General features: G+C 64.8%; 54 protein-coding genes (1 of these 54 running past the window's edge). 31 read left to right on the top strand and 23 right to left on the bottom strand.

Annotation, left to right across the window (positions count from 1 at the left end; genetic code table 11):
• A protein-coding gene (locus tag GobsT_RS00270) for a TIGR03067 domain-containing protein (RefSeq protein ID WP_010051356.1) crosses the window boundary here: on the top strand, positions 1 to 32 show its 3' portion. 400 nt of this gene lie to the left of the window's left edge; the window shows 32 of its 432 coding nt (coding positions 401-432); its start codon lies off the left edge, out of view; it ends in the stop codon at positions 30 to 32.
• 244 nt (positions 33 to 276) lie between these two features.
• On the opposite strand, the gene GobsT_RS00265 is transcribed toward GobsT_RS00270, so the two are convergent.
• From GobsT_RS00265 to GobsT_RS00245, 5 genes are all read right to left on the bottom strand, one after another.
• The gene (locus GobsT_RS00265; RefSeq protein ID WP_010051359.1) at positions 277 to 891 is read right to left on the bottom strand and encodes a Uma2 family endonuclease; all 615 of its coding nucleotides are present in this window, start codon (positions 889 to 891) and stop codon (positions 277 to 279) included.
• A 59-nt stretch (positions 892 to 950) separates the two neighbouring features.
• Entirely contained in the window at positions 951 to 4,385 is a 3,435-nt protein-coding gene (locus GobsT_RS00260) for a PVC-type heme-binding CxxCH protein (RefSeq protein WP_010038441.1), read from the bottom strand.
• A 574-nt stretch (positions 4,386 to 4,959) separates the two neighbouring features.
• Positions 4,960 to 5,961: a DUF1559 domain-containing protein gene (locus tag GobsT_RS00255; RefSeq protein ID WP_010038443.1), complete on the bottom strand. Its 1,002-nt coding sequence runs from the start codon at positions 5,959 to 5,961 to the stop codon at positions 4,960 to 4,962.
• A 327-nt stretch (positions 5,962 to 6,288) separates the two neighbouring features.
• Positions 6,289 to 6,651 carry a hypothetical protein gene (locus GobsT_RS00250; protein ID WP_010038447.1) on the bottom strand — a complete coding sequence of 121 codons (363 nt, stop codon included), beginning with the start codon at positions 6,649 to 6,651 and terminating at the stop codon, positions 6,289 to 6,291.
• Positions 6,652 to 6,850: 199 nt separating this feature from the next.
• Positions 6,851 to 8,647 carry an acyl-CoA dehydrogenase family protein gene (locus tag GobsT_RS00245; protein ID WP_010038449.1) on the bottom strand — a complete coding sequence of 599 codons (1,797 nt, stop codon included), beginning with the start codon at positions 8,645 to 8,647 and terminating at the stop codon, positions 6,851 to 6,853.
• A gap of 313 nt (positions 8,648 to 8,960) precedes the next feature.
• Here GobsT_RS00245 and folE point away from each other — a divergent pair, with 313 nt between their 5' ends.
• The 8 genes from folE (at position 8,961) to GobsT_RS00205 (ending at position 15,798) form a co-directional block, all read left to right on the top strand.
• Positions 8,961 to 9,536 carry a GTP cyclohydrolase I FolE gene (gene folE / locus GobsT_RS00240; protein ID WP_417936402.1) on the top strand — a complete coding sequence of 192 codons (576 nt, stop codon included), beginning with the start codon at positions 8,961 to 8,963 and terminating at the stop codon, positions 9,534 to 9,536.
• Positions 9,537 to 9,620: 84 nt separating this feature from the next.
• Complete coding sequence (locus GobsT_RS00235) at positions 9,621 to 12,662, top strand: FAD-binding and (Fe-S)-binding domain-containing protein (protein WP_010038461.1); 3,042 nt, start codon at positions 9,621 to 9,623, stop codon at positions 12,660 to 12,662.
• Between the two features lie 24 nt (positions 12,663 to 12,686).
• Positions 12,687 to 12,932 carry a MoaD/ThiS family protein gene (locus GobsT_RS00230; RefSeq protein ID WP_010038463.1) on the top strand — a complete coding sequence of 82 codons (246 nt, stop codon included), beginning with the start codon at positions 12,687 to 12,689 and terminating at the stop codon, positions 12,930 to 12,932.
• Positions 12,933 to 13,089: 157 nt separating this feature from the next.
• Complete coding sequence (locus GobsT_RS00225) at positions 13,090 to 13,347, top strand: hypothetical protein (protein WP_148087552.1); 258 nt, start codon at positions 13,090 to 13,092, stop codon at positions 13,345 to 13,347.
• A 17-nt stretch (positions 13,348 to 13,364) separates the two neighbouring features.
• Positions 13,365 to 13,778 (top strand): molybdenum cofactor biosynthesis protein MoaE, encoded by a 414-nt coding sequence (locus GobsT_RS00220; protein ID WP_010038468.1) that lies wholly within the window; start codon positions 13,365 to 13,367, stop codon positions 13,776 to 13,778.
• Between the two features lie 14 nt (positions 13,779 to 13,792).
• A complete protein-coding gene (locus GobsT_RS00215) occupies positions 13,793 to 14,365 on the top strand; it encodes a histidine phosphatase family protein (RefSeq protein ID WP_029600826.1) in 573 nt (190 codons plus the stop codon).
• Between the two features lie 97 nt (positions 14,366 to 14,462).
• A complete protein-coding gene (moaA, locus tag GobsT_RS00210) occupies positions 14,463 to 15,476 on the top strand; it encodes a GTP 3',8-cyclase MoaA (RefSeq protein ID WP_010038472.1) in 1,014 nt (337 codons plus the stop codon).
• Positions 15,477 to 15,495: 19 nt separating this feature from the next.
• The gene (locus GobsT_RS00205; RefSeq protein ID WP_010038476.1) at positions 15,496 to 15,798 is read left to right on the top strand and encodes a hypothetical protein; all 303 of its coding nucleotides are present in this window, start codon (positions 15,496 to 15,498) and stop codon (positions 15,796 to 15,798) included.
• Between the two features lie 90 nt (positions 15,799 to 15,888).
• Here GobsT_RS00205 and GobsT_RS00200 read toward each other — a convergent pair whose 3' ends face one another.
• From GobsT_RS00200 to GobsT_RS40890, 4 genes are all read right to left on the bottom strand, one after another.
• A complete protein-coding gene (locus tag GobsT_RS00200; protein ID WP_010038477.1) occupies positions 15,889 to 16,356 on the bottom strand; it encodes a hypothetical protein in 468 nt (155 codons plus the stop codon).
• Between the two features lie 67 nt (positions 16,357 to 16,423).
• Positions 16,424 to 17,533 (bottom strand): DUF1559 family PulG-like putative transporter, encoded by a 1,110-nt coding sequence (locus tag GobsT_RS00195; RefSeq protein ID WP_010038478.1) that lies wholly within the window; start codon positions 17,531 to 17,533, stop codon positions 16,424 to 16,426.
• A 111-nt stretch (positions 17,534 to 17,644) separates the two neighbouring features.
• Entirely contained in the window at positions 17,645 to 18,916 is a 1,272-nt protein-coding gene (locus GobsT_RS00190) for a FecR domain-containing protein (protein ID WP_010038479.1), read from the bottom strand.
• Positions 18,913 to 19,440 (bottom strand): sigma-70 family RNA polymerase sigma factor, encoded by a 528-nt coding sequence (locus tag GobsT_RS40890; protein ID WP_010038480.1) that lies wholly within the window; start codon positions 19,438 to 19,440, stop codon positions 18,913 to 18,915. The genes GobsT_RS00190 and GobsT_RS40890 overlap by 4 nt, the downstream gene beginning before the upstream one ends.
• 169 nt (positions 19,441 to 19,609) lie before the next feature.
• Between GobsT_RS40890 and ispF the strand changes: the two genes are divergently transcribed.
• The 8 genes from ispF (at position 19,610) to ruvB (ending at position 25,827) form a co-directional block, all read left to right on the top strand.
• Positions 19,610 to 20,089 carry a 2-C-methyl-D-erythritol 2,4-cyclodiphosphate synthase gene (gene ispF, locus GobsT_RS00180; RefSeq protein ID WP_010038481.1) on the top strand — a complete coding sequence of 160 codons (480 nt, stop codon included), beginning with the start codon at positions 19,610 to 19,612 and terminating at the stop codon, positions 20,087 to 20,089.
• A 100-nt stretch (positions 20,090 to 20,189) separates the two neighbouring features.
• Positions 20,190 to 21,749, top strand: a complete 1,560-nt coding sequence (gene cysS, locus GobsT_RS00175; protein ID WP_010038483.1) for a cysteine--tRNA ligase — start codon at positions 20,190 to 20,192, stop codon at positions 21,747 to 21,749.
• A gap of 330 nt (positions 21,750 to 22,079) precedes the next feature.
• Entirely contained in the window at positions 22,080 to 22,715 is a 636-nt protein-coding gene (gene ruvC, locus GobsT_RS00170; RefSeq protein WP_010038484.1) for a crossover junction endodeoxyribonuclease RuvC, read from the top strand.
• Complete coding sequence (gene ruvA / locus GobsT_RS00165) at positions 22,712 to 23,455, top strand: Holliday junction branch migration protein RuvA (protein WP_010038485.1); 744 nt, start codon at positions 22,712 to 22,714, stop codon at positions 23,453 to 23,455. Before ruvC ends, ruvA begins: the two co-directional genes overlap by 4 nt.
• A gap of 3 nt (positions 23,456 to 23,458) precedes the next feature.
• Complete coding sequence (locus tag GobsT_RS00160) at positions 23,459 to 23,668, top strand: hypothetical protein (protein ID WP_010038486.1); 210 nt, start codon at positions 23,459 to 23,461, stop codon at positions 23,666 to 23,668.
• 183 nt (positions 23,669 to 23,851) lie between these two features.
• Positions 23,852 to 24,166, top strand: a complete 315-nt coding sequence (locus tag GobsT_RS00155; protein ID WP_010038488.1) for a hypothetical protein — start codon at positions 23,852 to 23,854, stop codon at positions 24,164 to 24,166.
• 135 nt (positions 24,167 to 24,301) lie between these two features.
• On the top strand, positions 24,302 to 24,754 hold the full coding sequence (locus GobsT_RS00150; protein WP_010038492.1) for a TIGR03067 domain-containing protein: 453 nt from the start codon (positions 24,302 to 24,304) through the stop codon (positions 24,752 to 24,754).
• Positions 24,755 to 24,783: 29 nt separating this feature from the next.
• Positions 24,784 to 25,827, top strand: a complete 1,044-nt coding sequence (gene ruvB, locus GobsT_RS00145; RefSeq protein ID WP_010038494.1) for a Holliday junction branch migration DNA helicase RuvB — start codon at positions 24,784 to 24,786, stop codon at positions 25,825 to 25,827.
• A 121-nt stretch (positions 25,828 to 25,948) separates the two neighbouring features.
• Here ruvB and GobsT_RS00140 read toward each other — a convergent pair whose 3' ends face one another.
• Positions 25,949 to 26,401 carry a low affinity iron permease family protein gene (locus GobsT_RS00140; RefSeq protein WP_010038495.1) on the bottom strand — a complete coding sequence of 151 codons (453 nt, stop codon included), beginning with the start codon at positions 26,399 to 26,401 and terminating at the stop codon, positions 25,949 to 25,951.
• Between the two features lie 247 nt (positions 26,402 to 26,648).
• Complete coding sequence (locus GobsT_RS00135) at positions 26,649 to 27,245, bottom strand: chalcone isomerase family protein (protein ID WP_010038496.1); 597 nt, start codon at positions 27,243 to 27,245, stop codon at positions 26,649 to 26,651.
• 192 nt (positions 27,246 to 27,437) lie between these two features.
• Here GobsT_RS00135 and GobsT_RS00130 point away from each other — a divergent pair, with 192 nt between their 5' ends.
• Positions 27,438 to 29,312, top strand: a complete 1,875-nt coding sequence (locus GobsT_RS00130; RefSeq protein ID WP_010038498.1) for a sigma-70 family RNA polymerase sigma factor — start codon at positions 27,438 to 27,440, stop codon at positions 29,310 to 29,312.
• A gap of 45 nt (positions 29,313 to 29,357) precedes the next feature.
• Here the strand turns inward: GobsT_RS00130 and GobsT_RS00125 are convergent, their stop codons facing one another.
• Positions 29,358 to 29,843, bottom strand: coding sequence for a YbaN family protein (locus GobsT_RS00125; protein ID WP_010038501.1), 486 nt, complete (start codon positions 29,841 to 29,843; stop codon positions 29,358 to 29,360).
• Positions 29,844 to 29,996: 153 nt separating this feature from the next.
• On the opposite strand from GobsT_RS00125, the gene GobsT_RS00120 reads away from it, so the two are divergent.
• A complete protein-coding gene (locus GobsT_RS00120; RefSeq protein WP_010038507.1) occupies positions 29,997 to 32,282 on the top strand; it encodes a HEAT repeat domain-containing protein in 2,286 nt (761 codons plus the stop codon).
• Positions 32,283 to 32,326: 44 nt separating this feature from the next.
• On the opposite strand, the gene GobsT_RS00115 is transcribed toward GobsT_RS00120, so the two are convergent.
• Positions 32,327 to 32,962 (bottom strand): hypothetical protein, encoded by a 636-nt coding sequence (locus tag GobsT_RS00115; RefSeq protein ID WP_148087551.1) that lies wholly within the window; start codon positions 32,960 to 32,962, stop codon positions 32,327 to 32,329.
• Between the two features lie 192 nt (positions 32,963 to 33,154).
• Between GobsT_RS00115 and GobsT_RS00110 the strand changes: the two genes are divergently transcribed.
• The 5 genes from GobsT_RS00110 (at position 33,155) to GobsT_RS00090 (ending at position 37,026) form a co-directional block, all read left to right on the top strand.
• Complete coding sequence (locus GobsT_RS00110; RefSeq protein ID WP_010038512.1) at positions 33,155 to 34,222, top strand: 3-isopropylmalate dehydrogenase; 1,068 nt, start codon at positions 33,155 to 33,157, stop codon at positions 34,220 to 34,222.
• Positions 34,223 to 34,273: 51 nt separating this feature from the next.
• Positions 34,274 to 34,822 carry a hypothetical protein gene (locus tag GobsT_RS00105; protein ID WP_010038515.1) on the top strand — a complete coding sequence of 183 codons (549 nt, stop codon included), beginning with the start codon at positions 34,274 to 34,276 and terminating at the stop codon, positions 34,820 to 34,822.
• Between the two features lie 142 nt (positions 34,823 to 34,964).
• Entirely contained in the window at positions 34,965 to 35,351 is a 387-nt protein-coding gene (locus tag GobsT_RS00100) for a hypothetical protein (protein ID WP_010038517.1), read from the top strand.
• Between the two features lie 7 nt (positions 35,352 to 35,358).
• Positions 35,359 to 36,165 (top strand): SMC-Scp complex subunit ScpB, encoded by an 807-nt coding sequence (gene scpB, locus GobsT_RS00095; RefSeq protein WP_010038519.1) that lies wholly within the window; start codon positions 35,359 to 35,361, stop codon positions 36,163 to 36,165.
• A gap of 15 nt (positions 36,166 to 36,180) precedes the next feature.
• A complete protein-coding gene (locus GobsT_RS00090) occupies positions 36,181 to 37,026 on the top strand; it encodes a bestrophin family protein (RefSeq protein WP_010038522.1) in 846 nt (281 codons plus the stop codon).
• Between the two features lie 19 nt (positions 37,027 to 37,045).
• Here GobsT_RS00090 and GobsT_RS00085 read toward each other — a convergent pair whose 3' ends face one another.
• The 5 genes from GobsT_RS00085 to nadA all read right to left on the bottom strand — a co-directional run bounded on the left by GobsT_RS00085 (position 37,046) and on the right by nadA (position 41,033).
• Entirely contained in the window at positions 37,046 to 37,798 is a 753-nt protein-coding gene (locus tag GobsT_RS00085; RefSeq protein ID WP_010038524.1) for a hypothetical protein, read from the bottom strand.
• Positions 37,799 to 38,407: 609 nt separating this feature from the next.
• Positions 38,408 to 39,073 (bottom strand): DOMON domain-containing protein, encoded by a 666-nt coding sequence (locus GobsT_RS00080; protein WP_109571369.1) that lies wholly within the window; start codon positions 39,071 to 39,073, stop codon positions 38,408 to 38,410.
• A gap of 91 nt (positions 39,074 to 39,164) precedes the next feature.
• The gene (locus GobsT_RS00075; protein WP_010044263.1) at positions 39,165 to 39,587 is read right to left on the bottom strand and encodes a type II toxin-antitoxin system VapC family toxin; all 423 of its coding nucleotides are present in this window, start codon (positions 39,585 to 39,587) and stop codon (positions 39,165 to 39,167) included.
• 3 nt (positions 39,588 to 39,590) lie between these two features.
• Positions 39,591 to 39,893 (bottom strand): helix-turn-helix domain-containing protein, encoded by a 303-nt coding sequence (locus tag GobsT_RS00070; protein ID WP_197905089.1) that lies wholly within the window; start codon positions 39,891 to 39,893, stop codon positions 39,591 to 39,593.
• 102 nt (positions 39,894 to 39,995) lie between these two features.
• Positions 39,996 to 41,033: a quinolinate synthase NadA gene (nadA, locus tag GobsT_RS00065; protein ID WP_010044270.1), complete on the bottom strand. Its 1,038-nt coding sequence runs from the start codon at positions 41,031 to 41,033 to the stop codon at positions 39,996 to 39,998.
• 229 nt (positions 41,034 to 41,262) lie between these two features.
• On the opposite strand from nadA, the gene GobsT_RS00060 reads away from it, so the two are divergent.
• The 6 genes from GobsT_RS00060 to GobsT_RS00035 all read left to right on the top strand — a co-directional run bounded on the left by GobsT_RS00060 (position 41,263) and on the right by GobsT_RS00035 (position 48,378).
• The gene (locus GobsT_RS00060; protein WP_010044272.1) at positions 41,263 to 42,204 is read left to right on the top strand and encodes a thioredoxin family protein; all 942 of its coding nucleotides are present in this window, start codon (positions 41,263 to 41,265) and stop codon (positions 42,202 to 42,204) included.
• A 146-nt stretch (positions 42,205 to 42,350) separates the two neighbouring features.
• Positions 42,351 to 43,793 (top strand): Si-specific NAD(P)(+) transhydrogenase, encoded by a 1,443-nt coding sequence (gene sthA / locus GobsT_RS00055; protein ID WP_010044273.1) that lies wholly within the window; start codon positions 42,351 to 42,353, stop codon positions 43,791 to 43,793.
• A 107-nt stretch (positions 43,794 to 43,900) separates the two neighbouring features.
• A complete protein-coding gene (locus tag GobsT_RS00050; RefSeq protein WP_010044275.1) occupies positions 43,901 to 44,314 on the top strand; it encodes a hypothetical protein in 414 nt (137 codons plus the stop codon).
• Positions 44,315 to 44,377: 63 nt separating this feature from the next.
• Positions 44,378 to 45,259 carry a 16S rRNA (cytosine(1402)-N(4))-methyltransferase RsmH gene (rsmH, locus tag GobsT_RS00045; protein ID WP_010044276.1) on the top strand — a complete coding sequence of 294 codons (882 nt, stop codon included), beginning with the start codon at positions 44,378 to 44,380 and terminating at the stop codon, positions 45,257 to 45,259.
• 2,048 nt (positions 45,260 to 47,307) lie between these two features.
• A complete protein-coding gene (locus tag GobsT_RS00040) occupies positions 47,308 to 47,892 on the top strand; it encodes a hypothetical protein (RefSeq protein ID WP_148087550.1) in 585 nt (194 codons plus the stop codon).
• Between the two features lie 129 nt (positions 47,893 to 48,021).
• Entirely contained in the window at positions 48,022 to 48,378 is a 357-nt protein-coding gene (locus GobsT_RS00035) for a hypothetical protein (RefSeq protein WP_010044291.1), read from the top strand.
• Between the two features lie 193 nt (positions 48,379 to 48,571).
• Here the strand turns inward: GobsT_RS00035 and GobsT_RS00030 are convergent.
• Positions 48,572 to 49,700, bottom strand: a protein-coding gene (locus GobsT_RS00030; protein WP_417936319.1) for an IS3 family transposase whose coding sequence is annotated in 2 segments (ribosomal slippage) — positions 48,572 to 49,420 and positions 49,422 to 49,700 — 1,128 coding nt in all. Because the reading frame shifts where the segments join, the coding sequence is not laid out codon by codon here.
• Between the two features lie 117 nt (positions 49,701 to 49,817).
• Here GobsT_RS00030 and GobsT_RS00025 point away from each other — a divergent pair.
• Positions 49,818 to 51,530 carry a hypothetical protein gene (locus GobsT_RS00025; RefSeq protein WP_148087549.1) on the top strand — a complete coding sequence of 571 codons (1,713 nt, stop codon included), beginning with the start codon at positions 49,818 to 49,820 and terminating at the stop codon, positions 51,528 to 51,530.
• 66 nt (positions 51,531 to 51,596) lie between these two features.
• Here GobsT_RS00025 and GobsT_RS00020 read toward each other — a convergent pair whose 3' ends face one another.
• The 4 genes from GobsT_RS00020 to GobsT_RS37375 form a co-directional block, all read right to left on the bottom strand.
• Entirely contained in the window at positions 51,597 to 54,029 is a 2,433-nt protein-coding gene (locus tag GobsT_RS00020; RefSeq protein WP_010044295.1) for a DNA gyrase subunit B, read from the bottom strand.
• Between the two features lie 88 nt (positions 54,030 to 54,117).
• The gene (locus tag GobsT_RS00015; protein WP_010044297.1) at positions 54,118 to 54,435 is read right to left on the bottom strand and encodes a DciA family protein; all 318 of its coding nucleotides are present in this window, start codon (positions 54,433 to 54,435) and stop codon (positions 54,118 to 54,120) included.
• 133 nt (positions 54,436 to 54,568) lie between these two features.
• The gene (gene dnaN, locus GobsT_RS00010; RefSeq protein WP_010044299.1) at positions 54,569 to 55,696 is read right to left on the bottom strand and encodes a DNA polymerase III subunit beta; all 1,128 of its coding nucleotides are present in this window, start codon (positions 55,694 to 55,696) and stop codon (positions 54,569 to 54,571) included.
• Between the two features lie 361 nt (positions 55,697 to 56,057).
• Positions 56,058 to 57,053, bottom strand: coding sequence for a DnaA/Hda family protein (locus GobsT_RS37375; RefSeq protein WP_162097382.1), 996 nt, complete (start codon positions 57,051 to 57,053; stop codon positions 56,058 to 56,060).
• Between the last annotated feature and the right edge of the window lie 48 nt (positions 57,054 to 57,101).

Genomic DNA, 57,101 nt, shown 5'->3' with positions numbered 1-57,101 from the left:
TCGTGGTCGCGGTCCACAAGAAGGTGAAGTGACTGTTACACGAAGGCACGTCCGAGCATATCGAGTCCCTGCGGTTGCGCTGAAGAGCGGTTCCGTGGGGACGTTTCATGTTCAGGCTCTCCGCCACCTACCACGTAGTCGCCGTCGCCGTTGTCGCGCAAGAAGTTACGAGCGCCGGTCGCGATCACCGGAAACGTCTAGGCTGGTTACAGCAACCATCGGGATGTGCCATCACCGTCAAGCTAAAGAACAGGCGGTGCGGCGTAGAAGCTTCGATCACGCGGTCCAGATCTGCCCGGTCTGAGTGTGCACAATGCGGATCACCGGGCGCGTCGCGCCGGCACGCAATTCGAACGTCAGCGGAAGTACCGAACTGGTCAACACGGTGCCGTTCGCGGCATCGGCGGTTTCTACCAGCACCAGTTTACCGCCCCGCAACTGGTAACGCTCAACGGCCCACGGATCGCGTTCGACGATGAGCAGCTCGCGCGTACTGACCTGCGCGTAGAAATCGAGTTTGAGCCGTGGGTTCTCCCCCGGGCTAACAACCTCGACCGCCACATCCGGCCCACCAACCCAGTGCGTATCGCTATTCTTTGCTGAATTCGACGCGAGATAGACTGCCACATCCGGTTCGCGATAGTTCTCGGTCCAGCCGCGATCTCGATCACTCACGTTGCAGCCGGGAAGAACGGCATCGCCACCGTCACGATCAACGACCGAAGCGAACGCATAACACAAGCCCATCACCAGTAGCTGATGCTCATTATTTGCAAGCGGGGCCATGACCAGCACTCCGTCCCAGACTTCGTCTCGGGGGTTGGGAAACAGGCGCTCGCGCTCGGCCCGAACGTGCTTCTCGTACACCGGATCGTAAATCACGACTGGCATATCTCGCCTCCGGAAATGGAGCGGGGAGGCTGATGCCTCCCCGCTCGCTGACACCATTATTACTTCTTCAACGGGTCCTTCAAGCTCGTCAGGAACTCGACCAGATCCCGCAGCTCGCGCCGGCTCAGCTTCTTGTGTAAATCGTCCGGCATCGCGCTCGGGCCAGTGCGCCGGCGCTGGATGTCCTCCACCGCGATCGTGCGCTCCTTGTTCTCCGCGGTGACGAGCTTCATCTCCTTTTTGTCCTCGCTCTTCACCACACCCGAGACGGTGGTGTCGTCGGCGAGCAACAAGATCACGGTGTCGTAGCCCTTTGCGATCTTCGCATTGGGAGCCACGACCGCTTCGAGCAAGTAGCGCCGGGTCTTCTCGGGGTCCGCCGCAAGTCCGTTCAGTGCGGGGCCGACGTCGCCGCCCTGCCCGTCGAGCCGGTGGCACCGCTGGCAGTACACCGCGGAGTTGTTTAGGAACAGGCTCCGCCCCTTATCCGCATCCCCACCCTCGAGCGCATCGGCGTAAGCCGCGAGCTTATCGCCCTTCGGATCATTCGCGAGCCGATTCTGGACGCGGCGGTAAGCTTCCACCTTTTCTTTCAACGGGACCGACAGCTTCAGCTTCGGTGCATTCGCGCGAGTCTCGGCGGCTTCGACTACGTCCAGCGCGAGCGCCCCGGGAACCTTGGCGTCATTCAGGCGATCGAGCCACAACCCGAGCAACTGGTCCGCGGCGTCGGACGTTTTCTGCGCGGCCAGAATTGCGAACGCCCCTTGCTTCTCGGCGACCGAGACGTTCGGGTTCTCAAGCAGCGCGGGTAGTTCCTTCAGTACCTCGGCGGGAGCGAGGCGCGCCTTCACGCTGCGCCCGGCGGCGCGGAGTCGCGGTTCGTCACTCGCAAGGGCGAACGCTGCCAGGTCGCGGGCCTCGGTCGCCTTCAGCGCATCGACTGCGTAGAGCGCCTCCACCCGGGTTGCGATCGGGCTCTTGGTGTCCTTCACGATCGCGGCCATCGCCGGGCCGAACTCCTTCAGGTTCAGCTTCGCAGCCACCTGCGCCGCTTCGGACCGTACAACCGTACTCCCCGCGAACACCGCGACGCCCGCCTTGAGCAGCGCGCCGGCCGCGATTTTGGTGTCACGCGGCGCGAGGTCGAGCGTCAGCCCGGTGATCGGATCGCGGCGCGGCGGCTTCGACCAGTCGCCGAGCAGCTTCAGTGCGAATGCGCGAACGTAGTCCGGCTCACTCTGGCGCGCGGCGAAGTTCGCGACGCGGGCGGCGCACTCGGGCGTCCCGAGGAAGTAGTTCGCAGCGAGGGCACGGAAGGCGACCGCGTCCGGTTCGCTCTTCTCCGCGAGCTTTGCCAGCACCGGAATAGCGCCCTCAATGCGTTCGTCGTAGGCCGCGCGGGCCACCTCCGCGACAATCTTCGCGTCCGCGTCCGCCACGAACTCGGCAACCTTCTCGCTCTTGAGTTTGCGCAGGGCAAGGACCAAACCCATGCGCACGGCGGGCACATCGTACTTCGCTTGATCCGCCTGCTTCGCCTGCTTCCACACGTTGACCAGATCAACCGGATTTGCGGTGAGCTTCACCAAGCCGATCACCGCGGCGTTGCGAAGGTACGGGTCTTTGTCGTTGTTCGCGCGAAGCAGGTCGAACAGCGGTGTGAACGCGCTCAGTTCACCGGTCGGACGCACACTCTCCCGCGGCCGGCCGGCCTTCCCGAACGCGACCGCGGCAGCCGCTTTCACGCGGTCATCAGGGTCCGTCAACAGGGCCTGCACCTTCGCGACGGGAGGACTCGATACCTTCCCGATCTGCTCAACCGAGGCCCGGCGTACCTCGCCGTCCGAGTCGCCCAGCGCCTCGACCAGTGACCGGACGGCCTCGCTGCTCTTGTGGGAAATCTGCCCGAGCCCCCACACGGCGTGCAGCCGTGCGAGTCGATTCTTTCCGTCCTTGAGAACACCCTCGAACGCCTTCAGCGCCTCTTCTGGTTTCCGCCCCGCCAACTCGAACTGAGCCTCCTGCCGGACTTGCTGGTGCGGGAACTCCAGCAGCTTCGCGAGTTCCGCAACGCTCGCCTTCTCGAACCCTGCCGCAAGGAGTTTCTGCGCCTCAGCCACCTTGGGGTTCTTCATCGCCTCGGCGTCCGTCACACGGAAGATGCGCCCGCGGTTCTGTGGCGCCCACCCGCCGACCCAGTCCGACCAGTAGAACGCACCGTCCGGGCCGAACTCGCAGTCGGTCGGCACCATCCCGCGCAAGAACGGTTCCGGCTTTTGTACCTCGAAGCTCGCGCCCTTCGGCTTCACGGACACCGCCCAGATCACACTGCTGCCCGCGCTGGACGTGAAGTCGCAGGCGAAGAAGTGGTCCTTGTACTTGTCGTTCAGCCCGATGCCCGGATAGTGCGTGATCCCGGCCGGACCGTTACCAAGGTGCAACAGCGGCGGCACGATCCAGGCGGGTTGCCCCTCGTGCTGCGTGTGCCAGAGCTTCTCGGTGTTCCACGCGCCGCGGTTGCCCTGCGGCACTTCCGGAGTGTGGTATCCGGTGCTGTACTGGAACCCACCGCGCCAGCCGCTGTCGCCGCCCTCAACAATGTGAACCCACCGCGCGCGGTCGCCGCTGTCGCAGTTGTTGTCGTAAGTGAACAGGTTACCGAAGTCGTCGAAGGCGATCTCCTGCGGGTTGCGCAGTCCGCTGTGAACCACTTCGAGGTTCGCCCCGTCCGGATCGCACCGCAGAACAGCGCCTGTATTCGGGTACTCGAGCTTCTTTCCTTCCTTGGTGGTAACCATGAACCCGCGGTCGCCCACACTGAAGTACAGTTTGCCGTCCGGCCCCATGCGAAGGCCGTGGAGGTCGTGACCGAGGAACTGCACCGTCGGACCGAAGCCGGTGAACAGCGACTTCTTCTCGTCCGCCTTCCCGTCCCCGTTAGTGTCCTTCAACTGGTAGAGGTCCGGGATGCAGGTGAAGTACACGCTCCCTTTTCGGGCGAGTACGCCGGCGGCGAGCCCGTCCTGCGGCCGGTTGTAGCCGCCGGAAAACACCTCGCTCTTATCCGCCGGACCGCGACCGTTGCTGGACCACACAACGCGCACTTGGTCGCTGTACTTCTCGTAACCTTTGTAGTTGTGCTTGTTGTACATCTTCAGCAGGTCGTCGATGCTGCGGTTCGCGAGGTCCTCGTCGAGCCACTTCATGTGGCCGCGAGTGTCCGGCACCCCGTTCTCGAACCGTGTGGTCTCCGCGACGTAACACTTGCCCTTCTCGTCGAAGCAGAACGATACCGGGTTCGCCATCGTCGGCGCGGACGCCCACACCTCGACCTTCAGCCCCTTGTCGGCGGCTTTAACCTGCGCAACCGCGGCGTCATCATCGCCGGACGGCCCCTTCTTGTTGGGTTGAGTGCCGGCCCCCTCCGGCGGCACGGCGAGCGCGAACGCAGTCGCCGCAAACAACGGCAATGCGAGAAGGTAGCGAGGCATTAGGAGATGCTCCGTTGGCGGGAACCTGGCGATATGTTGAGGCTACCGCAGACGGGGAGAGGCGGCAACCGCACGGCGCGAGCGACCTGAGCGCCGCAGGGAGCGAGCAGCGTAAAGTGAAATGGTGTGGAAAACAAAGTAGGGGCGGAAACGCGGCTATCAGTGCGCCGCGCTTCCGCCCCCGTTGACTCACACGTTCAATCAGATCAAAGCAAGAGCAAAATGGAAGGGTAGAAGCCCCTCATTCGCCTCAAGGAGCTTTCGGCATCCCACCCGGCTTGACGGGATCTTTTCCACCCTTCGGCAAGGGAGCCATCCCCCCGTAAGTCTTGTTGGGATCGGACGTATCAACGGGACCACTCGGAAGAGTCTTCCCCTCGCATCCGACAGCCGCCAACATCACACTAAAAACAAGGAGAGCAAAGGATTTCTTCATCGGACACCGGCCTCTGTTCAATTCAACTGGGAAAGGAGCGGGTCCGTTCCGGCGAACGGCAACGAACCCGAGCGAACTCAACACACACTCAACAGACCGGTCCTTTCGCCTTCTCGGACGAGGAGGCAAACACAGGCATTACTCCGTAACGACGGCACCGTCACCGACACCGTTGACCGCCACCCAAATCGGCCAAGACATGCTGGTCGTGTAGGTACCAACCGAACCGTCCGCACGGGCCGCTTGAACCGAACTCCCGTGCATCGAATGAGCACCCGGCCAGTCGCAGTTGATGCCCCACGCGGTCAAGTACGTCGGCGGGAAGCTGTACGGTGCGGTTAATCCGCTGACCCATTGCCCATCCACGCTCGGGGTGGCGGACCCGTCCGGCCCCATGAACGGGGGGAATTTGGAGGTTCCGGCGTACCCCGTGAAGACGAACGCAGCTCGGTGTACCGCTTCGCTCCCGCGGGCACGGAGAATGCCACCGCCCTGCTTGTTGAACGGCCCGTTCTTGAAGCCGTAGCTCGTCACTTCCGCAATAGCCACAACGTTCGACGTGCCGTCGGTAACGTCAGCAAACTTAAAGGTCCGGTTGACCGTGAACAGCCCGGAGTAATCCCCCGTTTTACCGGTACCTGGGTCGAAAACCGCGGTCGACCACCAGTGATAGCCCTCACTCCCGGCGTAGTTCGTGACGGCGATATTGTGCGTCTCGTCGGATTTGCCGTAGCCGGAATCCGACGGGCAGCGCAACAACGACACGTCGGTCGAGACGATGGTCTGCCCCCAGGCCGGGGCGTTAATGTTCGTCTGTTTGAACAAGTTGTCTTGCTCCACATACGGGAGCAAGTAGGTCAGCCAGGTGTGGTGGTTGGGCGGCGCGTTCGACGCGGGCACCGGCTTGGCCATCGTAAGGACGCCGGCCGCCGGGAACCGCCCGTTGGCATCGTGGAAGCTGTGCAGCGCCAGACCGAGCTGCTTGAGGTTGTTGGAGCACTTCATGCGCGCGGCGGCCTCGCGCACCTTCTGAACGGCGGGCAGGAGAAGCCCGATCAGGATCGCGATGATCGCGATCACCACCAGCAGCTCGATCAGCGTGAACCCACGCTTCGGTCTGGCGAGAGAGAAAGCGGACATAAGCGCCTCGGGAGAAGGTGCCGCTCGGGAGTGACTGGAGTAATGAGCGGCAAGAACAATTGAAATGGACCCGTGCAATCAATTTCTAAACTCCGCTGACGAGCCGGTCAAGCGAAATCAAATGTTCTGCGCAGGGCAACCCAAATGCCGCTCAAATTGAACGGACCATCGGCGAACCTGAAGCCCGACGACAACCGGCTGTTCGTCAGCAAGACGTGACAAAACTCCGACAGCAAATTGTCTTTAAAATCGACAAACGCGCCGACAATCCGGCGCGTCATGCAAAAGAAGTGAAACGAATCGGGTACCGGGTGCGGAGAAGGCCTGTCACGATACCGCAATGCCGCGCAGCACGTCCAACATTTCGTTGAGCACACTCTCCGTCTTCAACGCAGACTTCCGGGCAACCTCAAACAATTCCGCGAGCAACGCAGCATCACCCTCCTGACCGGTTATGGCCTGCGTCTCGGTTACAACTCGCCGCTGCGCATCGGTGATTTGAGCCACGTACGTCCGCGCGGCCGACGCGTCGCCCTCACCCTCAACCCGCCCCGGGCTGCGACTGATGTGAACATATCCCGAACCGACTGCCAGCCGAAACGACTCGTCCGAATGCGAGCGCCACTTCAGCTCACCCTTGGGCGTCTTGGCAATGACCGCTTGCAGCAACTCTTGAAGCTTCGGTTCCATCGGCATCCCAGTCGTATAACCGACGACGCGCCCCGCCGGCGTTCAAACCGAGAAGGCGTACCACAACCTGTGCAAAAGCGTTCTCGCAAGCACTTCGGCAGCAACCGCGCTAAGGGCCTTAGCGCGTTCATCCGCACAGCTCAGCGTGCCCTCACCAGCGCAACCCTAGTTCACGAAATGCCACACCCGGGAGCACCCCTCAGAACTTCATAATCGTCGCCCGGGCGCTCTCCAAAAGCGAAGCATCGTCGTTATCGTCGAGCGCGGCGAACCGCTCGCGGATGCGGCGGAACGCCAGCTTCAGGAAGTACTTTCCGGCGACCGGGTCCGCATGGTGATCGGTCACCGCCTTAGCGTTTTCGCCCGCTTGTCCGAGTAGGGAATCGAGCCGGGCCAGTACGCACGCGCTCACGTAAAGGTCAATGGCAATGTCTGCGATGCGCTCGTGGACCAGCTCCGACACCGCAAAGTTCTCTTCCGTCTTCGCGGCCATGAACACGTGCGGGAGCTTCAACCCGAACTCACGCACGAGCCGGGCCAGCGTGTACGCGTCGTCCTTCAGTTCTGGCGCTGTCACCGGGACTTCCGGAGTGCCGGTCGTGAGCCACGGCGCCGCGAGTTGCCCGACCACCCCGAGTGACTGTCCCAACTTACGCAAGCTCCACCGACCGCCGAGCATGTCGTCTTGGAGCCCCTTCAGGTACACCCCCGGGCCACGGCACCCCACCACCGCAATGAACGCTTTCAGCACATCGTTCGCGCCTTCGCCGATGGTGTTGATGCGAGCGTCACGCATCCACCGCTCGATCGGCTGGTCGCAGAAATACCCCTTCCCGCCGTACACCTGGAGCGTGTCGTTCACGATCGTCCACAGGTGCTCCGTCGCGAACACCTTCAGAATAGCCGTCTCCAGCATGTAGTCCGGCGCACCGCGGTCGATGAACGCCGCACACTCGGCGGTCGCAGCCTCCATCGCGAAACAGTGCGCCGCCGCGAACGCGACCTTTTTCTGCACGAGCTGAAATTCTGCCAGCGATTGCTGGAACTGCACCCGCTTTTTGGCGTGCGTCGTCATCGCCTGAATGCAGGCTTTCGCGTGGCCGGTACACGTCGCACCGAAGGTCACGCGGCCGTAATTCAGCACCGTCAAGGCCGCTTGGAGCCCGCGGCCGAGTTGGCCGAGTACGTTCTCCTTTGGCACGCGCATGTTCGTGAACCGGATCTTTCCGGTCGCGGTGCCACGGATGCCACACTTCTCGGCTCGCGCCTCGACGACCTCAAAGCCGGGCATGTCGGGCGTCACCAGAAAGGCGCTGACCTTGCCTTTCGGGCTCGACGGGTCCGGGGTCCGGGCCATGACGGTGAGAACGTGGGCGATCCCGCCGTTGGTGATGTAGTGCTTGGTCCCGTTCAGGACGTACGCCGAACCGTCCTCGGTCGGTGTCGCGGTGGTCTGAACGTTTCCGGCGTCCGATCCCGCTTCCGGTTCCGTCAGCGCGAAGGCACACAGTTTCGAGCCGTCGTACAGACCCGGGAGCCAGCGCGCCTGCTGCTCCTTCGACCCGAACAGGCACAGCGCGCGCACACCGATCGAGTGGTGCGCGTTGACGAACACCGCGACGCTCGCGTCGTGCCCGCCCAGCACCTCCATCGTCTTCAAATATTGCTGCTGACCGAACCCGAGCCCGCCGTACTCGGCCGGGATGGTGAGCTTGTACAGGCCGAGATCGGCCAGCCCCCGCACAACGGCATCCGGGATGCGCGCCTCGCGGTCGATGCGCATGTGATCGATGTGCGATTCGGCGTAGGCGCGCACCTTCGCGGCCATCTCGTCCGCCGCCGCCCGTTGGTCGGGTGGGAGAACGGGGTACGGGTAAAGCAAACCCGCCTTGAACTTGCCGAAGAAGAGGGCCTTCGCAAACCCGACGTCCGGACCGGCAATGAGTTCTTCAACGTCCTTGCGTTGCTCAGCGATCTGCTGTGCGGTTAGGGCCATGTTTGAAACCCTCGTTCCGAAGGGCCTGGAGAGGTGGACCGTGCGATACGGTATTATACCGTCCACCGTGTCAAGAAGTCGTTACCGGGGCGCAACCGGAAGTGCCGGCCGATTCCGTCCAAACGAAAACGACACGCTCGGCCAGCCGTGAAGCCCCTGTACACCTTCCGACACCTCGCCGCCCACCAAAACCATCTACAATACTCCCGCGAATCGGTACGGTTCGCCCTACCCGGAGCGCCGCTTGAGCAAGATCAGCCGACACACGCCCTCGCCCGACGACGCCGACGAGGCGCCGCGCACCTCCAACGCCATCACCCCGCTAAAAATCGATCACGCCCGGCTCCGCAGCGCGGTGCGCGAGATCCTTCTCGCCGTCGGCGAGGACCCGGACCGTGAGGGGCTGCTCGAAACCCCGGACCGCGTGGCCCGGATGTACGCCGAGGTGTTCGCCGGGCTGCAAACCGACCCCGCGGTCTACCTCCAGAAAACGTTCACGCAGAAGCACGATGAGATGGTGCTGGTCAAAGACATCGAATTCGCGTCGTGCTGCGAACACCACCTGCTCCCGTTCTTCGGGAAGGCCCACATCGCCTACCTTCCTAACGGCCAGATCGTCGGCCTCTCGAAACTCGCCCGAGTGGTGGACGCCGTCGCGCGGCGCCCACAGGTTCAGGAGCGCATGACCGAGAACATTGCCGACCTGGTCATGACGCACCTGAAGGCCCGGGGCGTGGGCGTGGTGATCGAGGCGAGCCACTCGTGCATGACCATTCGCGGGGTGCGGAAGCCCGGCGCGATGACCATCACCAGTTCGATGCGCGGCGGGTTCCTCGACAGCCCCGCCACCCGCGCGGAAATGATGTCACTAGTGTTCGGCGGGAAATAGCGAGCCGGCCCCCAGCAGTGGGCAGCCCTTCGTCGGAAATTCTGCTACCCTGTGTCTGCCCACTCTCACGGTCCACCGCACGCCGTGTTCGACGAAACCCAGATCATCGACGACCTCCGCGGCTCGTTCCGCGGACGGCTCCACTTCGACCGGCTCACGCGCGGCCTTTACGCCACCGACGCCAGCCCGTTCCACACAGAACCGGCCCTCGTCGCGGTCCCGGAAGACGTGGAAAGCGTCGCAAACCTCGTGCGGTACTGCCACGAGCACGCGATCCCACTCGCCCCACGCGGCGCCGGAACCGGGTTGAGCGGCGAATCCCTGACGTGGGGAGTGGTGCTGGACCTGAGCCGCCACTTCCGCCAAGTGCTCGCAATCGGCCCCGACACCGTAACCGTTCAGGCCGGTGCCGTTCTCGCAGATCTGAACGCCGAACTGGCACGGGTCGGCCGCCGGTTCGCGCCCAACCCCGCCAGTGCAGCGACCTGCACCATCGGGGGTATGATCGCAACGAACGCGAGCGGCGCGAACGCGTTCCTTCACGGATACACACGAGACCACGTTGCGGGTCTGGGTGTGGTGTGGAACAACGGCGAACGGGACCGAATCGGAAGTTCGCTCGTCAGCGAAAGTACAACGGCAGCGCAACACGAACCCGGACCGCAAGGTCCTTCAGAACCACCGGCCGAAAGTCACCCAGAAGAAATTCACCACCCGCGCCAACGTGCGATTACCCGCGCCGTAACCGAACTTCTCACCCTGCACGCCGAGCGCATTGCGACGGCCCGGGTGCGAACAGCGTTCGATCGGTGCGCGTACCAGCTTCACGGGGTGCTCGGCGGGGCCGATCCAGACCTCACAAAGTTGCTTGTGGGATCGGAAGGTACACTTGCGATCGTTACTGAAGCGACCCTCCGCACGGTCCCGGTCGCGGGCGGCACGTGCCTCAGCCTCATCGGGTTTCCGACCCTCGACGCCGCTGTTCGCGCCGGCCTCGCCCTGCGCCAATACAGCCCGGTGCTGTGCGACCTACTCGAACGGCGACTCCTCGCTCTGACGCGCGGGTACGGCATTCCGACCGTCGGAGCGGCGCTACTGGTCGGGTTCGAAGCCGACAGCGAGCGCCGCGCCACGGAGCGCGCGTGGGGTGCGGTCGAATCCCTTCAACGCGAGCACATCCTCCGCGTGCTCGCGGAACCAACCTGCACCCCCGAAGGGGTCGCTCACATCCGAAACATCCGCGACGCGGCCGTCTCGGGCCTGCACTCCCAAAATGGCCCGCGCCCGGTCGCGTGCATTGAGGACGTCGGAGTACCAGCCGAGGCGTTGCCCGAATTCCTGACCCGCGTCCAGGACATTCTGAAGCGCTTCGAGCTGAGCGGCACGTTCCTGGTCCACGCACTGACCGGCCAAGTTCACACGCGCCCGCTGCTCGACCTCGGCGAACCGACCGACCGGGCAAAGCTCTGGCCGCTCGCGGAATCGGTTCACGCGCTCGCGCTCGCGCTCGGCGGCACCGTCAGCTCGCAGCACGGCACCGGCATCGCCCGCACCCCCTGGGTAGAGCGGCAGTTCGGCACACTGATGCCGGTGTTCCGTGAACTCAAGCGGATCTTCGACCCCAAAGGCATCCTCAACCCGGGGAAGATCGTCGGGCCGGACCCGAGCCGCGAGGCCTGGCCCCTGCGAAAGCCGCACCGGCACGAACAGCAAGAAGAAGAGGCGTCGCAAGACGGACGAGCCGAGTCGGAAGCCGAGACCGGTTCCGTGCCTCTCGCCCCCGAGCCCCCGCCCCGCACCCCGCTGCTCCTCTGGACGGGCGCGCCAGAAGCCGAGGCGGCCCGGTGCAACGGGTGCGGCGATTGTCGCACCCGCACGCCCCCGGAACGCATGTGCCCCGCGTTCCGCTCCCGCGGCGACGAGCACGCGACCCCGCGAGGCATGGCAAATATGCTCCGCGTGCTGCGAGACCCGACCGCCGCCACCCCCGACGAGGTGCGGACCGTCGCGGAGCTGTGCGTCAATTGCAAGATGTGCCGCGACGAGTGCCCGGCCAAAGTCAACGTTCCGAAACTCATGCTCGAAACCAAGGCCCAGCGCCACGCGGAACACGGACTGGAGCGCGGGGACTGGGTGCTCGCCCGCACCGAAGGGCTCGCGGCCCTCGGCAGCAACTTCGCCCCGCTCGTCAACGCGCTCCTCGGTCGCCGCTCCGCCCGGTGGCTGCTGGAGAAGTTTCTCGGTGTCTCGCGCCGGCGCCGGCTGCCGGCGTTCCACCTGAGAACGTTCTTCCGTCGTGCCCGCGGGCTCGGGCTCATGCGCCGCCCGAGCGTCGCTCCCGCGCTGCCCGGAACGCCCCGCGTGGCGCTCTTCGCGGACGTCTTCGCGTCGTACAACGACCCCCTCATCGGCGTGGCCGCCGTCCGGGTGCTACAGCACCACGGGATCGAGGTTCACGTGCCGTCGCGCCAGGTGGGGAGCGGGGTCGCTCCGCTCGCAAAGGGGGATCTCGACACCGCCCGCGAGCGCGCGCTGCGCAACATCCGGGTGTTCGCGGACCTCACCCGACACGGGTTCCGCATCGTGTGCCTGGAGCCGACCTCGGCGCTCATGCTGACCCAGGACTACCAGGACATCCTCGACGATCCCGATGCGATTGCTGTGGCCGCACACACGGTCGAACTCACGACCTATCTCGGTGAGTTACACGCCGCGAAGAAACTCCGCACCGACTTCCAACCGCTCGACGTTACACTGGGACACCACATCCCGTGCCACATGAAAGCGCTGCGCGGAGCGGTCCGCGGTCCGGGGCTGCTGGAACTCATTCCCGGAGTGAAAGTCCACACGATCGACGCGGGCTGCTCCGGAATGGCCGGCACCTGGGGGCTGAAGGCCGAGAACTTCGACACCTCACTCGTGGCCGGAGCCGGCATGCTGACCGAGTTGAACCGCCCGCGCGTCCTGTTCGGCTCGACCGAATGCAGCGCCTGCCGGATGCAGATGGAACAGGGCAGCGGTAAGCGCACCCTGCATCCGATCCAGTACCTCGCCTACGCCTACGGCCTGCTTCCCGAGTTGGAAGAGCGGTTCCGCAAGCCACTCGGCGGGCTGGTAAGCGACTAGCCGCGGTGCGCACGGACCGTCACCATGACACTTACGGTAAAGCTGTTTGCCGCCCTCCGCGACCTTGCCGGCTCGGACACCGTGACGGTCGTGCTGCCGGACGGCACAACCGTTGGCGCCCTCCGGCTCGAATTGGGGAACCGGCTGCCGCTCGCGCGAAGCCTGCTCGCGCGCTCAGCCGTCGCTGTGAACCACGACACCACGGACGATGAACATGTCCTCGCCCCAGCCGACGAATGCGCCGTCATCCCCCCCGTCAGCGGCGGATGAGAGCCGTACATGCCGCTCGTGTTGGCGCTGCTGCCTCGTTCCGCTGTTCGGGGCGGCATGTCTCTTATCCGTGGCGCTACTCCAGATCCCGATCGGTCACGTCCGTGCCCGCTGGGAACAGCCGAGCCACCTGAATTTCGGAAGCAACGACCCATACGTGGTGTTCGTCGTTGACCGCTCGTCGTGGTGGAATGAGCCGAACCGGTTCCGGCACTGCGGCATCGGCGTTGTATCCCACGTTCACGGTGACCTGCTGTACGGGCACTGGACCGAGTACGAGTTCCACAACCCTTCCAGTGACCCGAATTACTTCACCAATTGCACGACCGTTTGGGACCCAGAAGGAGTCACGATCATCGAGCCGAGCGGTCACAAGCTGTTCGTCCCGAAGAATGCATTCATCGGGGGCCGGTAAGACGCTACACTTCCAATATGTTCCGGCTCACGCACGACCCGATCGACTACCACGCACTGACCGAAAGCGTCCGCAACCCGCACTGCGGGGCGGTCGTGCTGTTTCTCGGAACCGTGCGCGACCTCACCGGTTCGCGGGTCACGGTGTTTCTGGAGTACGAAGCCTACGCGCCAATGGCGGAAAAGAAACTGGCCGAGATCGAAGCGGCGGCCCGAGAGCGGTGGCCGATCGGCGAACTCGCAATCACCCACCGGCTCGGCCGGCTCGAAGTGGGAGAGGTGAGCGTGGCGGTCGCGGCGAGTTGCCCGCACCGCGGGGACGCGTTCGACGCCTGCCGCTACGTAATCGATACGCTGAAAGAACTGGTACCGATCTGGAAGAAAGAGAACGCGCCGGACGGAACCGGGGAATGGGTCCACCAATCAAAATGACGGACGGCCACCCCATGAACGACCTGCCTACGATCTACCTCGCGCGTCACGGCGAAACCGAGTGGTCGAAGTCCGGACAGCACACCGGGCGCACCGACCTGCCGCTCACCGGTCCGGGCGAAGAATCGGCACGAAAGCTCGGCGAACGGCTCAGAGGTATCACATTCGATCACCAGTTCACAAGCCCTCTGTCACGCGCCCGCCGAACCGCGGAACTCGCGGGATTTTCGCCCAGCACGGACCCGGATTTGCTGGAATGGCATTACGGAGAATTTGAAGGGCTGAAGAGCAAGGAAATTGCCGCGCGCCGGCCCGGGTGGAACCTGTTCCGCGACGGCGCACCCGGCGGTGAAAGCCCCGATGAGGTTAAAGCCCGCGTCGATCGCCTCGTGACCAAGTTGAAGGGCCTCCACGGCAACGTCATCTGCTTCGCACACGGGCACATCCTGCGCGTGATCGCGGCGCGGTGGATCGAACACCCGGTGACGCTCGCGACCTCAATATTGTTGGGCACGGCCACACTGAGCATCCTGGGCTTTAACCACCACAACCTCGCCGAGCCCGCAATCCAGGTTTGGAACAGCTAGGCTTCGGCACGAAGCCCGGGACCGAGAACGAGAGCAAGAACGGAACGAAGACGTGAGCGCGCGACACCCGTTACGACTCGCTTCCGATCCGGGGCCGGTGTCCCGCCCCACACCGCCCGCACCGGGCTCCGCGCTTCGAGACTCGTTCGGCCGCATCCATAACAACCTGCGCATTTCCGTCACGGACCGGTGCAACCTGCGCTGCACCTACTGCATGCCCGAGAACGTAACGTTCCAAGATCGCTCGGAGCTACTCACGTTCGAAGAGATCGTGGCGTTCGTTCGCGTGGCCGTCCCGCTGGGGGTGAACAAGGTTCGGCTCACCGGCGGCGAACCACTGATGCGGAAAGAACTGCACAAACTCGTGCGGCTGCTGACAGCCGTTCCCGGGCTCACCGACATTGGCCTCACAACCAACGGCATTTTGCTCGCTGAGCACGCCCAAGAGCTGTTCAATGCGGGTCTCCGGCGGCTTAACGTCTCGCTCGACACCCTCGATCCGGCGCGGTTCCGCTCGCTGACCCGGCGTGACGGGCTCGAACGGGTACTCGCGGGTCTCGAAGGGGCCAAACGGGCGGGGTTCTCTCCCATCAAGGTGAACACGGTGGCCGTCCGCGGGTTCGCGGAACACGATGTCGTCCCGCTCGCCCGTTACTGCCGCGCCAACGGGTTCGAGTTGCGGTTCATCGAGTACATGCCCATCGGGGCCGAGGCGTGGGAGCGCGAGAAGGTGCTCTTCGCGTCCGAAATCCTCGATCGGGTTCAGCGCGGGGTGGGCGAGTTAGTACCGACGAATCACGACCCGTCTTCCCCGTCACTGGACTACGCCTACAGCGATGGCGGTGGAACGGTAGGGATAATCGCGTCGGTGTCGCGACCGTTCTGCGCGTCGTGCAACCGCCTCCGCCTCACGGCCGACGGCAAGCTACGCAACTGTCTGTTCGCGCTCGATGAAACTGACGTGAAAGTATTTTTACGGCAGGCTACAATAGATGAGTTGGGAATTGCGAACGCCCTGCGCACGAGCGTATGGACCAAGTGGCGGGGCCACGAAATCAACACCGCGACCTTCGTGAAGCCCGACCGCACCATGCACGCCATCGGCGGCTGAACGCCCAAAGGGTCGAGCCATGAGCCGTTTCGACGACGAAAACGATGGCGACGACTTCGACAGCCCGGAGGAGACCGACGCGGTCATTCGCGAGCTCCGAGCAAAGATCGTTCGCTTAGAAGCCCGGCTGGATCAACTCTCGGCAAGCGTCCGTGAACAAACGGCCGAGTACGTCACAATTTCGGCCCGGCTCGCGGAGATGGAAGCGGTGTTGAAACGGCTCCGCATCCGGCAGCGCCGCGACACGAAGTTACTCCTTCTCGCGTGGCTGATGGTTGTCGTCTCCCTAAGCCTGTCGCTGTACACCTACTTCGTTCGGTAAGGGTTGCCGAGAGTACGGCGAATGAACGATCCGCTTCGCCGCATCTGAGGCGAAGCGGGTGACCGTGACTGCACGGACCAATCCGTTGGCTCAACGGGGAAGCTTAATCTCGTAAGTGTTCGCTCCAGCGTTGATGGTGGTCGAGAGCCCGGATGTCGCCGGGTTCGCGAACTTCGCCGGCACGTCAACGATCTTGGGCGGGGCCGTGACACCCTTGCCTTTAGCCTCCGGCCCCTTGTAGTAGCCGGACATCAGCTTGCCCTGCATCTCGCCCCGAACCGGTGCCGTGTTAACCGCCACTTTCACCTCCCCGAGGGGAGCGTTTTCGACCTTGTACCGCCCGGTCGCTTCGTCCACATGGCCGGTGGCCGACCCACCGGCCCCCGCGACGATGACGAGAGCGGCCGGAACCTTTTCGGTCCCATAAGTCACCGTCCCTTCGAGAGTCGCCCCGGTTTCCGGGAGCCGCTCCTCGCGCACGTACCCGCCGCACGAGGTCATCAGCACCCCGCACGCGGCCAACAGCACTCCCGCCCCAAGCCGCACGATCCGCCGCATGGTAACCTCCGTATGTTGGGACCCGCGATGCGAACGGCCCCGACCGGTGGGCCGGGGCCGGCGTGCATCAGGGCAGGCTGACGGCCTCACCGCCCGCCGGGGTGACCGCGGCGCTCCAAGACTGCACCGAGACGGAAGTGTTAATGGTGCGGACGCTGCCGTCGCACATCACGGCCTGGAGCCCGCCCGCGTAGAACGGGTACAGGTTGTACGCCTGCTGCTGGTCCGGAACCAACCGGTTCCGCGGCGTCTGGAAGTACTCGTTCGAATCCCCGCTCACCATGCGGCAGTTGCCGAGCCACCACTGTCCGAAGTTGTCGTCCCAGCTCTGGGTCGGGTCGTTGCAGTTGCACCCGAAGAAGGGCAGCCCCTCGGGCGGGCAGTCGGTGGTGGCCCACATCTGAACCCCGAACGGCCCGTTGCCGGTCCCGCCGCTGTTATTGACAGCCCAGTCCTTGTAGGACATTTGGGTGTTGCCGGAGACCATCTGCTTCTCGACGACGGCGATGGTGTTGGAGGTGCCGTCGGTGATGCCGCCCACGCGCCGGGCGCCGCCCCCCGCGTTGTTCCAGGCCACGTCCCACACGCTGAACCCGCCGTTCCCGGTAGCCTGACCGAACGCGCGGACGTTCGGCGCGTAACTCACCAAGCCCATCTGGTACGTCGTACCGTTGCCGGTGTACGGCCAAGCCCAGTTCACGTACTGGTAGGCGCTAACGTCAGCCGGCGCGATATAGGTCTTCGGGGTCGATGACCCGACCAGCTTGCTCGCGTCGTCCTTGCGAGTCCCCATCAGAAACCACTGGTAGCCGTTGATCGAGCTGTGCAGCGCGGCCTGCTCGATGTACGGCAGCAGCGCGTAAAAGAAGGTGGTCTTGTCGCTGCCCGCGGTGCTCGCACTGTCGGGCAGATACGGCCCGCTGTAGTGGACCTGGCCCGGGGGGCCGCTGTTGAACGACGCCCACTGGTTCACCAGCACCGGGGGATAGGCCCCGAAGGTGTCGTGAGCGGAGTGGAGGGCCAACCCGATCTGTTTGAGGTTGTTCGCGGACTGAGTGCGGGCGGCGGCCTCGCGCACCTTTTGCACCGCGGGCAGCAGCAACCCGATCAGGATGGCGATGATCGCGATTACGACCAGCAACTCAATGAGCGTAAAACCGGGACGAACGCGCCGCATGGGAGAGACCTCCGGCGAGTGGAGAGAAAATGAGCCGACGAGCAAAACAACGGACGCGGGCGAGCGAGCCGCGGCCCGGGGCGAGTCACCCGGGCCGCGGGAGCCGGCCGATCAGCGGCGACCGGGGCGAGTCACCCGGAGTTCCGCGATCTCGAGGCCGACGTCAGTATCAAACGTGTTCACGATCAGCAGGAACCCGATCCACGGGGCGGCGAACTGGGGCGCATGCCGGTTGTCCAACATGTCGCCGGCGCGGACCCGGAGCCAGCGCCACCGCCCGTCGGTCGCCTCGAAGCCGCCGTTGTACTCGAGCACGCCCGTATCGGACGCGTGCGAATGCTCGGTCCGGACGCACACGCACACCTGCCCCCGCGGGGCGGCCCCGCGGGTCCGGTACCGCACCTCGAACACCGACCCGCCGGTCACAGCAAAGAGCCCGCGGGCCCACTGGTGATCCGAGCGGATCTGGAACAGAACCGCGTTTCCATGGTACGGGTCGGGCCATGCGTCCGGGCGCAGCACCGGGCCGTCCGAGCCGACCTCGCGATGCCCGACATGCCAGCCGAGCGGGAGCGGCTCCGCGAGATTTAAGGCGAACTCCTCAGGGGGCCGGCGGATCGGCTCCTGACGCGTGGACCCGTTGGCGTCGACGGTGAGCATCTCGCCGCCGCCGACCACCGCGAGCGGTTCACCGCTCGGGGCGGCCACGCTCGCCCGGCCTTTGTGTACTTCAACCTCAGCGGCCCGCTCACCTTGTCCGAGCGTGACGACAGTCCCGCCCACCGCCACCAGAGACACCAAAGTGGTAACAAGCCGCAGGCCGTCCCCTGGGTACTGGGGGCGCAGATCCGCACTCGCAGTGCCCTGATGAAGCCGCAGTTCGCCGTCACCCACGGTTAGCGCCGAGTCGCCCAACAGAGCGACGGTGGTCCCGTTGGAGAACGAGAGCACAGCAAGCGAGCCGGGTCCCTGGGTCGAAACAGTCGCCCCGGCCGGCACGCGGCCACGCGCCGGCACACGGGACCCGTCCGCCGTCAGGACGGTAACGCGACCTTGAACCGCCGTGAGTCGAGCCCCGGACCCGGTGTAGCCCCATGCCCAAGTGACCAGAGCCGCACCGCCGACGCTGGCGGCCAGACCTGCGGCCAGTAACCCGCGCCGCGACAGCCGGCGCCGGGCCGGCTGCGGTTCCTGTCCGGCACGGCTAACAGCCGGCAGTTCTGCAACGGCCACCGCTTGCACGCACAGGAACTGGAACCCGTCTCGCGCACCGGCGTCGGTCGCCAGCAGGCGCTCCAGTTCGTCGGCCTCGGCGGGGGTCAGCGTGTCGTCCCAATAGCGAACGAACAACTCCGTCAGGCGCGGTTCTGGTGACGAACTCATTGCGTCCCCCGGACAGCCCCTCCTACCAGCCGCTTCTCAACACACTCTCGCAACCCGCGATGCAGCCGCGACAGCGACTGATACACCGCGTCCGCGGTGCGACTCAGCCGGCGCGCGACATCGACGGCCGACAGCCCCTCACCGTAGCGCAACTGCAACAACCCTCGGGCGGACGGCGTCAGCTCAGCGAGGCACCGGTGCAAAGCTTCGACCCGATCCGACCAAGACCCGTCCGCCACGTCCGTATCCGGGGACTCGAGCAGATCGAGCACCTCATCGGGCAACACGCGGGTCTGCCGAAGACGGCAGGCATCCACGGCCCGGTGGCGGGCGGCGCGCAAGGACCAAGCGAGCAGGTGCCCGGAGTCACGGAAATCAGAACGATGTTCGAGGGCCGCCAGGACCACTTGCTGAAAAATGTCGTCAGCGCCGTGAGTGTCGCGCAGCACACCCGCTGCGAGTGCGGTTATGCGCAACCGCTCACGCAGGAGCACCTGAACCACAACGTCTGATTCGAGCACCATACCGCGAGCCTCACTAACACCCACACGAACGGGGTCGCACGATCCTGACACCTCTTGCTCATTTTTTCTTCACCCCAAGTCCGAACCCCGCCCGGCAGTCAAGGTTGTGCGAAAAACGGCCCCGGCGGTACAATTCCCCGGAACGGACCCGGGTTGGTGAGGCGGACAGGTGAACATTCGCGTCGGCAGCGGTCACGACACACACCGGCTCGCGGAAAACCGCCCGCTGATCCTCGGCGGCGTCGTCATTCCGCACACCAAAGGTCTTGTCGGGCACTCCGACGCGGACGCGGTTCTACACGCCGTCACCGACGCACTTCTGGGTGCAGCCGGTCTGGGCGATATTGGCGACGCCTACCCCGACACCGACGCCCAGTGGAAGAACGCGGACTCGAAGTTCTTCCTCACCGAAACGCTCAAGCGCCTGAACCAGTTGGGTTGGAAACCCGTCAACCTGGACGTAACGGTCTTCGCGCAGGAGCCGAAGCTCGGACCCGTGAAAGCGGCGATCAAAGACAGCCTCGCGCACCTGCTCAGCTTGTCCGCCGACCGCATCAACGTCAAAGCGAAAACGGGCGAGAAGGTAGGGCACATCGGCCGCGGCGAGGCCATCGGGTGCCACGCGGTCGTTCTCATCGAACAGGCATGATTCGCCGCAGCGGGCGCGAAAAAGATCGAGAAGCGTGAAGCGCTCACCTTCTGTCTTCACCTGCGCCCTCTGCGTTCTTTGCGGTGAAAGGATTTCTGGAATGGCTCTGCAAGTGTACAGCACGCTGACCCGTAAAAAGGAGCCGTTCCACAAGCAGCCCGGCGACACGGTCACGATGTACGTCTGCGGCCCGACGGTCTACAAGCCGTCGCACATCGGCCACATGGTCGGCCCGGTCATCTTCGACACCGTGAAACGCTACCTCACCTACCTCGGGTACAAGGTGAAGTGGGTCGTCAACATCACAGACGTGGACGACAAGCTGATCGGCCGCGCGCAGGAGCAGAAGACCACGGTCCCCGAACTCGCCGCGAAGATGACCGAGGACTACTTCGCGTGCTTGAAGGCGCTGAACATCGCCGTCAGCTCGCCAGACGGCATCGACGTGTTCCCCCGCGCCACGCAGCACATCGGCGGGATGATCCAGGTCATTCAAGACCTCATCAAGAAGGACCACGCCTACGAGGTCGACGACGGCGTGTACTTCGACGTGTCGAAGGACGCGGACTACGGCAAGCTGACGAACCGCGACCCCGAGCAGATGGAAGCCGGCGCGCGGCTGGAGCCGAACCCCAAGAAGCGCAACCCCGGCGACTTCGCGCTGTGGAAGTCCAAGCCGGGCGAGCCCGCGGAAGTGCAGTTCGACAGCCCCTTCAAATGCGGCCGGGGCCGCCCGGGGTGGCACATCGAATGCACCTGCATGGCGATCAAGGAACTCGGCGAGACGCTCGACATCCACGGCGGCGGGCTGGATTTGCAGTTCCCGCACCACGAGAACGAACTGGCCCAGAGCGAGAGCTGGACCGGCAAGCCGTTCGCGCGCGTCTGGATGCACAACGGACTACTGAAGCTCAAAAGCGGCAAGATGGCCGGCTCGCTCGGCAACGTACTGAACGTTGCCGACGCTCTGAAGGCGGTGGGCGGCGGGGCGCTACGGTTCTTCGTGCTGAACACGCATTACCGGTCGCCGATTGATCTTGGCGATTGGGAGCCGAAGCCGGGTTCCATCCCGAGCAACCTCGAATCGGCGAAGGTCGCATTCGAAACTTTTGTTCGATTCGCCGAGCGTGTCCAGCGCGTCACCGGGCAACCGTTCGCCAGTCTCCCGGCGCCAGTTCTGTTCGATCCCAACCGAAAGTTCGTACAGCCGGCACTCGCAGAGTTCGCCCAACGCTTCCACGATTTCATGGACGACGACCTCAATACGGGTGGCGTTACCGGGGTGCTGTTCGAGTTGGTCACGTCTTTGAACCGGCTCGCCGACACAACCAAACTCGAAGACCCCGCCACCAGCAACCCACAAGCGAAAGCCGAGTTCACAGAGGGGGCGAGCCTCGTTAAGGAAATCGCTCAGGTCCTCGGACTCACCTTCACCGCGGAAACCAAAACCCTCGACGGCGGGAACGAACTCGTCGGCGGGCTGATGCAACTGCTCCTCGACCTGCGCGCGAACCTCCGCGCGAGCGCCAAGGAGGCCGCGAAGGACAACCCGCTCAGGAAGGCGCTGTTCGACCAGACGGACCTGATCCGCAAGCGCCTCGGCGAGTTGGGGGTAACGCTCGAAGACCGCCCCGGCGGAACCACTTGGCGCGTCGGGTAGACAAATCAACCCACCCCCGGCCCCTCCCTGAAGGGAGGGGTGGCGCCGAGAACGTTGGTCCCGGTGCGAAACGAGCACGCTGCGTTTCGCGTTCGCCTGTGCTTTCCTCCCCTCCCTTCAGGGAGGGGCCGGGGGTGGGTCTTCGCTTCGCGTGTTCTTTTCGCTGTGGAACCGGCGTTCCAGATGCCCCTACTTCCCTTCAGGAGGAGCCGGGGCGGTTCCGCCGGCGAACTCGCGACACCCGCCACCGGAATGCGGTACTCTGACATTTCCGGGATTCGCTCTCTCGGCTATTTGCGGGAATAGCTCACCCGCACCGGAAGCGTTCCAATGCTCACGCCCCCTCCCGACGTACCCGCACCGCGCCGCATCCTGGGGATCGACCCCGGGTTGCAAACGACCGGCTACGGCGTCCTTGAGGTCTCCGACAAGGGGCCGCGCGTCGTCGATGCCGGTGTTATCCGTTCTGCCGACGGGCGCGATTCTTCCGACATGGCACGCCGCGTAAAGGCCCTTTACGATGGCCTGAGTGAGGTGCTCGGTGAGTGGAAGCCGGCCGCGCTCGCCATCGAGCAACTCTACGCCCACTACGACCACCCGCGAACCGCGATCCTGATGGCCCATGCTCGCGGCGTGTACCTGCTGGCTGCGGCGCAGCATAGTATACCGGTGACCAGTTACGCCCCAACGAAGGTGAAAAAACTGGTAACGGGGCACGGGCACGCGGTGAAGGAGCAGATGCAGTACGCAGTGATGCGCGAACTGAACCTCGCGAAGCTGCCGGAGCCGCACGACGTGGCCGACGCCCTCGGGATCGCACTGTGCCATTACTTCGCAACCGGGAGCGGCGTCATGGGCGGCGCCCGCGGTGCGACCTTCACCGGCGTGAACATGAAAGCGTTACTCGGCGCCGAACCCGATCCCGACGAGTTGACGGAAGAAGACACCCGGAGCGAATCCGCATGATCACCAAGATGACGGGCGTCCTCACCCGCTGCCGGCACGACGAGGACGATGTGCGGCTCCAGATCGGGCCGTTCGAGTACCAGATCATGGTGCCCGAAGCCGTGCGGCGACAGATCCAAATGCGCACCGGGCACGAACTCACCTTTCACATCACCGAGTACCTCGAAGGCAACTCGTCGGGCAACCGCTTCGTCCCGCGCCGCGTCGGGTTCCTGCATGAACACGAGCTGGAGTTCTTCGAACTGTTCTGCACGGTCGAAAAGATCGGCGTGAAAAAGGCGCTGAAGGCGATGGCGTTCTCGGTGAAAACCATCGCCGACGCGATCTCGCGCCAGGACGCGAAGTGGCTGTCGGCGCTGCCCGGGATCGGCCCCACGACCGCCGAACAGATCGTCACCACGCTGAAGCGAAAAGTGACGAAGTTCACGGTGCTGAACACGCCGGCGCCGGTCGCCGCTCCCGGCGCCGAGCCGGCGCCAGACGCAGTGGTCGAAGAGAAGCCCAGCGGCAAGAAAGCGAAGTCCGCGAAGAAGACTGCTGCCGAGGAGCCGGCGCTCGCGACGGAGCCGCTCGTCACCGCCGCCGACGGGCAACTGATCGAGGACGTGTATCAGGCGCTAATGGGTCTCGGCCTGAACCCACTGGAAGCGCGTGCCAAACTCGACGCGCTCCTGACGTGCGGCCAACCGTTCCGCTCGCTGCAAGAGGCCATCACGCTCCTCTACGCACAGAAAGGGTGAGACATGAGCACCGTGACGCTCCAACTCGATGATCACAAGGTCGAAAAGCTCGCCGCGGCAGCACGCGAGCAAGGAATCGAGATCGCAGTGCTGCTGGAAAAGCTTGCCGACGACTTTATCGCCCGGCTCAAGCCCGCCGGTACGGACTTCAACAAAGCTCTCGCTGCCAGTGTCAAAGAAAACGAAGAACTGCTCCGCCGGCTGGCGAAGTGATGACGTTCCTTACTGTCGAACAAATACTCGAAATTCACGCCGAAGTGATCCGGTTGCACGGCGATGACCCCGCTGTTCATGATCACGGCCTGATCGAGTCGGCCGCGTATCAGCCGCAAGCCACGTTCGATGGTCGGTATGGGTCCGAGCCCACATCGTCCCGCTCACGACCGAGTAACCGCCATGCACCGGACCGTCGCACCTTTACTGCTCCTCCTCGCTACCGGCGCCCTCGCCGCGGAGCCCGAAGGTGATTTGAAGGCGCTCCAGGGTGTGTGGGTCATTGAGAACGCGAAACTCGGCGGGCGCGACCACAAGGACGATCTCGCGGGCATGAAGCTCACCGTCACTAGTGAGAAGTACGTCATCGACTTCGCTGAGAACTCGGACAAAGGTGCCGTCACCCTCGGCGAAGCTCAGAAACCGAAGCAAATCGACCTCACGACGCGAAGGACGAGCTGTTCAAAGGGCGCACGCTGCCGGGAGTGTACGAGCTAAAAGGCGACACCGTCGTGCTGTGTCTCAACTCCGAAAAACCCGACCGCCCAACGAAGTTCGAGGCCCCGGCCAAAACACCACTGATGCTACTCACGTTGAAGCGCGAGAAGAAGTAACCCGACCCAGAGTGATCCCATGACCGTTCGTGTTCCGTTCGCAGCGCTCACCCTCGCCCTGTGCCTCGCGACTCACGTCGCGGCCGACGACAAGAAAAACGAAACCGACCTGAAGTCAATGGTCGGCAACTGGACCGTTGAGAAGGCCGAGCTCGGCGGCAAAGACTCGACCGTCGTGTTCAAAACGCTGAAGTTCGAGATCCGCGAGGGCGGGAAGTACACCGTCGAACTTGGCGAGAAGGACGAGGGGGCGTTCACGGTGAACGCGAGTAAGAGCCCGAAGGAAATGGACATCATGTCCGACCAGGGACCGAACAAAGGCAAAACCATCAAGGCCATCTACAAACTGGACGGGGACGCACTCACCGTCTGCTACAACCTCGACCCGAACAAGCCCGCACGCCCGGAGAAGTTCGAGAGTCCGGCGAGCAGCAAAACGTTTCTCGTCACCTACAAGCGCGCGAAGAAGTAACCGCCACACATTGAACAGGGAACCGAGACATGGCGCGCGAGAAAGTGATCACCAGCGGACCGGGCGACGAACAAAAGAAGCACGACGCGGCGCTGCGCCCGAAACTCCTCAAGGAAGTGATCGGGCAGCGTAAGGTCGCAGAGCGGCTGGAGATCGCCGTGCGCGCCTCGAAGAAGCTCAACGAGCCGCTCGGGCACATCCTGTTCGACGGCCCGCCCGGGCTCGGGAAAACCACGTTCGCGACCGTTCTGCCGAACGAACTCGGCACCTCGCTGCAAATGACCAGCGGCCCGGCGCTCGCGAAGCCGGCCGACCTGCTCCCCTTCCTCACAAACCTTGAGGAAGGGTCGGTGCTCTTCATCGACGAGATCCACCGGATGCCGCGGGTGGTGGAAGAGTTCATTTACCCGGCGATGGAAGACTTCCGCATCGACATTGTGCTCGGCGAGGGTATGAGCGCGCGGACCATTTCCATGACCCTCAAACGGTTCACGCTCATCGGGGCCACCACGCGGAGCGGGATGCTGTCCGGCCCGATGCGTGACCGGTTCAAAATGCATGAACACCTGGAGTTCTACTCGGTCGATGAACTGGCTACGATCGCCACCGTGAACGCGGCAAAACTGAACACCCCGATCACCTCGCAGGCGTCGCTAGAGCTGGCCCGGCGCAGCCGCGGAACCCCGCGGGTGGCCAATTCGCGCCTCCACTGGACCCGCAGTTTCGCCGCAGCGCAGCACGACGGCACCATTACCGAAGAGGTCGCCCGGGCCGCGCTCGACATGGCCGAGGTGGACCGCGACGGGCTCGACAAGAACGACCGCAAGTACCTCGAAACGCTGATCGACCTTTACGGCGGCGGACCGACCGGGGTGGAGGCGCTCGCGGCGACGATCAACCTGGCGTCGGACACGCTCTCGGACGAGATCGAGCCTTACCTGCTGCGCGAGCAGTACATCACCCGTTCGCCGCGCGGCCGGGTGGCGATGCCCCGCGCTTACTCAGCTCTCGGGAAACTTCCACCAGTACCCAAGCCGAAGCCCGACGATAAGCAAGGATCGTTATTCGAATAAGGAAAATCCAGACGGCGCACCCGTTCGGCGCAGTCGCATAACGGGTGACCCCACGTCCCACCGCTCACCCACCAACGCCGTCAGCAGCGCACTATCGCCAAACGGCCCCATCTCGAACCCGTCACGCGCGAGCCGCCGTTTGCTGCTTCCGCACGTGATCCGCTTCCGCGTCTTCGATCGAGTGCGAACACTTCAGGTCTTCGTCCCTCCGGGCCAGTTCCACCAACTTGCGGAAGTGGTCGCGCAAGATCCTCACTTCAGTCTCGGTCAGATCCTCGGCACTGATAAGCCGGTTGCTCGTCCACGGCAACGCGGCAACAATCTCGTTGAGTTTCAAGTGAATCGCCAGCGAGTCCTTGTTCTGGGCACGCTGAATCAGGAACACCATCAAGAACGTAACGATCGTGGTGCCGGTGTTGATCACCAGTTGCCACGTGTCCGAAAACCGGAACAGAGGGCCGGTCACCGCCCACACAAGAATGGTTCCGAGGGCGAGCGCAAACGCCTGGGAAGATCCGGTCCACGCGGTCGCGAGCCCCGACATGCGTTCCAGCCAGCTACCTTTTTCGGTCATAGGTTCCTCTGCGCTGCGCGCGCCGCACCCCCCGCTCTCGCACTTGCAATCCGGGTGCCGGAAGGTCGATGCGTCACCGACTGATGACCGGGGAGAAGGGATTCAAGGTCGAGAAGATGATCGTCTACGACTGACCCTGAGACCTAGTTGGCCGAAAGGTGCGAAAGCGGGCCGAGGTGCCGTCACTGATAAGAGTCGCCGGCGGTCGCCCCACCGGCGAGATAGGATCATCCCGATCGTGTCCCGGTTACGGCTTCATCGAGCCGACCAGTCCCTTCTTGAGCCCTTCGTCGAGCGGCTTCGAACCGAAGTACACCTCCCACAGGGCTTGAGAGAAGGCCGGGCTCTTGATCGTCACGTCCACCTTCTGACCCACCTGAACACGCACACCCTCGCCGGGCACGTGAAGCAGAATCACGTGATCGCCCTTGGTCGCTGCGTTCTTCCCGATCGCGTTGACCAGTTGGGCGAACTCCGTCGCGAACTTGCCCTCGGGGTACGACTTACCGACCGCCGACCGGAAGGCCCCAATGAAGTCGTCCGGCTGCACCGTCCGCTGCATGACCAAATGGAGCAAGCGGACGGAGTCGGTCTTGGCCACATCCTCGGCCTTCTGAACGCGGGTCCCGTCCTGCACGTAGCTGGCGACCGTGTACACATCGAACCCGACCTTGGTGCGCAGTCCGACCCCGGTCAGGCTGAGCGGAACGGCCTTATCTTTGACGGTAGCTGAAATGGTTGGGGCGTAGGCAACCGAGGTCCCTTTGACCGGAACCGGCTCAGCGGCCGTTCCGGGTCCAGCAACGGCCGCCACGACGAGTGCGAAAATAGCGGAACGAAACATGGATCTCCTCGCTTGGGGGAGGGCGAGACACGAGGGCCGCATACCGCGTCTCGTTCGCTCAGGCAACTCCGGCTTCTCACCAAAGCCCGCGCCCACTCATTTTTGGGCGCAACTCTGATTTTTCGCGACGCGCGAGACCGGTTCGACCCAAGATGAGTGGCGAACCACGGTGGTTCGCTCGCGGAGTCCACAATGTCCCATGCCCTGTCCGCACTGATGGCCCACACCGCCCAGGCCGTCGCTCCCGACACCGACGGCCAACTCCTCAGACGGTTCGTGCGTACCGGCGACGAGGCAGCGTTCGCCGAACTGGTCCGGCGCCTCGGGCCGTTGGTCCTCGGAGTGTGCCGACGAATCGCCCCCGACGCACACACGGCCGAAGACGCGTTCCAGGCCGCGTTCCTCGTACTCGCGCGCCGCGCCGCAGTCGTCCGCCCGGCCGAGGCGGTGCGCGGGTGGCTGTACGGGGTCGCCGTCCGGTGTGCGCAGGAGGCCCGCACCGTGAGTGCCCGCCGACGCGCCCGCGAGGTGCCGGTCCCGAACGTTCCCGAACAACCAGCGGAACCAAACGAACGAGCGGACGCAGATGTGCTGCACGCGCTCGACGAGGAAATGACCCTGCTCCCCGAGCACCTGCGCGCAGCGGTCGTGTTGTGCGAGATCGAAGGACTGAGTCGCAAGGAGGCGGCCGGGCGACTGAGAACTTCGGAGGGAACGCTGTCGAGCCGGCTCGCAAAGGCGCGCAAGCTCCTCGCTCACCGGTTACGACAGCGCGGAATCACACTGAGCTCCGCGGGACTGTCGGCAGCGCTCGGCGCAACCGCACAAGCGAGAGTCCCGACAGACCTCACCGCCCGAGCGCTGACAGCGGCACTCTTCCCGGCCCTCAGACCAGCGGGCGCAATAACCCTTTCGACCCGAGTACTCAAAACCATGCTCGTACAAAAGCTGAAAACCGTTGTTCCGCTCGTGGCGCTCGCACTCGGCGCGTTCGCGTGCGCCGCCCTCGCCGCGACCCAAGAGCCGCCCGGTTCCCAACCGAGAATCGTACCCGCGACGCGCCCTGATTCTCCCGCGGTGAAAGTGGCTCCGAAACCACTTCTGAAGGGACCGAACAAGCTGCTCTACTGGACCGACGGAAAACTCGTACTGTCCAACCCCGATGGTAAGAACACAAAGGAGTTCGCCCTCAAGGAGCGGTTCCTCCCGAGCGTGCAACTTTCTCCAGACGGAAAGACGATCGCGTACCGGCACCCGCCGCAGCGGACTGCCAAGCTCAGTGACCTTCTGACGAAAAGCGAGCCCCTAAAACTGCACCTACACGTCCGCGCGCTCAACGACACCGGTAGCGGCACCGACCTCGGTGTCGAGTGCGACTCGTTCGTGTGGTCGCCGGACGGGACTGAAATCGCGTGCTCCAGTGTCGATGACGAACCCGGCCGGCAGCCCCAAGCGACTTCCCTGGTGGTCCGCGTGGAGTCGAAGGAGAAGACGGAGCTAAAGCTCCCGCCGGGTCACGTCATTACGAGCTGGGCTCCCGACGGGCGGTTCGTCACCATGCGACTAACCAGGACCGACCCGTCCGACGCCAAAGCCCGCCTATATCTGGTGAACCGCGACGGCAGCAAGCACAAAGCGCTGGCCCCGGACACGAACGCGACGATGGGCCGCATGTCCCCGGACGGCACCCGCGTGTTGTGTGTTCTGCTAAAGAGCGCAAAAGAAACGACGGCCGAGAAAAAGAAGCGCCAGGAAGCCGGCGCCGAGCTTCCGCCGCCGGAGCGCGCGCTGGCCATTCTCGATATCGCAAGCGGGAAGGTTACCAAAGTGGCAAACGTGCCGCCGAACGGAGAGGTCCAAGAGCACGGGTTAGTCTGGTCCCCTGACGGCAAGAGGATCGCGTACACTTGGCGCCAGAAGCACGAGGGCGGGCGGCAGGAAGCAACCAACAAGGAAACGGAGTGGCGCCTGATCGTGTGCGACGCCGACGGAACGAACGTAACGACTGTGGCCTCCCAAAAAACGCAAGGGGAGCTCCTTACACTCTTCAGCCTCGACTGGCGGTAACACGCCTCTTGCTAGCCGGTTTGTTGCGAAGACACGCGCCGCCCCTTACGGGCGGCGGTTGGCTTTCACGGTCGGCACGATGAACAGAATGGTGCAAATCCCGATCAGCGCCAGCCCCGCAATGACGCACTTCACCGCTACGGGCAAATCGCGGAACGCAAGGCTCAGGCTCACCACCGTGACCACAAGGCACACCGCAAACACTTTCACGGGGCGCCGGATGCCGCCGTGCTCGTGCCAGTCGCGGAGCAACCGCCCGAACAACGGTGACCGCTTCAGCCACCGCTCTAAACGGGGCGACGAGCGCGAAAAGAAGTAACTCGCCAGCAGCACCCACGGAGTCGTTGGGAGCCCGGGAAGGACCGCACCGAGATACGCCAACCCAACACACACCAATCCCGCGCACACGTACACAACCCGTCGCACCCCGGTGACCGGGCGCGGTGGGGCACTCGCGCGGGGCGCGTTGGCGTCGGGCCGCTCCTGGTTCGAGGTGCCGATGTTCAGTTCCAGTGGGAGCTGCGCGTTCACGGTCGGGTTCCCAGGCGGGCAGAAATCGAGCGCTTTCGCCGACACCGCAAACCTAGAACCGGAACGCCGGGGCCGCGCGAGCGACTCGCACGGCGAAAAAGTACGAAGTAGGATGATACGCGACGCGCCCATCACCCAACACCCGGTCCGGTCATGTACCGCCGTTCGTTACTCCTCGCGTTGGCACTGTGTGTGGCCTGCGGTTGTGGAAAAAAGCCCGCCGCGCCAACAGCCGAACCCAAGACGGACGAAAACACGACCACTGCGAAACCGCATGAGGACGGCGCCGCGGAGCGGCGGAACAAGCAGCTCGCCGCGCTCAAGAACCGCCAGGACGCCCCCCGCCGAGCCGCGATCGACGAACTATCGTTTCTCGTACTCGAAGACCCCGGGACCGGGCCGGCACTCGTCGAACTGCTGAAGGACAAAACCACCAACGGACCCGGGAACACGCGCGCGAACCAGATCAATAGCACCCGTGAAGCCGCGGCCCTCGCGCTGCTGAAATCCGGCCCGAAAGGCGAAGCGCTGCTGCGAGATAAGGGACTATCGGCACTACGCGAAGGGCTAACAGACCCGACGCCCGCGGTGCGCGAACACACGGCGTACACGATCGGGCAACTGGGGCCGGTGTCGAAAGCCCTGGCCGCCGACGTGCAGAAGCTCTGCACCGATCCGGACGTGCGGGTCCGTGGCGCAGCGTTCGACGCGCTGCACACGACCGGAGTTGCGAACCCCGTCGCACTGTCCAAACTCCTTACACACGAAAGCGACGAAACCGCCCGACTCGCCGGCGAACTGGTCAGCGCGCTGACGACCCTCCCCGCGGACGCCGTCGAACCGCTCGCCGCGGCACTCAAGAGCGACAACCCGAACGTGCGTCGCGCCGCCGCCAACGCACTCGGAGCAATCGGACCGAACGCCGCACCGGCCGTTCCCGCCCTGATCGCGCTCCTGAAAAAGGCCTACAAGGATCGCGACCCACAACAGCGCCCGGACGAAGGCGGTCCCGAAATCGCGTCATGGAACGCACTGGGGCGCATCGGGGCCGTAGCGGTCGCTCCGACCGCAAAGCTGCTCGACGATTCGAACGCACTGCTTCGTTACGACGCTCTTCGCGCGCTGGGCGACATGGGGCCGATCGCGAAGCCAGCCGCTGGTGCGATCAAAAAGGTGCTCCAGGACCTGTCAGCCGACAACGCGCTCGAGGCCGCCTGCGCGCTGCTCCGCATCGGCGACTCGCAAAACGAGGCGCTCGCGCTGCTGAAACGCGGACTCGATTCGGACTCGCGCGGGGTCGCGGCGCTGGCGGTCCAGGTGATCGGTCGCGTCGGCCCCGCTGCGGAAACGCTCGTCCCGGCGGCACTGACAAAGCTGACCAGCCCGGACCCGTTTGCACGAAGCGCCGCTCTGGAGTTGGTCGCGTTACGCCCCGCAACCGAGCAAACGAAGCTGGCGGCAGAGATCGGTAAGCTCGCGAGCGACGATGAGCGTGTCATCCGGATCCAGGTTGCCCGTACATTGGTGCGTCTCGGTCCCGCCGGGGCACCCGCGGCCGACTCGCTGGGCCGAGCAATCTCTGAGGAGAAAGACGGCGGCGTGCGGGAGTTGTTACTCACGGCGCTGCTCGCGATGGGAGCCAATACAAAACCGGCCCTACCAGCACTGCTCCCTCTCACCACCGACCGGGATTTGTCGCCTCCGGTGCGACTCAGCGTCCTGTCTGCCCTCGTCACAATCGACGCGGCATCAGCCGAGGTCAGCACGGCGCTTTTGAAAGCCACACAAGACAATGAGGCAGCCGTTCGCGCGGCCGCGGCGACCGCACTCGGCAGGCTCGACCCGCTTCCGCCCAACGCTCTTGACGCGCTACTCAAGCTCGTGAAAAGCGACAGTCGCACCGGACCGCGCGTCGCCGCTCTACTGGCCCTTGCCGCAGCAGGTACTCGCGCGCAGCCGGCGCGAGCCGAAGTCGAAGCGCTAACAAATAGCCCGCAGGCAAACCTAGCGCTGTTGGCGAAGGTTGCACAGGCGGCCATCGACGGCGACACCAGCAAAGTCGCACCGGCAGTGCGGACCGGACTGCGCGACCGCAACCCGGCGGTTCGTGCGGCCGCAGTCGAAGCGGTTCTGGTGATCGGTCCCATCAAAGACGATCTGCCCGCGCTTCTGACCCTGTTAAAAGAACTCGGTTCGACGACGCGAGGCACGGCCGCCGCCGCGATCGGACGGCTCGGACCAACTGCGCAAGACGCGGTGCCACAACTGACCCGCCTGCTCGACGATCACGATTCTGAGGTTCGCATTACGGCGGTCGAGGCACTTGGGCGTATCGGACCGGCGGCACAACCGGCCGTGCGCAAGCTGAAAGAACTGCTGCGCGACCCACTCGTCTGGCCGGTCGCGCAAAAAGCGTTGGAGAAAATCGAAGCGAAGTGACGGGTCACCGAAGCACAGGACTCGCACGTGACTGACGACAAGCGCTACTTGCGTTCCACGAGCTGGTCCACAACCTGCTTGACCGCCTCGTAGGGCGTCTTGCCTTGCCCGGTGTACTGCCGCCGCCTGCCTTCCGCGGTGTTCAAAAGCACGGCGGCCCGGAACACGTACAACCCGTCTTCGAGTTCAATGGAGCGGTCCTGGCGCTTCACGCCCATCCGCTCGAGTCGCTCGTACAGTCCGGAAACGCTTTCGCCAGCGTCACTGGGCACAGCACCCGCAATCGGGCGCAGTTCCACCCCGGGCGACTCGATCTTCAGTTCCTCACCGTCGCGAGTACGACCGGCCAGAGAGGCCGGTGTCGTGAGTTCCCCGGGCATCACTATGCCTTTGAACCGCTCCTGGTCGTCGTTGTAGCTCGACCGCTCGCCGCGCCCGCCGGTCGGCGCAGTAAGCGGGTCCTTGCCCTTCGAGCCGATCCCGCGCTCGGGAACCGGGAGGTTCTGCGGCGGGAGCAGCTTGCCTTCGCGCGCCATCAGCGGGTCGTTCCGGCGCCCGACGCCCACCGCAGGCGCTTCTTTGTCCGACTTGCAGCCCGCGAGCGCGAGCAACCCTGCGGCGCCGAGGGCTAGCGCCCCGCGCCGTACCGTCCGACCAATAAGAAGCGTGCGACCCCTCATCTTGACCCGCCTCCAGGGGCGGCTACATCACCTGTGAAGTTCCGGCACCCGCCACTTTTACTCTCCCCCGCCGTCTGTCCACCGTCTACCGCGGTCGAACGGAAACCGGTCGTGCGAGCGTGCCCGCGGGTGGACCGGTGACCCGTGGGGCGGTTTTGCGGGCTGGAATATCTTTTCCGCGGAAAGGGTGCAATGGCGGTTCACAAGATTGCAGTGATCGGCGGGGACGGAATCGGGCCAGAAGTCATCGAGCACGCCATCCGGGCGGCCGAAGCTGCGGCCCGCAAGTACGACGGGGCCGAACTCCAGTGGACCCGGCTCCCGTGGAGCACGGCCTACTACAAGCAGCACGGCCGGATGCTGCCCGCCGACGGCTGGGAACAGCTCACCGCCTACGAGGCGATCCTGTTCGGCGCGGTGGGCGACCCGTCGGTGCCGGACAAGGTCACGGTTCACGAACTCTTGCTCCCGATGCGGCGCAAGTACGATCAGTATGTGAACTTGCGGCCGGCGTACCTGTTTGCGGGGGTCGACTGCCCGCTCAAGAACAAGAAGCCGGGCGACATCGACATGCTGGTGTACCGGGAGAACACCGAGGGCGAGTACGCGCCGGTCGGCGGGAACCTGTACCCGGGCACCGAGAACCAGATCGCCGTGCAAACCGGCGTGTTCACCTGGAAGGGATGCGAGCGCATCCTCCGGGCGGCGTTCGAGGCGGCCCAAAAGCGGCCCCGCAAGAAGCTCACCAGCATCACCAAGTCGAACGCGCAGGTGTACGGCCTGGGACTGTGGGACGACGTGTACAACGCCGTCCGCAAGGACTACCCGGACGTGACCAGCAACTCGCTGCTGGTGGACGCCGCCGCAATGGACTTCGTCCGCCAGCCGGAAGTGTTCGACGTGGTGGTGGCGAGCAACCTGTTCGGTGACATCCTCACCGACCTGAGCGCCGCGGTGGCCGGCAGCATCGGGCTGGCGTCGAGCGCCAACATCAACCCCACGAAGAAGTTCCCGAGCATGTTCGAGCCGGTCCACGGGAGCGCGCCGGACATCGCCGGGAAGGGCATCGCCAACCCGCTCGCGGCGGTCCTTTCCGCCGCCCTGATGCTCGACCACCTCGGACTCGCCAAGAGCGCTCAAGGGGTCCGCGACGCGGTGGCGAAGGTGCTCGCCGAGGGCAAGGTTCGCACCCGCGACCTCGACAAGACCAGCACCCACACCACCACCGACATGGGCGACGCGGTGGTTGCGGCCGTCTGATGCGTGTATATTCGGACCCGCGCCCGGGTCCGAGCGCGCAGGAGTTTCGTCATGCCGATCTGGGGTTGGGTGTGCGTCGCGCTGACCGTTGCGGCCGTCGCCTTCGTGGTTTACGCCAACGTGGTCGACCGCAAGCGCCGCGCGCGCACCCTCGAGCAGGGTGACAAAACGCACGGGTGGCTCGTCCAGGCGAACAGCGCCCTGTTCGAGGACGGCCACATGGACCTGCCGGCGCTCGTTGTGATCTCCCCGGACCCGGACACCAACGACGACGAAGAGTTCATGACCGACCTGGCCGCGCGGATCATGGACCTCAAAAGCGAAGCCGGCCGCGTGATCGGGCGAACCAAAGCCGAGCGCGCGGTTTCGAAACTGATGTCGGATGAAACCTACATTGAGGGGCGAAGAGACCGGCTCCCGGACGAGTTCACTGACGGTCGTGAGGTGTACCTCGCCCACATCTTCATCTACCGCGACCACTTGCCCCTGAAGCGTCTGGAAGACCGGCAGGTACTCTGTGCCGTTGTGTGGGACGACGACGCCGCGATGATTTGTACCCGCCCTGTGCCGCGCAAGCGGCGCCGCCGCGACGACGATTAACGACGCGGTTCGCGCTGAAGCCCAATCTTGAACACTCGCGCGGAAGCGAACCCGCGAAACCGTTAACTTTTGTGTACACGACGCGGGTTAACGTGCCACATTAACCCAGAGGTTCGCTCTCGCCCGAGTCGCAGGTGCTGTCATGCCAACCGGCCCCCAAATCGTCATCACCTTGAAGGTTCTCGTAGTCACGGTGACGGTGCTACTCACGCTGTCGATGGTCGCGCTCGCGATGGGGCGCCCGAAACTGCACGGGCAGATTAACCTCGCGTTCTTCGTACTCACGATGATTACCGTACTGTGCTTTGAAGGACTGCTGCAAGTCGTCCCGGTGTCCGAACTGTTCACCCCGGAGGCCCGCGCGGACCTGCGTGTCCACCTCTGCTTCTCCGTCCCGTCCACACTGATATTGCCCCTGATGCTCGCGACGGGGAAGATGCACCGTCGGAAGATGCACATTGTGTTTGGGATCGCGTTCCTAGTGCTCTGGACCGGAACCGTTATCACCGGCTTGGGGCTACCTCACTAAACCGCGCATGGCGACCGCAGACGAACCGACCGAACCGAGCGAACAGACCGATCCGCTCGCGCTGGGTCAGGCCGCAGCGGCGCACCTCGGCGGCGAGTGGCAACTCGATATCGTTGAAGAGTTTGCCGAAGGGCTCGAAGCGGACGCTCCAGACGAGACACCCGCCCCGCCGGTACACGAAGCGCCCCCGACCGCGCCGGCAGCGGAAGCCCCCCCTCACGTCACCCGAAGCACTGCAACCTCAAAAGGCTTACGCCCGCCATCGCTCGCTGAAGGCGCCGCGAGCGAAGTCCCGCCGTCCCCAGAGCAACTGGTTGAAGCGATGCTGTTCGTGGGCGGGCACCCGCTCGCGGCGGAGGTCGCATGCGCCGCGGTTCGCGGGCTGACCCCCGAACGGTTCCAGGAAGCCGTGGCGGTACTCAACAAACGGTACCGCGACCAGCACCGGCCCTACCTCATCGAATCGCGCGACAACGGGTTCGTCCTTTCCGTTCGGCCGGCGCACAGGGGCCTCCGCGAGAAGTTGTTCGGCGGACCGCGGGAGGCGCGTCTGAGCCAACCGGCACTCGATGTGCTCTCGGTTGTGGCGTACCGACAGCCGCTCAGTAAAGCAGAAGTGGATGTGGTTCGCGGGACGGATTCCGGCCCGGCATTACGCCAGCTCGTGCGGTTGGGTCTGATTGCGGTCCGGCACCGCGCCGACGCGGCCGAGCGCGAAGTGCGGTACGGAACCACGCCGCGGTTCTTACAGGTGTTCGGCCTCCAGGCGCTCGACGAACTGCCGCGCCTCGGCGACGCACAACCGGGGTCCTGAACGGGGAGAACAACGTTGGCCGACAACCGCCGAACGCTGCTCGGGTGGATCTGGCCGCCGCCGACGATCGCGAGGCGCCTGGCGATCGCGGTCGCGGCCGCAGCGGGGTACTCCGTGCTGGCGTGGGCGCTGAACCCGACCAGCGGTGTCGCTCAACCGGTTTGGTCGTCCCAGTTCGCCATGTGGAACACGGCCATCCTGGGCCTGTTGGTCAGCTTCCGCACGAAAGTCGCGTACGACCGATGGTGGGAGGGGCGCATCTTGTGGGGCGGGCTGGTGAACCACTCGCGCAACCTGTGTCTCAAAGCGCGCGAACTTGCCACCCCTGATGTCCGCGAACGACACGAGTTCGCCGGACTGGTCGCCGCGTTCGCGGTGGCGCTCATGAAGCACCTGCGCGGCCCCACCCGGCTCAGCGACGTGTCCGGGTTTGAAAAGCAAACGGTCGACCCGCAGCACGTCCCGGCGTACATCGCGGGGCGGTTGATCGGGTTCGTGGCCGGCTGGCGCCGGGCGGGGCGCATCGACGGGCACATGCAACAGATCCTCGACACCAACCTCAACGCGCTCATGGACGTCTGCGGGGCGTGCGAGCGCATTCGGAACACGCCGCACGTCCCGTCGTACCTGTCGCTCCTGCGGCACGGACTGGTGCTCGGGTTTCTGGTCACCCCGTGGGCGCTGGTCGAGCCGCTCGGCGCGTGGGTGATTCTCGTACTTCCGGTGATGGTCTACTTCCTGTTCGGAATCGAACTGACCGCAGAAGCCGTCGAGCAACCCTTCGGCCGCGACGGCGACGACCTCGCGCTGGAAACCTACTGCGAAACGATCCGCAAGAGCGCCACAGACATTCTTTCGTAGGGCGAAGCGGCCCACCGCTTCACTTCACAGCAAACACCACCTTACGGGCACCACGGTCGATGCCGATAAGGCCGGCCGTTTTGGTGTCCCGTGCGATCCCCTGGCCCGGAAACGGGCACTCCAGCGACTCCACGAGTTCCAATTCCGCTCCGTCCTTCGGCACCTTCAGCCGGTACAGCACCTTGTAGTGGTGGTGGCTCACCAACAGCGTGTCCCCGTCCCAGACACCCCCCGACGTGCTCATCTTGTCCCAGTCGTCAACGACCTTCTTCGGGAACGTCCAGCGCTGCTCTTCCTTGAAGGCATCGGTCATGCGGATCAGGATCGTCTTGGCGTTATCCTCTTGATAGTGCGCAAAACAGCACCACCAGTTCTTCCCGTCGTGAACGTTCCACACGAGGCTCCCCGGCGGGTCTTTGAACTCGTGGAACACGCTCAGCTTGTTCGTCGCGGGGTCGTAAACGCGAATCTCGCTGGTCTCGGGCTTCTTCGGGTAGTTCGAGTGGGCGCAGTACACCTTGCCCTTCCACACGAACGCGCTGTTGAGGTGCTCGGCCTTATCCTTACTCGCCGCGAGCAGCTTCCCGGTCGCGCGGTCGTACATCGCGACGGTCGTGCTCGACACTGCGAAGATGTGCTCGTCGGTCGCGGCGGCGGCCTGAGTTGCGTGCTCCGACTTCAGCCCGTCACCGCTCGCCTTGTAGCCCTTTTGAAGCGGCAGCTTCGATTCGCCCGCGGCGAAAAACGCTGTCAAGAGCAGCAGCGCGAACATGGGTGACCTCCACAGGTTGGGCTTTACCGGTTCCGGAGAAAAGCTATGAAGCGCCCTCCGAGTCGCGAAGGATCGCGGCTCTGATGCAAGGAAGCTTCTCGCTTATGAGAACGCGCAAGGTAGCGCTCTGGGCAGGGCTGCCCACGGTCGTGGTGGGGTTGGGCGTGGGCCTGTGGTTCACGCTCATCCCCGGCCGCTCCGGCGCGGGGTGAACGCCGGTCGGGTGCCCAACCCCGTTCGGCGGTGCGCCGAACTTCGACCCCTACGGCCTCGGTAGCGGTGCGGCGCTGCCGCAGCCGTACTACGCCCCGCAACCGCAACGCCAGCCGCAGCCCCAACCGCGACCAGTCGCGGCGCGCCCACAACCCAAGCCGGTGGAAGCTCCGAAACCGGTCCGCGCCGAGGTACCGTCGCCGGAGCGGCTGGGCATTACGCTCGATGATCCGCCCGTGATCGTCCCGACCCCAAAGGAACTCGGGATCGACCTCGATTGAGAAGAGTTATTGACAGGATCAACAGGATGCACAGGATTGAAGACAGAAGGCAATGCTTCTTGTCTTCAATCCTGTGCATCCTGTTGATCCTGTCAATAACTCTGTGTTGCCCGATTTACTTCACCAACTCCAGTACTGCCCACAACGACGGGTCTTCGCCGAACGGGAACTCCCAACCGACGCTCAAAAACTGGTCCCCGATCTCTTGGTCGCGAACGCAGTAGTACACGCCGAGGCGCGGGTGTTCGGACGGATCGAAGCCGTTGAGCGCCGCCGCGGGAAGGAACGCTTCCAGACGGTACCCGCCCTTGATCTTGTGCGTCCGAAAGAGAATGTCCGCAATACTCGCCATCGGCGCGTCTTGCAGCGCCCGGTTGATCTTCGACTGCGTGACGAACGGCTCGTCCTTGTCGACCCCGCCCCCGGTTGGGAAGAACGAGAAGTGGTGGCAGTAGCGGCTCGCGCGGTGACTGGCGCGGGCGTCGCGGGTGTCGATCAACAACCGCAGCCCGTCGGACGCGCTCGGCTTGTCGGAGTCGCCCACGGGCGCCTGCGATTTGCCTCTCACCTCCACCTGCACGGCGAGCCCGAACTCATTCCACGCCAGGCGCACATCCGCGAAGTTCTGCTGCTCATCCAGGGCGGCGAAGTTTTCCAACCGCGCCGTCTCGGGCAGGTCAACGAGGTGTTCGTCCTCCTCAGTGTCGCGCGGCGCGTCCTTCACAAACGGGCACGGGTGGCTGACGCGGACGAGGAACCGGTTCGGCACGATCGGCGGCATGGGTCGCTCCTTCCCTGGCGAGCGGGATGCCGTTACGATACCTTGAAAGTGAACACCCGACCACACCGCGGTGAAGTGCATTCGACGGGATTTAAGCCGCCCAGTTGTCGAGCTTCAGCCCGGGGACGGCCGCGTAGTCCTTGGTGTTCCGCGTCACAAGCGTGGCCGCGTTCGCGAGCGCAATCGCGGCCTGAAGTACATCGCCGCGGTCCATCTTGTTCAGCTTTTTGAGCGCACGGAGCTGATCGAACCGGTCGGCCACGGCTTCATCGATCGGGAGCATCGCGAAGGGAGCAAGAAATTGCTCGGAATCAGCCAAGCGCGTGACCGCGCGAAGCAACTCAACCCCGGTCGCGGCCTTAATCACAGATTCGATACGACCACGCATGATCTCGAGCCAAGTGGCGTAAGAAATCGCCACTTCCTCTTTCGAGCGGGCCGCGAGTTGCGCGGTCACCCGCTCGTTGTTCTGAAACGCGAGCGTGGTGATGTCGGTGTCGAGAACGAAAACCACGGATCACCCCGCGGCAGAATCAGCCTTACGCCGAGCGTACATTTGGCGGATGAATTCCTCGGCCTCTTCTTCCGTTTCTGGGTCAGACGAAGCCGCGCGTACCCGCCGGATGTGCTCAACTAGTTCCGCACCGGTCTTCGGGCGTGAAGCCGGCGGCTCGGGGTGGCTCAGCCATTCGAGCAGCGCGGCCTTGTTGAACCGCCACTCGCCCGCCACCAGCCGAGCCGGTAACCGTCCACTATCCGCATCGGCCCGAAGCCCGGCTTCGGAGACGCGCAGCCACGCCGCCGCTTCGGCCAGCGTCATCACTTCGGCGGTAACCGCGGTGACCGGTGCAACGCCGTTCGTTTCGGTCCGGGCGCCCGCAGTCGAGCGCTTCGTTCCCTTTGTCGCCCGCGTCCCCATAGGTCAGTCCCCCGCAGGTTGGACCGGCGCCGTGGCCGGCGGATTCAGCAGGCTCCGCGCGAGCACTTCCTTGGCCTTGTCGAACTCCGGCTGCCACAGGATCTCCGGCGCGCCGTCCCGCATACAGTCGCGCACCTTCTCCAGCGTGTTCAGAGCCATGTGCGGGCACTTGTTGCACGAGCACGTGATTCCGGGAACGCCCAGGTAGGTGTGCTGCGGGTAGCGGCGCTGCAACTCCCACATCATGTTGGCTTCCGTCGCCACCAGGAACTCGGTCGGCGCCTTGTAGTCCGCGACGTGCTTGATCATCGCCTCCGTGCCGCCCGCGAAGTCCGCGAGCTGGAGGATGTTCTGCGGGCACTCCGGGTGCGCGAGCGTCACCGCCTTCGGGTGCTCCTTTTTCTGCTTGATCAGGTCCACGACGCTGAAGATCTCATGGACCATGCACGACCCGTCCCACAGGATCATCGGGCGGCCGGTCAGCTCCTGGAGGTAACGGCCGAGGTGCTTGTCCGGCACGAACAGGATCTCGTACCCCTGGGGCACCTTGTTCCGAACGATGTCCTCCGCGTTGCCGGACGTGACCACCCAGTCGCTCAGCGCCTTCACCTTGGCCGAGGAGTTGATGTAGCACACCGTCTGGAACTTGCGGCCGTTCTCGCGGAGCCGCTCCTGGTAGCGCTCGAGCTTGTCCGCGGGGCACGCGTCCACGAGGCTGCACCCGGCCCGCAGGTCGGGAAGCAGAACGCGCTTTGTGGGGTTCAGCATCTTGGCCGTCTCGGCCATAAACAGCACGCCACAAAACACGATGACCGGCGAATCGACCTTCGTGGCCTCGCGGGCGAGCTTGAGGCTGTCGCCGGTGATGTCGGCGAGCGCCTGGATCTCGCCCTCCTGGTAGTAGTGAGCCAGGATCGTGGCGCCGAGCTTCTTCTTGAGTTCGAGGATTTCGGCCGAAACGTCGTCGAGCAGAGATACGGACGTGGGGCCAGAACCGGCCGGCGCCAGGCCACGAGGTTCGGCGGGAGAAACAACGGACATGCGAGGCTCCTTGTTTTTAGTGTGGCGGAGGGCCAACCCACTGGAACACAGTTTGTCTACTCAAGCATCTTACGGGCGCCTCGGGCGGAGTTGAGTGAGAAAGGCACGCCGCGCGCAAAAATCGGTTGTGACGGGTCCGGAGAAATGTGAAACTGCGCCCGGCGCGAGCGCCCCCCCGGTTCGCCCGCGCCCGCAATTCGAGCCGAATACCACCCCCGGAGCCAGTCACATGAAACCACTGTTCGGTCTCGCACTGGTTATCGCCGCCGCCCTGACGTGTTCGGCAGAGGACCCGCCCGCACCGGCCAAGGGGACGAAGGCCGCGGTGAAGGTCTACGACGAAAAGGCGGACGCCAAAGCCCTCATCGAAGCCGCCCTCGTCTCCGCCAAGCGCGAGAACCGCCGGGTGCTCGTCCAGTGGGGCGGCAACTGGTGCTCGTGGTGCCTCCTCCTGCACAACAAGTTCACCACCGACCGCGCGCTCGCGAAGACGCTCCGCTACGAGTACGACGTGGTCCACATCGACAGCAAAAACACCGACCTGCTCAAGAAGTACAACGTTGACCTCTCCAACGCCGGCGTGCCGTTCCTGACGGTCCTCAACGCCGACGGCACGGTGCTGGTGAACCAGCCGACCGAGCCGTTCGAGACGAAAGAGGACGGCAAGAACGGGCACGACGCGAAGAAGTTGCAAGAGTTCCTGGACAGGTACAAGGCCGAACCCAAAAAAGCAGCCGACGTGCTGGCCGCGGCCCTCGCCGACGCCACCAAGACCGACCGCAAGGTGATCCTCCATTTCGGCGCGCCGTGGTGCGGCTGGTGCCTCAAACTGGATGCCTGGCTCGCACGCCCGGACATCGCCGCCCTGGTTGGTAAGGACTACGTCGATGTGAAGATCGACCAGGACCGGATGATCGGCGCCAAGGAGGTGTTCGAGAAGTATCACCCGGAAAAGAGCGGGGGGATTCCGTGGTTCGTCGTGCTCGACGGCGCGGGGAAAGCGCTGGTGACGAGCGACGGGCCGAAGGGGAACATCGGGTTCCCGGCAGAACCGGGCGAAATCGAACACTTCGCCAAAATGATCACCGCCACCCGTAAGCGGCTCACGGACCAGGAACTGGACACGCTGAAAGCCGCACTTACGCCGCCGCCCAAAGCCCCAAAGAAGTAACGCCGGCCACCGGACCGGTTGCGGCACCGCCCGGTTCCGAATGTACGTCACGAACCGAACCGCGGCGGGGGCGAAGTGCGGCCGTGAGGTGCCCACCGGCACCCCGGCGGGGTATCATGTCCGCACACCCTCCGGCGAGCCGCACCATGCCTAAGCCCCTTCAGTACGACCTGATCGTAATCGGCGCCGGCCCCGGCGGCCTCGCCGCCGCCGACACCGCGGCCCTGCTCGGTAAGCGGGTCGCGCTGGTCGAGCGGAACCCGGTGGTCGGCGGCGCTGCCGTCAACACTGGCACCATCCCGAGCAAAACCCTTCGCGAAACCGCCCTGGCCATCTCCGGGGCCAAGGCCCGGGCCGTCATCGGGCTGGACGTGTCGGTCCGGCGGCAGGCCAAAATCGAAGACCTGATGCGCCACGAGCGGGTGGTGAAGGCGTCCGAAGCGCACCAGATGCGGACCCTGCTCGACCGGTACGGGGTGATGCTCCACCAGGGCACCGGCTCGTTCGTGGACCCGCACACGGTTCGGGTCACCCGCCCCAACCCGCCGGGCGGCTCGTTCGACATCCGCGCCGACAAGATCGTCATCGCGATCGGCTCCACCCCGGTGCGCCCGGCGGTGTTCCCGTTCGAGCACGCCCGGGTCCACGACTCGGACGAGCTGCTGTACATCACGAGCATCCCGCGGTCGCTGGCGGTCATCGGCGGCGGGGTGATCGGCAGCGAGTACGCGTGCATGTTCGCCGCACTCGGCGTCCGGGTCCACCTGATCGACGGGCGGGACACGCTGCTCCCGTTCCTGGACCCCGACCTGTCGGCCGCACTGACCAAGGCGATGGAGCGGCAGGGGATCGTGTTCCACTGGAAGGAGCAGGTGGAGCGGTGCCACGCGCCGCGCTCCGGAGAGGTGGAGTTGCAACTCAAGTCCGGGAACGAGCTGACGGTCTCGAACGTGCTCGTGTGCGCCGGGCGGACCAGTTACGCGGACCGCCTCGACCCGGCCGCCGCGGGGTTCGGGCTGACCCCGCGCGGGCTGATCCCGGTGGACGAGCACTTCCGCACCACCGTCCCGCACATCTACGCCGTGGGCGACGTGATCGGGTTCCCCGCGCTCGCGAGTACGAGCTACGAGCAGGGCCGCGTCGCCGCGTGCCACGCGTTCGGCTCGATGGCGAAGGAAGCGCTCGCGCAGTACCTTCCGGCCGGCATCTACACCATCCCCGAGGTGAGTTCGGTCGGGCTCACCGAGCCGCAGGCGAAAGAAAAGAACATCCCGGTCGTGATCGGCCGCGCCGACTACGACCAGAACCCGCGCGGCAAGATCATCGGGGACAAGACCGGGTTCCTGAAACTGATCTTCGACCGCGAGGAGATGAAACTGCTCGGCGTCCACGTGATCGGCGAGCAGGCGACGGAGCTGATACACGTGGGGCTGACCGCGATGATGACGGGGGGCGGGGCGAACCTGTTCCTGTCCACCTGCTTCAACTACCCGACGCTCGGCGACCTGTACAAGCTGGCCACACACGACGCGATCTTGAAGCGATCCGAGCTGATGGGTAAGGCCCAGGCCAACCTCAGCCGGTGGTGACGGAAAGTCCCCGGTTCCGGGTTCCAAGTTGCGCGCGGCGACCCGGTTCACGATCTCCAAACTTGGAACCCGGACGCCGGAACCGGGAGCGCGACCGGAGGGCCGACATGAACGACGACGCCCGCGAAGAAGCCGAGCGGTTCCGGTGGATCGAGAGCGAGAAGGCCGGGTACGACCTGGGCGAGGCGGCCATTCAGCAGTGGGTGGCGCGGCACTGGCCGGCGTTCGTGCGGGGGCGGGCGCTCGCACACCTGACCGGGCGCCGGTTCTGGCTGTCGATGCCGCGTGAGGACTTCGGCGCCCTCTCCCGCCAGTTCCCCCACGACCGCGAGCTGATTGACGAGGTCACCGCCCGGTTGGTGGACGGGGCCGACAACCTGACCCTGATCCAGTGGGCCGCGGACACGAACCGGCCGCTGGACCGGGTGTGTGACATCCTCCAGCGGATCGACTTGAACGCGCTGCGGCAGCGGTTTCCGCCGCCCGACGACGCCGACCCGCCGCACATCGTCCAGGGCTGAAGTCGCGCCCGGCCTTTGTAACCGCCTCACATCTTCGCCTTGACCCAGTTTCCGAAAGCGCCTATGTCCGCCGACCGCCTGCCGGTTCACGTGAGTGTGCTGCCGGCCGAAACGCTCGCGCTGCTCGACCCGCGGCCGGACGAGACGTGGGTCGATTGCACCACCGGCGGCGCCGGGCACACCCGGCTCATCGCCGAGCGCGTCGGTCCCGCCGGGCGGGTGCTCGCTCTGGACCAGGACCCGACCATGCTCGCCCTCGCGCGCCCGCTCGTCGCGGGGCTGCCGGTCGAACTGGTTCACGCGAACTTCGACCAGTTGGCCGAAGTGCTCGCCGCCCGCGGTATCGCCGCGGTAGACGGCGTACTCGCGGACCTGGGGTTCAGTTCGGACCAGCTCGCCGAGCGGGCGCGCGGGTTGAGCTTCCGGGACGACGGGCCGCTCGACATGCGGCTCGATCCCACGAGCGGCTCCACGGCGGCCGACATGGTCAACTCGCTGAGCGAGGGCGCGCTGGCGGACGTGTTCTGGGAGTACGGCGAGGAGCGACACTCCCGACGGGTGGCGAAGAAAATTGTGGCGCGGCGGGCCGAGCGGCCGTTCGCGACCACCGCGGACCTCGCAAGTGTGGTGCGAAGTTGCGTTCCGCGTTCGGGGAGCATCGATCCGGCCACGCGGGTGTTCCAGGCGCTCCGGATCGCGGTCAACGACGAACTCGGTTCGCTCGACCGCTTGCTCGCCGTCCTGCCGACGGTGGTGAAGTCGGGCGGGCGGGTCGGGATCATCAGCTTCCACTCGCTCGAAGACCGGCGGGTGAAGCACGTGTTACGAACGGAAGGCGTGTGGCGACCGCTCACGAAGAAGCCGGTCGAGGCCGGGGACGAGGAAGTCGCCCGGAACCCGCGGGCGCGAAGCGCGAAGCTGCGGGCGGCCACACGAATCGGGTAGGTGTGATTTTCGATTTGCGATTGAGCGTCCAGGCTCTCAACCGCAAATCTGCAATCATCAACATGAAGGGGTCACGGATGACCGAGCCCATCGCCGTTGACGTGCCGGGCAAACCGGCGTTCTCTCGCACCGCAGCGCTGCCGGCCGGGGTCGGATCGCTCGTCGAAGCACTGCTCAACGCCCCCGCCGCCCCCGCCCTGACTGCGACTCCACCGGCGCCGGCTCCCGCTGCCATCACGGCCAGCCCAGCGCCCAAGGTCGAGGCGCCGAAACCCACCGCGCCGAAGCCGGACGCGCCGAAAGCCGAAGCGCCAAAGATCGAGACACCGAAAGTCGAAGCGCCAAAAGCTGAGGCGCTAAAAATCGAGACACCGAAAGTCGAAGCGCCAAAAGTCGAAGCGCCAAAGGCCGAGACACCGAAGGTCGAACCGAAGCCGGCTCCCGCCCCCACTCCCAAGGTCGAGGCGCCGAAACCCGTGAACGCGCCCACCCCGAGCGTACCCCCACTTGCCGCGGCAATTGCTACCGCAGCCACGGTCACCACCGCAGCGGCCGGCGTGCCTGTTCCGGCCGAACCCGCGGTGGGGATCATTACGAAACTCACCCAGCGGTTTACACGCAAGCAACTGACCGCCAGCGTCGCCGTTCTCAGCATCGCCACTGGAGCCGGGGCGATTCGCTTCCTGGCGCCGGCTCAGAACGCGCCGACCGCCGACACCGCCAAAGCCAAGACTGACGGAAAGGCTCTGCCGTCTGAGCCTCTGAAGCCGTCAGTCCCGTCGGTACCAGAAACAAAGCAGCCGGACGGGAAAACCGAAACGACCGGAGGCGATAAAGGAACGTCCACGTCTTCCCTACAAAAAGATACCTCACAAGACGCTCTGGGAGGCGATACCCGATCAAATCAGCTTACGCCCCCTACCCCCGTACCGCCCACGAGTGGCAACACCGGCGGCAACAGCACGTCCGGGGGTAATGCGTCATCCAACAGCCCACCGGCCCCACTGCCAGCCCTGCCTTTACCAAAGCCAGAGGACACTCCTGCGCGTACGCCAGGGGTTTTCCCTCCGGGCACGCTGCCTGCAACCGCAAAGCTACCCGGCGAAGCCCCAGCAGTGCCTCCGCCCGTCACACCGGCCGCGGGTAGTCGCCCCGAAGCACCCGCTGTAACCGCAATCAACCCTGTGAAGGCACCAGTACCGCCCGACCAAGGTGCATCAGCCGCCCCACGTCCAGTTTCGCCTTCAGCGGGTACGCTCGTTGCTGCACCGACATTGGAGGTAACCGGCGGGACACAAAAGACCGTGCAGCCTGCGAGCGGGATTGCCGATCCAAAACTGCCCGAGCTGCCGTCACCAAGTCCAACCAATTCACCAAAGCCACCCGATTTCGCCCCCCCGAGCGCAACCAATCCGCTGAAGCCGCCTGACCTAACGCCTCCGGGCGCACCGGCTTCAACGCCACCCGGACTAGGCGCCGCCGGAATGCAACTTCCCGCACCCACGCTGCCACAGCCGGGCAGCCCTGCGGCTTCACCGTTACCAGTGCCCGTGACGCCCCCGGCACCCGTGACGCCCTCCGCGCCAGGCGTGTCCGGACCATCGGCCTCTGTGCCGCCGCTTCCCACGCTACCCGAGTTGCCGCCTGCTCCACCGTCGCCGCTTCCTGCGGGACCGACTAGCGGTCCCACTGTGTCTCCGCAACCAAGCGCTCCTGGTGCGCAGAAGCCTCCTGAAATGCCGGCACTCGGCGCGAGCGCCACTCCACCGGTACCGGGCCAACTGGCGCCACCGGCGATGACCGCACCAATAGGTACCGTCGGCGTTCCTCCGGTAGGAACGCCGACGGTACCACTCCCGAATCCGAATCCCGTATCTGTGGCCCCGCCTTCGGGCAATCCGGCCGGGGTGGCGGTTCCCCCCGCGGCGTTCCCGCCAGCCAGCATCGAGCGAAACGGACCAGACACCAAGGCACCAAGCGCGCCCGACTCCAACCCCTTCCCTGCAGTCGGGCCTGCTAGCGGTGTCAAGCCACTTGGCCAACCAGAGGTGAAACCGCCATCGCTCGAAGCGCCCGCACCTGCGCCCCCCCAGCCGGGTAATACGATCCCGTTCGTCAAAGCAGCAGGCACAACAGAGGTGAAGCCGACCGTGCCCGAACGGGCGCCGAAAACCAGCTACGACGTGGACATCTACCACGTCAAGGACGGCGACACCTACGAGTCGATCAGCCAAGAGTGGTACAACAGCAAGAAGTACGCGACGGCGCTCCGGTCGTACAACCAGAGCCAGTCGCTCCAGGGCGGGCGGTACGTCAACGTTCCACCCAAGTACGTGCTCGAGCGCCAGTTCCCGACCGCAACTGGGGGAACGAACGGGACGCGCGCCACCCCGCCAATAGACGGCGCAAACTGGAGCGCTCCTGCGACCAAGCCGCCCGCCGGAACCAGCGGGCGCGGGGTTTACGTCGTTCCACGCGGCGGAAGGACGTTGCAACAAATCGCCTACGAAACGATGGGGGATTTCCAGCGTTGGCGCGAAATCAGCGCCCGTAACGATCACATCCCGAACACGAACCAGCCGCTCGCCGAAGGAACCGAGTTGAAGCTCCCACCGGACGCGAAACTGCCGTAGCCCTTGATCGCTACTTTCCGGCCACCGCCGTTGGCGGTGGCGCGCCGTTCGCCGTATAGTGCCGCTTGTCACAGCGCCGGGTCCGGTTCCGGTGCTCAGCGACGCGCACACATTACGAGAACCCGCGACGTGAAACGATACGCTGCCTACGGGGCGATCGGCACCCTGCTCCTTTGTGTCACCGGGTGCGGCGGACCAGACGCGCTGGTCAAGGAGTTCATTGCGAACCTGAACGTCTACGCTGAGACCCTGGAAAAGCGTGAGCCCAAGGAGAAGCAGCAGGCCGCACTCGAGCGAATCAAGGCGACGACCGAAAAGATCGACAGGCTGAAGCTAAGTAAGGAAGATCAGGACAAACTGTTCGCGCGGTACGACGCCGAGTTCAAGCGGGTCAAGGAGCGGGTCGAAGCGGCACAGAAAGCGGTAGCGATGGAAGGGGCCGACGCCGACACACCCGATCTGTTCGCCACTTTCAAACTCAAGTAGCAGCTCCGATCAGGTTATGCTCGTGGGACTGGTGCAATGACGCCGGTCCCATTCGCGTTTCCGGGAGCAACCGTGTCACGATTTCTCGCCCGTACCTGCCCGCTCACCCTCGCATTGCTGACCGCGTGGCCGGTCTGCGCACAACCACCTACAGTGGACCCCATTGTCTAGACCAAAAAGTTGCTATCCTTCGCTACTGTTTCGTCGGGGCCTTCGTGGCTCCGACGCCATACACCTGAGCCGGGGTGCGGTAGTCCAGGGACTGGTGTAACCGCTCGGTGTTGTAGAACCCGAAGTACGCCCGGAGCCCACTCTCCAGGGCCGGCACCGACTCGTAACCCTTGAGGTACACGTCCTCGTACTTGACGCTCCGCCACAGGCGCTCCACGAACACGTTGTCCAGGCACCGGCCCCGCCCGTCCATGCTCACCGCGACCCCGGCCCGCTCCAATCGCCCGACCCACGCGGCGGCCGTGAACTGGACTCCCTGGTCCGTGTTGAACACCTCCGGCTTGCCCCGGCCCAAGGCCTCCTCCAGCATGTCCTGGCAGAATGACCCGTCCAACGTGTTGGACAGTCGCCAGGCCACCACGTACCGGCTGAACCAGTCCATCGTTGCGGCCAGGTACATGAACCCGGTGGGCATCGGGATGTACGTGATGTCCGTGCTCCACACCTGATGGACCCGGTCGATGGCCACGCCCCGCAACAGGTACGGGTACACCTTGTGCCCGGACCCGACCGACAGCTTGGGCTTGGGGTACAGGGCCTCCAACCCCATGATCCGCAACAGCCGCTGCACCCGCTTGCGGTTCACCTCGTGGCCCTGGGTGCCCAGCCACGCGGCCAGGCGCCGGCTCCCGTAGAACGGGCACGTCGTGTACTGCTCGTCGATCAACCGCATCAGCGTCAGGTTCTCCGCGCTCTCCGGGGTCGGCTCGTAGTACACCGTCGAGCGGTTCAATCCGATCAGCTCGCACTGGCGCCGGACGCTCAGCTCCGGGTGCTCGGCCTCGATCCGGGCACGCTTGGCCTCAGCCGAGGGCGGCCGATTTTTTTTTCACCCAGTCGAGTTCCACCTTGAGGCGGCCGATCTGCTCGTACAACTCGGTCGTCTTGTCTTCCGGGGGGCCGGTGCCCTTCGCCCCCGAGGCGAACACGGCCTCGGCCCCGGTGAGCAACTGCTTCTTCCACCCATGAATCAGGGTCGGGTGGACGCCGTGCTGACTCGCCAGTTCGTTGATGGTCTTGTCGCCCTTGAGGGCCGCCAGCGCGACCTGGGCCTTGAACGCCGCCGAGTGACTCTTCCGCTTGCCCGCCATGGGTTCCCCTTTCCTGGGCCTCCGGTATAGCTTAACCGGCGGTCCAGTTTTCGGGGTCCACTATAACCCGATGCCCCTCCGGCTCCAAAGGCGAGCAGTTTTAGTCCGCCCAAGTTGGTGTCGCCGTACACCGCGTTTCCTGAGCTGAAGGCAATAACCTACGACACCAAAGTCACCACACAGCCCGACGGCAGCCAGTTCGCCCAACGCACACCACGGGACCCGATTACCGTTCCGAAGCTGCCGGCGCCGGGTACCGACGAGCCACTGCTTCGCAAAGTACGAAGGGCACAAGCCCGGGCCGGACTGATGTACTGCGCACGAGTGGATCGCGCTCAGGCGATCGCGCCCCCGGACCCAGATACCTACCACGACAACGTGCGCATGGCGGTCAAAGCGTACCGCACCGCCGCAGAACTCGAAGAGCACCCCTCACACCGAATGCCGTGGTACGAGGCGTGCGTGCGCGCGTGCAAGGAGTGCGAACGGTACACCCTACTCCGCGTTCAGTCGGGAGCACTGAATTCAGAACAATTTCACCTGGCGTGCTTTGAACGATTTCAAACCGAAATCGATTTACTGGCACTTCAAGCAGAAATCGCTGCGGCCGGACCCGCTCCGCGCGGGGCAGCACCCAGAACTGAACTCGGACCGATTCCGATTGACAGCACAGGACAGCCAACTGAGCCGACGTTTACCGCGTTCCCGCAACTGAAAGCGCCGACGGTGCGGCTCGAGCGAACGCCTGAAGGCACCAAAGCAATTGACGAGGGACGCGTTCCGCACCCGAACCTCGTTGTGATCGGCCCGGACGCATCCCCGTTGCTTCGCGCACAACACGAGCGGGCTAATGCCGGCGTAGCACACATCAAACGCGTCGAAGCAGGTTTGGCATTTGGTGGCCCCGATCCGAACGAGTTCAACAGCAATCTCACATTCGCGGTCCAAGTGTTTCACGCGGCGGCCCAGTTGGAACCGCAGCTCCTCGACCGTGTGCCGTGGTACGAAGCGTGTGTTCGCACGATGAAGGAATTGGAAGACTACACCACGTCACGTGTCGCGGCCGGAGCGCTCCAGCCGCAAAGAGCCGACAGCATCCAGTTCCAGCGGCTCAGCGCCGAAGCAGACCTGCTCACGCTGTTGGCTTCAATCGCTACTCTTCGGCCGAGCGCACCAGCGCCGTCGGTCAAGCGCGAGCCGTTCGCAGTTGATCAATTGAAGCCGCTTCCAGAACCCGACACCTACACTGCGTTCCCGGAGTTCAAACCCGTTCCACAATTTCCGGGTGATCTGTCCGGGGAAAAGCGTCTCGCCGCGCTGCTCGCCGGAGCAAAAGCCCCCATCGCGACACCGGGCGAGACACCGCTCCGGCAACTGCAACGTGAACAGACGCTCTGCGGACTCGCTTACATCGCCTACGCTGAAGGCAAGATGGCACTCTACGGCCCAGACCCGCGCACCTTCTCGACGGAGCAGGCGATGACCGCCGAAATACTCCGCGTCGCTGCAAAACAGGAACCACAAGCTACTAACCGCATCGCATGGCACGAGGCCCGTATTCGCGCGTTAAAGGAGGGGGAGCGTTACGCGGAATTGCGTGTTCGGGCAATGGCGATCAAGCCTCAGATGCTCGACCAGGCGCGTTTCAACCGCCTCGGAGCGGAAATTGACCTGCTGTTACTTAAAGCAGGACCGGCTCCGGCTGCACCCGCAACCACGCCGACCGCTGCGCCAGCACTGTGTCCACCTCCGTGCATTTGCGTGCCGCAATGCGGCCCACGAGTTCGTGCACGATGCGGCTTGCTGAACCGTGTGTTGCTCCGGCGCTGAACGAAAAGCCCCGTGCCCGCGCGAACAACAGCTCGCGCGGGCACGGGGCGCAAATCGAATCCGGGATCACGCGCCGTAGTCGATGTCCTCGACGCTCTTGAGCGAGTTGCTGAAGATGAACGCCTTGCGGTCCTGAACCTCTTTACCCATCAGCGTGCGGAACATCTCCTCGGCTTTGAACGCGTCGTTGAGTGTCACCTTGAGCAGCGTGCGGTACTGCGGGTCGAGCGTGGTCGCCCACAGCTCCTCGGGGTCCATTTCGCCCAACCCTTTGAATCGCGTCACGGCGATGCCCTTTTCGCCCAAACGCCGGATCTCGATCACCAGCTCGCGCAGGCTGACCAGCGACTTGTTGCTGCCGTCGTGGTCGAGGGTGTAGCGCACCGGGGGCTCACGCCCGGCGATCCGCTGGAGCGGCACCAAGTCGGCTGCGTCGAACCCGAACGCCTTCAGCTTCGTGACGGCGCGGTTGAGCGACTTCAGGTCGTGCCACTCGTCGAGCGTGTAGTCCTCGCCGACCACCGGCTCGCGCTTCAGTTCGTCCGCGAGCGCCTGCTTGAACGCGGCCACTTCGTCCGTGGTGCGGAACCAGTGCTCCTTGTTCTTCTCGCGCTCGTACAGGTTGTAGGTCGGGAACAGGCCGTCTACGGCCCGCGTCAGCAGTTCGTCCAGGTTGCGCCCGCGGCGCTCCAGCCCCACAACCGCGCTTTCGGCCTCGTCGAGCAGCGGCAGCAACTTCGTCAGCTCGTCGCCGCTGATGTCGCGCGCCGGTCGGTCCACCTGGGTGGCACGCAGGGTGGTGTTCTTCAGCCCGCGGGTGGTGAGTTGGGTCACCATCTCTTCGCGCGACTGGATGAACCGCGTTTCCTTCTTCTGCGTGACCTTGTACAGCGGCGGCCGGGCGACGAACACGTGCCCCGCCTCGATCAGCTTCCGCATCTGGCGGAAAAAGAACGTGAGCAGCAGGGTGCGGATGTGCTGACCGTCCACGTCGGCGTCGGTCATGATGATGATCTTGCCGTACCGGACCTTGCTCACGTCCTCGACGTTGTCAATATCCACCCCGACCGCCGAGATGAGGGCGGAGATTTCGTTGTTCTCCAGCAACTTCTCGAACTTGGCCTTCTCGACGTTGAGGACCTTACCCCGCAGCGGCAGGATGGCCTGGAACTCGCGGTCCCGGCCGCTCTCGGCGCTGCCGCCGGCGGAATCACCTTCCACCAAGAACAGTTCGGTGTTCTCGCGGTCGCGCGAGCTGCAGTCGTACAGCTTCCCGGGCAGTCCGCCGCTGTTGAGAGCGTCCTTGCGGCCCTTCACGGCGTCGCGGGCCTTCTTCGCCGCGATCCGGGCTTCGGCTGTCAGTAGCACCTTTTTGCAGATCCGCTCGGCCTCTTTGGGGTTCCGCTCCAGGTAGTCGGACAGCACCTCGTACACGACGCTGGACGTCTGCCCTTCGACCTCGGGGCTGGTGAGCTTCACCTTCGTCTGCGACTCGAACTTCGGCTGCGGGTGGCTGATGTTAATAACCGCGGTGAGGCCCTCGCGGAAGTCGTCGCCGCGGAGTTCGATCTCCTTGAACAGGTTCGCCTTCTTCCCGTAGTGCCCGATCGCCCGGGTGAGCCCGCCGCGGAACCCGGACAGGTGCGTGCCGCCGTCCTTGTTGTAAGCGTTGTTCGTGAAACACATCTCGAGCTTGGTTTCGCCCTGGGTGTACTGGAAGCACACCTCGACCGTCACCCCATCGATCTGCTTGTTGATGTAGATGAGCGGGTAGTTCGTCTGCTCGCTCCGGTTGAGCACCTCGACGTACTCGGCGATGCCCCGCTCGGAGTGGAACGTGTCGCTCTTACCGACGCGCTCGTCGGCGAGGGCCAGCTTCAGCCCCTTGTTGAGGAAGCTGATCTGCTGGAACCGGGTGCCGAGGCGGTCGTAGTCGAACAGGATGTCGCCGAACTTCTCCGGGTCCGGTTTGAAGGTGATCGTGGTCCCCGTCTGCCCCTTCGGGGCCGGCCCGAGGTCCTCGAGCTTGCTGGTCGCGTACCCCTTTTCGAACTCCATCTTGTACACGCGGCCGTCGCGCTTGATCTCGGCCGTGCACCACTCGGACAGCGCGTTCATGGCCTTCGCGCCCATCCCGTGCAGCCCGGCCGAGGTCTTGTACGCGTCGTTGTTGAACTTCCCCGACGAGCCCGCGATCGTCAGCGCCTCTTCCAGGGTGGACTTGCCGGTGTCGGCCTTCACCCCGACCGGGATGCCGCGCCCGTCGTCGGACACGGTAATGGACTCGTCGCTGTGAACCGTGATGAAAATGTTCTTGCAGAACCCGGCGAGGGCCTCGTCCACGGAGTTGTACACGACCTCCCAAACGAGGTGGTGCATGCCCTCGATGTCGGTGTTACCGATGTACATGCCGGGCCGGTGCCGGATATGGGCGGCGTCCTTGAGCGTCTGCAGGTTGTCTTCGGTGTACCCGACGTTGCCCAGCGTTTCGGTACTCATCGTGCTGCGTTCCTCTCCAGTAAGCCTGGCTCTGTCGGTTCGAACAAGACCGGGTGGGCCACGCGGCCCCGGCCGCCCCACGAAGACCTCACCACGCCGCGGCGCGGAACTTCAGGTCGGTGAGCGTGACCCCGGGCATCGCGGCGCGGAGCTTTGTCAACAACTTGCGCTTGTGAAACTGGGCCAGTTCCGACATCAGCACCGCGTTGCGCACGGCGACCTCCATCACCCCGCGCTTGATCACCAGCACCTGTGTGTCCTTCAGCAGTTCCGGGCCGGCGGCCTCGGCCCACGCCGACTCGATCCGCAGCCGGTCGTTCTTGCGCCCCCAGCCGCGGGACGTGAACAACTTCCCGAGGATGTCGGAGAGCTGTTCCTGCCTGCCGTCGCGCTGCTCTTTATGCATTGGTGTTTCGTGTTGGGTGTTTCGTGTTGAACATTTTGCGTCGGCGCCCCATCATTCGCCGCAGCTCATCGGGATTAACAACCCCAACAGAATCTTGACCAGCGACACACCGAACACAAAACACCGAACACAATCAACCGGTCAGCGGCATCACAAGGTACGAGTAGTTGTCGCCGCAGGTGAACAGCGCCGCCCGGGTGCCGGTGGACATCTCCAGCACCACCGTCGGCTCGTTCTCGATCGCCCGCAGGAACTCGACCAGGTACGACGGGTCGAACGCGATCTCGGTGTGCGGGCCGTCGTAATCCGGAAGCTCCAGGGTCACTTCCGACGCGCCCGTCTTCGCCCCGCGGGCCTTCATGACCACGGAGCCGGGGTCGAACGTCATGTCCACCCGCATGCTCTCGTCGTCCGTCATGATGGCGGCCTGCCGCACCCGCGACAGGAACCCCTGAACGGGCAGCGGCACCTTCTGGGTCGCCTCCTTGGTCGTTTTCCCGATGATGTCGCGGTACGGCGGGAACTTGCCCTGCACCAGCGAGGTGTAGATCGTCGCCCGCTCGGTTTTGAACAGGGCGTCGTTGGCCCGCAGCCCGACGCGCACCGTTTCGCCGTCGTCCGTCAGGTTCTTTTCCAGCAGCGTCACGGCCTTCAGCGGCACGACGTGAATCGCCTTCACGTCGTCGACCACGCCGTAAACGACCGCCTCGCCTTTACACACCGCGAGCCGCTTGGTGTCGGTGGCCACCAGTCGCGCCTCTTTGCCGTCCGCCTCCCACAGAACGCCCGTCAGCGAGAACCGCGCGGTGGTGTCTTTCTTGTCCGCGGCGAAGGAGGTCCGCCGGAGCATCGCCCGCAGCACCCCGGCGGTGATCTCGTGGTACCGGCCGCCGTCATCGAACTCGGGAATGTCCGGGAACTCGTTCACGTCCAGGCTGGGCATCTCGAACTTCCCGCCGCTCGTCTTCGCGACGACCGCTTCTTTGCCCGCGTCCAAACTGATTTCGGGGTCGCTGCTCTCGCGAAGGATCTTCACCAGCTCGGTAATGGGCAGAATGCACGAACCCGCCCGGGCGACGGTAATGCCTCGCAGCTCGTAGCGGATGCCCACCTCTGTGTCGTAAGCGACCAGCGTGATCGCGTCGTCCTGAGCGACGGCCTTAATGTTGCTCAGCACCGGTTTCGTGGTGCGCTGGGCCACGGCGGCCTGAACGAGCTGACACGCCGTGAGCAAACTGTCCCGCTGACACGTCACCTTCATGGTGCCCTCCTCCGCCTTCCGTGGGGTGTGTTGAGGGCTTCGCGTCTTGCTCCACCCATTTACTTGTTATCCTTTATTTTAAACATCCAGTAGCAGTAGTAAGGCGGGCCGCTATTTTGGCGCGCACCGCCCACAACCGCCATGAACTACTAGCAATTCAAGTGTTTCGTCCCCTGAACGGCCTGTGGAAAACCTGGCGCGCGAGTGACGCGCCGCTGGTATTCCGTGCCGCGCCGATCGCCCCGCCCGTTACCCGCTTGTAACGCCGCCCGTTGCGCGCCAGTTGAGAAAACGTGCGCGCCAATCGCGCGCCAAGTTTTCCACAGGGTTGTGCGCCGGCTTCCGCTGCCAAAGCGGACCGTTAACCCAGTGCCGTTCGCAGGTCGTTCACCTGTTTCGCGAGGGAGAGATCGGCGGCCACTTCTGCTTCCACTTTGCGGCAGGCGTGGAGAACGGTTGTGTGATCTCGTCCGAACGCGGCACCGAGGCGCGGCAGTGACAGCCCGGTCAGTTCACGTGCCAGGTACATCGCCACCTGGCGGGGGCGCATCACGCCGCGCAGCCGGCTGGCGCCTAGCAACTCCTTGACGGTTACTCCGAAGGCGGCGGCCGTCCGCTCTACGATCCCCGAAATATCGGGCGCGGCGGATGTCGGTTGGCCCGAATCCGCTAGCGCCTGTTGCACGTCGGCGCGCGTCAACGCTCCCGGGAACGCCGCGGCCACTTGTGCGAGGTTCTGGAGCAAGCCGAGGGTGGTCCGCACCCCGCCGCCGGTTGTTTGGGACGCGAGCCACTCGAGCGCGTCGGGAGTGAGCCGCACCTGTCGCTGGCGCGCGGCTTCCGCCAGAATCGCCAACCGGCTCGGGGCACTCAGTGGTTCGAGCCGCACAACCAGACCCGAACTCAGACGCGACGTCAGCCGCTGCGGGAGATGGGCGAGTTGGGCCGGTCCGGCGCTGGCGGTCACGACGGTGGCCCGGCGGCGGGCGGTTCGGCGGTCGAGTAGCTCGGTGGCGTCTTCGGCGGCCCGCGTGCTGAGGTGCTGCACGTCTTCCAGCGCGAGCAGGTCGCAACTCACGAACACGTCGTCGTCGAGCCCCTCGTCCGGCGCGCGGGATACGTCGCCGGCAGAAACCACCTGCGCGGAAACACCGTCGGATGTGTTCGCGAGCTGCTGCACGAGCGACGCGCTGAGGCGGGACTTACCGGTTCCAGGCGGCCCGTGCAGGACGACCGGGTTCGCACCGGGCCGCCGCCTCGTGAGTACCGACCGGCACACCGACCGCAGTGCCCGAACCGCGACACGGTTCTCCGGCAGCACCAGGAAGCCGTTCCAGCGGGCCGTCGGCGTCCCCACACGGTCCTCGATATTCGTGTCAACCGGCCCGCGCCGGACAGTGTTCAT

Source organism: Gemmata obscuriglobus (genome assembly GCF_008065095.1).
GTDB classification, from domain to species: Bacteria; Planctomycetota; Planctomycetia; order Gemmatales; family Gemmataceae; genus Gemmata; species Gemmata obscuriglobus.
This window is presented reverse-complemented; position numbering and strand designations above follow the sequence as displayed.

Bases quoted from the DNA above. Each gene is read 5' to 3' on its own strand.
- GobsT_RS00265 (WP_010051359.1), bottom strand. From the start codon at position 891: ATGCCAGTCGTGATTTACGATCCGGTGTACGAGAAGCACGTTCGGGCC.
- GobsT_RS00260 (WP_010038441.1), bottom strand. From the start codon at position 4,385: ATGCCTCGCTACCTTCTCGCATTGCCGTTGTTTGCGGCGACTGCGTTC.
- GobsT_RS00255 (WP_010038443.1), bottom strand. From the start codon at position 5,961: ATGTCCGCTTTCTCTCTCGCCAGACCGAAGCGTGGGTTCACGCTGATC.
- GobsT_RS00250 (WP_010038447.1), bottom strand. From the start codon at position 6,651: ATGGAACCGAAGCTTCAAGAGTTGCTGCAAGCGGTCATTGCCAAGACG.
- GobsT_RS00245 (WP_010038449.1), bottom strand. From the start codon at position 8,647: ATGGCCCTAACCGCACAGCAGATCGCTGAGCAACGCAAGGACGTTGAA.
- GobsT_RS00230 (WP_010038463.1), top strand. From the start codon at position 12,687: ATGACACTTACGGTAAAGCTGTTTGCCGCCCTCCGCGACCTTGCCGGC.
- GobsT_RS00220 (WP_010038468.1), top strand. From the start codon at position 13,365: ATGTTCCGGCTCACGCACGACCCGATCGACTACCACGCACTGACCGAA.
- GobsT_RS00215 (WP_029600826.1), top strand. From the start codon at position 13,793: ATGAACGACCTGCCTACGATCTACCTCGCGCGTCACGGCGAAACCGAG.
- GobsT_RS00205 (WP_010038476.1), top strand. From the start codon at position 15,496: ATGAGCCGTTTCGACGACGAAAACGATGGCGACGACTTCGACAGCCCG.
- GobsT_RS00200 (WP_010038477.1), bottom strand. From the start codon at position 16,356: ATGCGGCGGATCGTGCGGCTTGGGGCGGGAGTGCTGTTGGCCGCGTGC.
- GobsT_RS00195 (WP_010038478.1), bottom strand. From the start codon at position 17,533: ATGCGGCGCGTTCGTCCCGGTTTTACGCTCATTGAGTTGCTGGTCGTA.
- GobsT_RS00190 (WP_010038479.1), bottom strand. From the start codon at position 18,916: ATGAGTTCGTCACCAGAACCGCGCCTGACGGAGTTGTTCGTTCGCTAT.
- GobsT_RS40890 (WP_010038480.1), bottom strand. From the start codon at position 19,440: ATGGTGCTCGAATCAGACGTTGTGGTTCAGGTGCTCCTGCGTGAGCGG.
- cysS (WP_010038483.1), top strand. From the start codon at position 20,190: ATGGCTCTGCAAGTGTACAGCACGCTGACCCGTAAAAAGGAGCCGTTC.
- ruvC (WP_010038484.1), top strand. From the start codon at position 22,080: ATGCTCACGCCCCCTCCCGACGTACCCGCACCGCGCCGCATCCTGGGG.
- ruvA (WP_010038485.1), top strand. From the start codon at position 22,712: ATGATCACCAAGATGACGGGCGTCCTCACCCGCTGCCGGCACGACGAG.
- GobsT_RS00160 (WP_010038486.1), top strand. From the start codon at position 23,459: ATGAGCACCGTGACGCTCCAACTCGATGATCACAAGGTCGAAAAGCTC.
- GobsT_RS00155 (WP_010038488.1), top strand. From the start codon at position 23,852: ATGCACCGGACCGTCGCACCTTTACTGCTCCTCCTCGCTACCGGCGCC.
- GobsT_RS00150 (WP_010038492.1), top strand. From the start codon at position 24,302: ATGACCGTTCGTGTTCCGTTCGCAGCGCTCACCCTCGCCCTGTGCCTC.
- ruvB (WP_010038494.1), top strand. From the start codon at position 24,784: ATGGCGCGCGAGAAAGTGATCACCAGCGGACCGGGCGACGAACAAAAG.
- GobsT_RS00140 (WP_010038495.1), bottom strand. From the start codon at position 26,401: ATGACCGAAAAAGGTAGCTGGCTGGAACGCATGTCGGGGCTCGCGACC.
- GobsT_RS00135 (WP_010038496.1), bottom strand. From the start codon at position 27,245: ATGTTTCGTTCCGCTATTTTCGCACTCGTCGTGGCGGCCGTTGCTGGA.
- GobsT_RS00130 (WP_010038498.1), top strand. From the start codon at position 27,438: ATGTCCCATGCCCTGTCCGCACTGATGGCCCACACCGCCCAGGCCGTC.
- GobsT_RS00120 (WP_010038507.1), top strand. From the start codon at position 29,997: ATGTACCGCCGTTCGTTACTCCTCGCGTTGGCACTGTGTGTGGCCTGC.
- GobsT_RS00115 (WP_148087551.1), bottom strand. From the start codon at position 32,962: ATGAGGGGTCGCACGCTTCTTATTGGTCGGACGGTACGGCGCGGGGCG.
- GobsT_RS00110 (WP_010038512.1), top strand. From the start codon at position 33,155: ATGGCGGTTCACAAGATTGCAGTGATCGGCGGGGACGGAATCGGGCCA.
- GobsT_RS00105 (WP_010038515.1), top strand. From the start codon at position 34,274: ATGCCGATCTGGGGTTGGGTGTGCGTCGCGCTGACCGTTGCGGCCGTC.
- GobsT_RS00100 (WP_010038517.1), top strand. From the start codon at position 34,965: ATGCCAACCGGCCCCCAAATCGTCATCACCTTGAAGGTTCTCGTAGTC.
- scpB (WP_010038519.1), top strand. From the start codon at position 35,359: ATGGCGACCGCAGACGAACCGACCGAACCGAGCGAACAGACCGATCCG.
- GobsT_RS00085 (WP_010038524.1), bottom strand. From the start codon at position 37,798: ATGTTCGCGCTGCTGCTCTTGACAGCGTTTTTCGCCGCGGGCGAATCG.
- GobsT_RS00080 (WP_109571369.1), bottom strand. From the start codon at position 39,073: ATGCCGCCGATCGTGCCGAACCGGTTCCTCGTCCGCGTCAGCCACCCG.
- GobsT_RS00070 (WP_197905089.1), bottom strand. From the start codon at position 39,893: ATGACGCTGGCCGAAGCGGCGGCGTGGCTGCGCGTCTCCGAAGCCGGG.
- nadA (WP_010044270.1), bottom strand. From the start codon at position 41,033: ATGTCCGTTGTTTCTCCCGCCGAACCTCGTGGCCTGGCGCCGGCCGGT.
- GobsT_RS00060 (WP_010044272.1), top strand. From the start codon at position 41,263: ATGAAACCACTGTTCGGTCTCGCACTGGTTATCGCCGCCGCCCTGACG.
- sthA (WP_010044273.1), top strand. From the start codon at position 42,351: ATGCCTAAGCCCCTTCAGTACGACCTGATCGTAATCGGCGCCGGCCCC.
- GobsT_RS00050 (WP_010044275.1), top strand. From the start codon at position 43,901: ATGAACGACGACGCCCGCGAAGAAGCCGAGCGGTTCCGGTGGATCGAG.
- rsmH (WP_010044276.1), top strand. From the start codon at position 44,378: ATGTCCGCCGACCGCCTGCCGGTTCACGTGAGTGTGCTGCCGGCCGAA.
- GobsT_RS00020 (WP_010044295.1), bottom strand. From the start codon at position 54,029: ATGAGTACCGAAACGCTGGGCAACGTCGGGTACACCGAAGACAACCTG.
- GobsT_RS00015 (WP_010044297.1), bottom strand. From the start codon at position 54,435: ATGCATAAAGAGCAGCGCGACGGCAGGCAGGAACAGCTCTCCGACATC.
- dnaN (WP_010044299.1), bottom strand. From the start codon at position 55,696: ATGAAGGTGACGTGTCAGCGGGACAGTTTGCTCACGGCGTGTCAGCTC.